Annotated in this window: 54 protein-coding genes, 1 other RNA gene and 1 pseudogene (2 of these 56 cut by a window edge); 21 read left to right on the top strand and 35 right to left on the bottom strand. The window is 45.7% G+C overall.

Annotated features, from left to right (window positions below; genetic code table 11):
* Nucleotides 1-177, bottom strand: the 5' portion of a protein-coding gene (locus L5M38_RS09125; protein ID WP_263178906.1) for a metalloregulator ArsR/SmtB family transcription factor. The gene continues 171 nt to the left of window position 1, outside the view; 177 of the gene's 348 nt are visible here — the first part of the coding sequence; its start codon is at nucleotides 175-177; its stop codon lies off the left edge, out of view.
* Between the two features lie 357 nt (nucleotides 178-534).
* On the opposite strand from L5M38_RS09125, the gene L5M38_RS09130 reads away from it, so the two are divergent.
* From L5M38_RS09130 to L5M38_RS09145, 4 genes and pseudogenes are all read left to right on the top strand, one after another.
* The gene (locus L5M38_RS09130; RefSeq protein ID WP_263178908.1) at nucleotides 535-1818 is read left to right on the top strand and encodes an arsenic transporter; all 1284 of its coding nucleotides are present in this window, start codon (nucleotides 535-537) and stop codon (nucleotides 1816-1818) included.
* Between the two features lie 87 nt (nucleotides 1819-1905).
* A complete protein-coding gene (arsC, locus tag L5M38_RS09135) occupies nucleotides 1906-2340 on the top strand; it encodes a glutaredoxin-dependent arsenate reductase (protein ID WP_263178934.1) in 435 nt (144 codons plus the stop codon).
* Nucleotides 2341-2357: 17 nt separating this feature from the next.
* Nucleotides 2358-3059, top strand: coding sequence for an arsenical resistance protein ArsH (gene arsH / locus L5M38_RS09140; protein WP_263178935.1), 702 nt, complete (start codon nucleotides 2358-2360; stop codon nucleotides 3057-3059).
* A gap of 199 nt (nucleotides 3060-3258) precedes the next feature.
* Nucleotides 3259-3447: pseudogene (locus tag L5M38_RS09145) on the top strand (hypothetical protein); the annotation flags it as partial.
* 127 nt (nucleotides 3448-3574) lie between these two features.
* On the opposite strand, the gene L5M38_RS09150 reads toward L5M38_RS09145, so the two are convergent.
* The 6 genes from L5M38_RS09150 to L5M38_RS09175 form a co-directional block, all read right to left on the bottom strand.
* Nucleotides 3575-4180 carry a hypothetical protein gene (locus L5M38_RS09150; RefSeq protein ID WP_198573238.1) on the bottom strand — a complete coding sequence of 202 codons (606 nt, stop codon included), beginning with the start codon at nucleotides 4178-4180 and terminating at the stop codon, nucleotides 3575-3577.
* 96 nt (nucleotides 4181-4276) lie between these two features.
* Complete coding sequence (locus tag L5M38_RS09155) at nucleotides 4277-5314, bottom strand: acyltransferase family protein (RefSeq protein ID WP_263178910.1); 1038 nt, start codon at nucleotides 5312-5314, stop codon at nucleotides 4277-4279.
* A gap of 2 nt (nucleotides 5315-5316) precedes the next feature.
* Nucleotides 5317-6714, bottom strand: coding sequence for a hypothetical protein (locus L5M38_RS09160; RefSeq protein WP_105250504.1), 1398 nt, complete (start codon nucleotides 6712-6714; stop codon nucleotides 5317-5319).
* A gap of 193 nt (nucleotides 6715-6907) precedes the next feature.
* Nucleotides 6908-7258 carry a YkvA family protein gene (locus tag L5M38_RS09165; RefSeq protein ID WP_263168460.1) on the bottom strand — a complete coding sequence of 117 codons (351 nt, stop codon included), beginning with the start codon at nucleotides 7256-7258 and terminating at the stop codon, nucleotides 6908-6910.
* Nucleotides 7259-7307: 49 nt separating this feature from the next.
* Nucleotides 7308-8066, bottom strand: coding sequence for a helix-turn-helix transcriptional regulator (locus L5M38_RS09170; protein WP_212600604.1), 759 nt, complete (start codon nucleotides 8064-8066; stop codon nucleotides 7308-7310).
* Between the two features lie 24 nt (nucleotides 8067-8090).
* Nucleotides 8091-8633, bottom strand: a complete 543-nt coding sequence (locus tag L5M38_RS09175; protein ID WP_131525388.1) for a YbhB/YbcL family Raf kinase inhibitor-like protein — start codon at nucleotides 8631-8633, stop codon at nucleotides 8091-8093.
* Between the two features lie 503 nt (nucleotides 8634-9136).
* Here L5M38_RS09175 and speFL point away from each other — a divergent pair.
* The 4 genes from speFL to L5M38_RS09190 all read left to right on the top strand — a co-directional run bounded on the left by speFL (nucleotide 9137) and on the right by L5M38_RS09190 (nucleotide 14388).
* Entirely contained in the window at nucleotides 9137-9220 is an 84-nt protein-coding gene (speFL, locus tag L5M38_RS24590; RefSeq protein WP_224022194.1) for a leader peptide SpeFL, read from the top strand.
* A gap of 320 nt (nucleotides 9221-9540) precedes the next feature.
* Nucleotides 9541-11703: an ornithine decarboxylase SpeF gene (gene speF / locus L5M38_RS09180; protein WP_263168384.1), complete on the top strand. Its 2163-nt coding sequence runs from the start codon at nucleotides 9541-9543 to the stop codon at nucleotides 11701-11703.
* An 86-nt stretch (nucleotides 11704-11789) separates the two neighbouring features.
* The gene (gene potE / locus L5M38_RS09185; protein WP_105250509.1) at nucleotides 11790-13109 is read left to right on the top strand and encodes a putrescine-ornithine antiporter; all 1320 of its coding nucleotides are present in this window, start codon (nucleotides 11790-11792) and stop codon (nucleotides 13107-13109) included.
* Between the two features lie 124 nt (nucleotides 13110-13233).
* On the top strand, nucleotides 13234-14388 hold the full coding sequence (locus L5M38_RS09190) for a porin (protein WP_263168383.1): 1155 nt from the start codon (nucleotides 13234-13236) through the stop codon (nucleotides 14386-14388).
* Between the two features lie 374 nt (nucleotides 14389-14762).
* Here L5M38_RS09190 and L5M38_RS09195 read toward each other — a convergent pair whose 3' ends face one another.
* Nucleotides 14763-15323, bottom strand: a complete 561-nt coding sequence (locus L5M38_RS09195; protein ID WP_263168381.1) for a gluconokinase — start codon at nucleotides 15321-15323, stop codon at nucleotides 14763-14765.
* Nucleotides 15324-15408: 85 nt separating this feature from the next.
* On the opposite strand from L5M38_RS09195, the gene gntU reads away from it, so the two are divergent.
* Nucleotides 15409-16752, top strand: coding sequence for a gluconate transporter (gntU, locus tag L5M38_RS09200; protein ID WP_263178911.1), 1344 nt, complete (start codon nucleotides 15409-15411; stop codon nucleotides 16750-16752).
* Nucleotides 16753-16805: 53 nt separating this feature from the next.
* Here gntU and gntR read toward each other — a convergent pair whose 3' ends face one another.
* The 3 genes from gntR to L5M38_RS09215 form a co-directional block, all read right to left on the bottom strand.
* Nucleotides 16806-17804: a gluconate operon transcriptional repressor GntR gene (gntR, locus tag L5M38_RS09205; protein ID WP_263178912.1), complete on the bottom strand. Its 999-nt coding sequence runs from the start codon at nucleotides 17802-17804 to the stop codon at nucleotides 16806-16808.
* A 222-nt stretch (nucleotides 17805-18026) separates the two neighbouring features.
* The gene (locus tag L5M38_RS09210; RefSeq protein WP_263178913.1) at nucleotides 18027-20468 is read right to left on the bottom strand and encodes a YgiQ family radical SAM protein; all 2442 of its coding nucleotides are present in this window, start codon (nucleotides 20466-20468) and stop codon (nucleotides 18027-18029) included.
* A gap of 215 nt (nucleotides 20469-20683) precedes the next feature.
* A complete protein-coding gene (locus L5M38_RS09215) occupies nucleotides 20684-21094 on the bottom strand; it encodes an MAPEG family protein (RefSeq protein ID WP_263140982.1) in 411 nt (136 codons plus the stop codon).
* A gap of 157 nt (nucleotides 21095-21251) precedes the next feature.
* On the opposite strand from L5M38_RS09215, the gene L5M38_RS09220 reads away from it, so the two are divergent.
* Entirely contained in the window at nucleotides 21252-22472 is a 1221-nt protein-coding gene (locus tag L5M38_RS09220; protein WP_105250515.1) for a threonine/serine exporter ThrE family protein, read from the top strand.
* A gap of 191 nt (nucleotides 22473-22663) precedes the next feature.
* Nucleotides 22664-24310 (top strand): hypothetical protein, encoded by a 1647-nt coding sequence (locus tag L5M38_RS09225; RefSeq protein ID WP_263178915.1) that lies wholly within the window; start codon nucleotides 22664-22666, stop codon nucleotides 24308-24310.
* A 65-nt stretch (nucleotides 24311-24375) separates the two neighbouring features.
* Here L5M38_RS09225 and L5M38_RS09230 read toward each other — a convergent pair whose 3' ends face one another.
* Nucleotides 24376-25080: a DJ-1/PfpI family protein gene (locus L5M38_RS09230; RefSeq protein ID WP_263178916.1), complete on the bottom strand. Its 705-nt coding sequence runs from the start codon at nucleotides 25078-25080 to the stop codon at nucleotides 24376-24378.
* A gap of 238 nt (nucleotides 25081-25318) precedes the next feature.
* Between L5M38_RS09230 and L5M38_RS09235 the strand changes: the two genes are divergently transcribed.
* Nucleotides 25319-25945: a TetR/AcrR family transcriptional regulator gene (locus L5M38_RS09235; RefSeq protein ID WP_263178917.1), complete on the top strand. Its 627-nt coding sequence runs from the start codon at nucleotides 25319-25321 to the stop codon at nucleotides 25943-25945.
* 28 nt (nucleotides 25946-25973) lie between these two features.
* Here L5M38_RS09235 and L5M38_RS09240 read toward each other — a convergent pair whose 3' ends face one another.
* The 5 genes from L5M38_RS09240 to rsmI form a co-directional block, all read right to left on the bottom strand.
* The gene (locus L5M38_RS09240; protein WP_113941445.1) at nucleotides 25974-26228 is read right to left on the bottom strand and encodes a hypothetical protein; all 255 of its coding nucleotides are present in this window, start codon (nucleotides 26226-26228) and stop codon (nucleotides 25974-25976) included.
* 11 nt (nucleotides 26229-26239) lie between these two features.
* Nucleotides 26240-26743 (bottom strand): hypothetical protein, encoded by a 504-nt coding sequence (locus L5M38_RS09245; RefSeq protein ID WP_263178918.1) that lies wholly within the window; start codon nucleotides 26741-26743, stop codon nucleotides 26240-26242.
* A gap of 9 nt (nucleotides 26744-26752) precedes the next feature.
* Nucleotides 26753-27076, bottom strand: coding sequence for a DUF883 C-terminal domain-containing protein (locus L5M38_RS09250; protein WP_113941447.1), 324 nt, complete (start codon nucleotides 27074-27076; stop codon nucleotides 26753-26755).
* A gap of 372 nt (nucleotides 27077-27448) precedes the next feature.
* An RNA gene (rnpB, locus tag L5M38_RS09255) (RNase P RNA component class A) lies at nucleotides 27449-27800 on the bottom strand.
* A 65-nt stretch (nucleotides 27801-27865) separates the two neighbouring features.
* The gene (gene rsmI / locus L5M38_RS09260; RefSeq protein WP_105250522.1) at nucleotides 27866-28708 is read right to left on the bottom strand and encodes a 16S rRNA (cytidine(1402)-2'-O)-methyltransferase; all 843 of its coding nucleotides are present in this window, start codon (nucleotides 28706-28708) and stop codon (nucleotides 27866-27868) included.
* A gap of 88 nt (nucleotides 28709-28796) precedes the next feature.
* On the opposite strand from rsmI, the gene L5M38_RS09265 reads away from it, so the two are divergent.
* The 4 genes from L5M38_RS09265 (at nucleotide 28797) to dolP (ending at nucleotide 32280) form a co-directional block, all read left to right on the top strand.
* Nucleotides 28797-30692, top strand: coding sequence for a penicillin-binding protein activator (locus L5M38_RS09265; RefSeq protein WP_219251812.1), 1896 nt, complete (start codon nucleotides 28797-28799; stop codon nucleotides 30690-30692).
* Nucleotides 30689-31015 carry a YraN family protein gene (locus L5M38_RS09270; protein ID WP_105250524.1) on the top strand — a complete coding sequence of 109 codons (327 nt, stop codon included), beginning with the start codon at nucleotides 30689-30691 and terminating at the stop codon, nucleotides 31013-31015. Before L5M38_RS09265 ends, L5M38_RS09270 begins: the two co-directional genes overlap by 4 nt.
* A gap of 108 nt (nucleotides 31016-31123) precedes the next feature.
* Nucleotides 31124-31717: a phosphoheptose isomerase gene (locus L5M38_RS09275; protein WP_105250525.1), complete on the top strand. Its 594-nt coding sequence runs from the start codon at nucleotides 31124-31126 to the stop codon at nucleotides 31715-31717.
* Nucleotides 31714-32280 carry a division/outer membrane stress-associated lipid-binding lipoprotein gene (dolP, locus tag L5M38_RS09280; RefSeq protein ID WP_105250526.1) on the top strand — a complete coding sequence of 189 codons (567 nt, stop codon included), beginning with the start codon at nucleotides 31714-31716 and terminating at the stop codon, nucleotides 32278-32280. The genes L5M38_RS09275 and dolP overlap by 4 nt, the downstream gene beginning before the upstream one ends.
* Nucleotides 32281-32353: 73 nt before the next feature.
* Here dolP and L5M38_RS09285 read toward each other — a convergent pair whose 3' ends face one another.
* A complete protein-coding gene (locus tag L5M38_RS09285) occupies nucleotides 32354-33238 on the bottom strand; it encodes a DMT family transporter (RefSeq protein ID WP_263178919.1) in 885 nt (294 codons plus the stop codon).
* 119 nt (nucleotides 33239-33357) lie between these two features.
* Between L5M38_RS09285 and L5M38_RS09290 the strand changes: the two genes are divergently transcribed.
* Nucleotides 33358-34230 (top strand): LysR substrate-binding domain-containing protein, encoded by an 873-nt coding sequence (locus tag L5M38_RS09290; RefSeq protein ID WP_173913161.1) that lies wholly within the window; start codon nucleotides 33358-33360, stop codon nucleotides 34228-34230.
* Nucleotides 34231-34291: 61 nt separating this feature from the next.
* On the opposite strand, the gene trpS is transcribed toward L5M38_RS09290, so the two are convergent.
* The 3 genes from trpS to rpe form a co-directional block, all read right to left on the bottom strand.
* Entirely contained in the window at nucleotides 34292-35290 is a 999-nt protein-coding gene (gene trpS, locus L5M38_RS09295; protein ID WP_113941452.1) for a tryptophan--tRNA ligase, read from the bottom strand.
* Between the two features lie 70 nt (nucleotides 35291-35360).
* The gene (locus L5M38_RS09300) at nucleotides 35361-36038 is read right to left on the bottom strand and encodes a phosphoglycolate phosphatase (protein ID WP_131525402.1); all 678 of its coding nucleotides are present in this window, start codon (nucleotides 36036-36038) and stop codon (nucleotides 35361-35363) included.
* A gap of 2 nt (nucleotides 36039-36040) precedes the next feature.
* On the bottom strand, nucleotides 36041-36715 hold the full coding sequence (gene rpe / locus L5M38_RS09305; RefSeq protein ID WP_263178920.1) for a ribulose-phosphate 3-epimerase: 675 nt from the start codon (nucleotides 36713-36715) through the stop codon (nucleotides 36041-36043).
* 276 nt (nucleotides 36716-36991) lie between these two features.
* Between rpe and L5M38_RS09310 the strand changes: the two genes are divergently transcribed.
* Nucleotides 36992-37357, top strand: a complete 366-nt coding sequence (locus L5M38_RS09310) for a hypothetical protein (protein WP_105250531.1) — start codon at nucleotides 36992-36994, stop codon at nucleotides 37355-37357.
* Nucleotides 37357-37542: a DUF2970 domain-containing protein gene (locus tag L5M38_RS09315; protein WP_263178921.1), complete on the top strand. Its 186-nt coding sequence runs from the start codon at nucleotides 37357-37359 to the stop codon at nucleotides 37540-37542. Before L5M38_RS09310 ends, L5M38_RS09315 begins: the two co-directional genes overlap by 1 nt.
* Nucleotides 37543-37560: 18 nt before the next feature.
* On the opposite strand, the gene L5M38_RS09320 is transcribed toward L5M38_RS09315, so the two are convergent.
* The 9 genes from L5M38_RS09320 to L5M38_RS09360 all read right to left on the bottom strand — a co-directional run bounded on the left by L5M38_RS09320 (nucleotide 37561) and on the right by L5M38_RS09360 (nucleotide 46581).
* Entirely contained in the window at nucleotides 37561-38400 is an 840-nt protein-coding gene (locus L5M38_RS09320; RefSeq protein ID WP_263178922.1) for a Dam family site-specific DNA-(adenine-N6)-methyltransferase, read from the bottom strand.
* 48 nt (nucleotides 38401-38448) lie between these two features.
* Nucleotides 38449-39885, bottom strand: coding sequence for an AAA family ATPase (locus L5M38_RS09325; RefSeq protein ID WP_263178923.1), 1437 nt, complete (start codon nucleotides 39883-39885; stop codon nucleotides 38449-38451).
* Nucleotides 39886-39903: 18 nt separating this feature from the next.
* Entirely contained in the window at nucleotides 39904-40980 is a 1077-nt protein-coding gene (gene aroB, locus L5M38_RS09330) for a 3-dehydroquinate synthase (protein ID WP_263178925.1), read from the bottom strand.
* A 9-nt stretch (nucleotides 40981-40989) separates the two neighbouring features.
* Complete coding sequence (gene aroK, locus L5M38_RS09335) at nucleotides 40990-41505, bottom strand: shikimate kinase AroK (protein ID WP_006083542.1); 516 nt, start codon at nucleotides 41503-41505, stop codon at nucleotides 40990-40992.
* A gap of 216 nt (nucleotides 41506-41721) precedes the next feature.
* On the bottom strand, nucleotides 41722-43773 hold the full coding sequence (locus L5M38_RS09340; RefSeq protein WP_113941458.1) for a type IV pilus secretin PilQ: 2052 nt from the start codon (nucleotides 43771-43773) through the stop codon (nucleotides 41722-41724).
* A 21-nt stretch (nucleotides 43774-43794) separates the two neighbouring features.
* Entirely contained in the window at nucleotides 43795-44310 is a 516-nt protein-coding gene (locus L5M38_RS09345) for a pilus assembly protein PilP (RefSeq protein WP_105250537.1), read from the bottom strand.
* Nucleotides 44310-44933: a type 4a pilus biogenesis protein PilO gene (locus L5M38_RS09350; RefSeq protein ID WP_173496129.1), complete on the bottom strand. Its 624-nt coding sequence runs from the start codon at nucleotides 44931-44933 to the stop codon at nucleotides 44310-44312. Before L5M38_RS09350 ends, L5M38_RS09345 begins: the two co-directional genes overlap by 1 nt.
* The gene (locus L5M38_RS09355; protein ID WP_105250539.1) at nucleotides 44930-45514 is read right to left on the bottom strand and encodes a PilN domain-containing protein; all 585 of its coding nucleotides are present in this window, start codon (nucleotides 45512-45514) and stop codon (nucleotides 44930-44932) included. The genes L5M38_RS09350 and L5M38_RS09355 overlap by 4 nt, the downstream gene beginning before the upstream one ends.
* Nucleotides 45502-46581: a pilus assembly protein PilM gene (locus L5M38_RS09360; RefSeq protein ID WP_105253014.1), complete on the bottom strand. Its 1080-nt coding sequence runs from the start codon at nucleotides 46579-46581 to the stop codon at nucleotides 45502-45504. Before L5M38_RS09360 ends, L5M38_RS09355 begins: the two co-directional genes overlap by 13 nt.
* Nucleotides 46582-46769: 188 nt before the next feature.
* Here L5M38_RS09360 and L5M38_RS09365 point away from each other — a divergent pair, with 188 nt between their 5' ends.
* A complete protein-coding gene (locus L5M38_RS09365) occupies nucleotides 46770-49304 on the top strand; it encodes a penicillin-binding protein 1A (RefSeq protein WP_263168369.1) in 2535 nt (844 codons plus the stop codon).
* Between the two features lie 100 nt (nucleotides 49305-49404).
* On the opposite strand, the gene argH is transcribed toward L5M38_RS09365, so the two are convergent.
* From argH to argC, 5 genes are all read right to left on the bottom strand, one after another.
* A complete protein-coding gene (gene argH, locus L5M38_RS09370) occupies nucleotides 49405-50772 on the bottom strand; it encodes an argininosuccinate lyase (protein WP_263178926.1) in 1368 nt (455 codons plus the stop codon).
* Between the two features lie 108 nt (nucleotides 50773-50880).
* Nucleotides 50881-52119, bottom strand: a complete 1239-nt coding sequence (locus L5M38_RS09375) for an argininosuccinate synthase (protein ID WP_173248114.1) — start codon at nucleotides 52117-52119, stop codon at nucleotides 50881-50883.
* 59 nt (nucleotides 52120-52178) lie between these two features.
* Nucleotides 52179-53084 carry an ornithine carbamoyltransferase gene (locus L5M38_RS09380; protein ID WP_219251823.1) on the bottom strand — a complete coding sequence of 302 codons (906 nt, stop codon included), beginning with the start codon at nucleotides 53082-53084 and terminating at the stop codon, nucleotides 52179-52181.
* A 12-nt stretch (nucleotides 53085-53096) separates the two neighbouring features.
* Nucleotides 53097-53879, bottom strand: coding sequence for an acetylglutamate kinase (gene argB / locus L5M38_RS09385; RefSeq protein ID WP_219254164.1), 783 nt, complete (start codon nucleotides 53877-53879; stop codon nucleotides 53097-53099).
* A 31-nt stretch (nucleotides 53880-53910) separates the two neighbouring features.
* A complete protein-coding gene (gene argC, locus L5M38_RS09390) occupies nucleotides 53911-54891 on the bottom strand; it encodes an N-acetyl-gamma-glutamyl-phosphate reductase (protein WP_263178927.1) in 981 nt (326 codons plus the stop codon).
* An 870-nt stretch (nucleotides 54892-55761) separates the two neighbouring features.
* Between argC and ppc the strand changes: the two genes are divergently transcribed.
* Nucleotides 55762-57671, top strand: partial view of a phosphoenolpyruvate carboxylase gene (gene ppc / locus L5M38_RS09395; RefSeq protein WP_263178928.1) — the 5' portion only. The gene runs 760 nt beyond the window's last position; 1910 of the gene's 2670 nt are visible here — the first part of the coding sequence; the start codon lies at nucleotides 55762-55764; its stop codon lies off the right edge, out of view.

Genomic DNA, 57671 nt, shown 5'->3' on the forward strand with positions numbered 1-57671 from the left:
AACTAATAAACCGCATTTACGTAATTGGGCCAAATGTCGCGAAATCTTAGGCTGGGTCTCTTGCAATGCCTCGGTCAATTCACAGACACAGAGCTCTCCCTCTTGCTGGATCAACATCATGCAACGCAAGCGGGTTTCATCGGCTAAACATTTAAAAAACTGGGTTGGATTAATCATTGATGCCCTTAGACTGAACTAATACAAACATTTTGATCCTTTTGTTAACTTTCCTAAAGGTTCATTCAAACAGCAAGCTGTGAGCGGTAAGAAACAACACTCGTTTTTCATGGCTATGGATCTTTTGGAAAGACCTTGTACAATATATACGAATTTTCATATATGTAAATATCCGTATATAAGATCACCTTAAGTATCATGCATTAGTCAAAATGGTGTTTGAGTATAGTGTTCAACACTAAGATACATACGAAAATTCACATATAAAAAATCATTCAAACCCACCGACAATATAGTTAGGTGAGGGCATTATTTTATGATTACGGGTAGACAGTCTCTGCCCTTTTAGGAGCTTGTATGTGGTTAGCAGGGGCAATTTTTGTTCTCACCATAGTGTTAGTAATTTGGCAACCTAAGGGGTTAGGCATAGGTTGGAGTGCTACCTTGGGCGCCGTATTGGCCCTACTACTGGGTGTGGTGCACTTAGGGGATATTCCTGTGGTATGGAATATTGTCTGGAATGCGACCGCCACCTTTATTGCCGTGATCGTCATCAGTTTATTATTAGATGAGTCGGGATTTTTCGAATGGGCTGCGCTGCATGTGGCCCGTTGGGGCAAAGGTCGTGGCCGTTTACTCTTTACTTACATAGTGTTACTCGGCGCTACTGTTGCCGCATTGTTCGCCAATGATGGCGCGGCGCTGATCCTCACCCCCATAGTGATTGCGATGTTACTGGCTCTGGGCTTTAGCGCCGGAGCAACCTTAGCCTTTGTAATGGCGGCGGGTTTTATTGCCGATACCGCAAGTTTGCCGTTAATTGTCTCTAACCTAGTCAATATTGTTTCAGCAGACTTCTTCAACATAGGTTTTAACGAATACGCCTCTGTGATGGTACCCGTCGATATTGCAGCTATTAGTGCCACCTTAGTCATGCTGCATCTGTTTTTCCGCAAAGATATTCCCGCGACCTACGACTTGCAAAAACTGCGCGAACCTAAGGCCGCCATTCGCGACCCTCAAACCTTTAAAACCGGTTGGGGCGTATTAGTCTTACTCTTGGTGGGCTTTTTTGGCTTAGAACCCCTCGGTGTGCCGGTGAGTTTAGTCGCTGCCGTGGGTGCCCTGATTCTGTTTATTGTCGCGAAAAAAGGCCATGCCATAGATACCACTAAGGTACTGCGCGGCGCGCCATGGCAGATAGTGATCTTTTCACTCGGCATGTATTTGGTTGTTTATGGTCTTCGCAACGCAGGCTTAACAGATTACCTATCGAGCGTATTAAATAGTTTGGCTGAACAAGGGCTTTGGGCTGCCACTATGGGCACAGGCTTCTTGGTCGCCTTTTTATCGTCCATCATGAACAACATGCCCACAGTGTTAATTGGCGCCCTGTCGATAGACGGTAGCAATGCAACTGGCGTGATTAAAGAAGCCATGATTTACGCTAACGTGATTGGTAGCGATTTAGGTCCTAAAATCACCCCCATCGGCAGTTTAGCAACCCTGCTATGGCTGCATGTACTGGCGCAGAAAAATATTAATATTACCTGGGGTTATTATTTCCGCGTCGGCATAGTGATGACGCTACCTGTGCTATTTGTCACCCTAGCGGCACTGGCACTGCGCCTCTCCTTCTAATCTTCGTCCATGGGCACTAGAGCATCTGTTTAGTGCCTATGGATAAATTTATAAGCGATTATTTATCAGAGACATGTTATGACTAATATGATTGATGACAGCATTAAGATATACCACAATCCAGCCTGTGGTACATCGCGCAACACTTTAGCATTGATCCGTAATAGTGGAGTCGAACCCCAAATCATCCACTACTTAGAAACGCCGCCCTCCCGCGATGAATTACTTAAGTTAATTAATGAGATGAAAATCTCTGTGCGTTCATTGCTACGTAACAATGTTGAACCATTTGAACGACTAGGACTTTCTGAAGACACATTTAATGATGAAGAACTGGTTAACTTCATGCTGACTTATCCCATTTTAATTAACCGTCCTATCGTCGTTACGCCGCGAGGCACAAAACTCTGTCGCCCGTCTGAGACTGTGCTTGATATTTTGACCAAAGCACAACAAGGCCCTTTCACCAAAGAAGATGGCGAAATCATCATTAATGAACAGGGACAAAGAGTTCGCACATGAAACCACTAAACCACGATATGCCAGCGCTCAAACAAGAATTAATGGTTAATAACATGGATATGGACTGTTTTAATCTAACTCCTCTAACCCATCCGCCTAGAATACTGATGCTTTATGGCTCAGTACGAGAACGCTCCTATAGCCGACTGACGACGGAAGAAGCCACTCGACTATTAACACACATGGGCGCAGAGGTGCGTATTTTTAACCCTTCTGGACTCCCACTTCCTGATGATGCGCCTGACAGTCATCCCAAAGTCATGGAACTAAGAGAAATGGTACGTTGGTGCGAAGGTATGGTGTGGTGTTCACCAGAACGCCACGGTGCGATGACCAGTATTATGAAAGCTCAAATCGATTGGATCCCTTTGGCTGAAGGTGCTGTCCGGCCTTCACAAGGTAAGACATTAGCAATAATGCAGGTGAGTGGTGGTTCACAGTCCTTCAACACACTAAACCAAATGCGAATATTGGGCCGATGGATGCGCATGTTCACCATACCCAACCAGTCTTCAATCGCAAAAGCTTGGTTAGAGTTTGACGAGGCAGGCCGAATGAAACCTTCGCCTTACTACGATCGTGTAGTTGATGTTATGGAGGAATTGATGAAATTCACTTTACTCCTGAGGGGCAATGTTAATTTCCTCACGAACCGATATAGCGAACGCAAAGAAAGCGCTTCAGAGCTATCAACCCGAGTAAATCAAAAAGAAATATAGATTAAACACTAAAAGTATTCTCGACTATGGAGCAAAAGATTAGCCCTGCGCCAACTTTTACTCCATATAAGAACCATCACGCCAAATAAATACATTCCAAATACACGAGTGAGCACCTAAATCCTTAAAGCCAGCTAAAAACTCTCTGTAACTTGCCATCAACCAAGCCTTAATCAACCGCAGTTCACCCACCTTCTGGATTGATGAAGACGCCATGTACAGGATAAAGTATCTGCGAGGTGGTACGCTGAGGATGCGAAATGATAACGCTCAGGTGGGAGAGACTTACACCATGATAAAGGCTCTGAACAAGCTTATAGTGCTATTTATGCCTGAAACCCATCATATCGTCCAATATTTAAACAGCCATAAAAGTTCTGCTCACTGAATCTGCTTAGGAAACAATGAGTTGACTGAGTTTAATGCAAGGCTGAGCCCGTGTAGTGTCGTTATCCACATAAACGGGCAACATAAGCAGGTGATGAACACAATTTTGAGCTAGCTTGATAACAACACTAGTCGTGTCCCCAAGGTTTGGGCGGTAATGCTACTGGCTGGGTAAGATCAAAATCGACTTTGAAATCGCGGTTTTCGCGCGTAAGTTGATAGCTAAACGTTGTTGGCGTAATTTCCATGTGCCACACATTCGTGATCGACTGGGTTAGCCCATTCTTAACGAAGTTATCGATAGATTCCCTATCAATTGGAAATGATTGTTTCTGTACTGTCCCATCATTCATAGTGTCGCCGCCATACATGGTCACAGCATCTTCACTTCCATCCTGATGGCGATGGTCGTGCTTCAACTTAAGTCCTTGCTGCGTTTTAGTCAGCACCCAAGTACGCGAGTGGTCATCACCCACATGGAACGGGATCTTAAGCTCAGTGTCGCTACATTCACGCACGTGCATAATTAACGACTTACCGCTAAAGGCTGAATCGGCACTGTCACCCGATACCACTTTTCCCGCAAAGGCTTGGCCACAATGGGCCGCGATTTGTGCGAAAAAAGTATTCTGCGTCTTGGTGGATAGCGACTCAACTTGAGCGGCGATGGATGGCAACGCGATAAAAGACAAACTGATGAGCCCGAGGCTCGGTAGGGTAATGTTGGGATTCATTATGTTCTCCACTTTTTTAGATGGAAAACACCCTAACACTAGGAAATAAATTCAAACTGAATTTCACCTAGTGTTAGTGATGATAAACCAAAGTGATTACCAGCCGATATAAGTACGCGATCGATTACCCAGACGCTTTTTGATAAAGCGAGCCGTCATAATACTGCCTACCATCATGAAAATGAAAATCCCAGCGGAAAAGAGCACGCTAGTCACAGCAGAATCTGGTGGGAAGCGGAAACGCATTACGGTTGCAGCCGTGTTAAATAGCATATCGAAGAGTGGATGAATAAAGAAAATTGCAAAACTCATCTCAGCGACTTCGACTAACCAAGGCAAACGACTTCGTCCCGACAACCATTCACAGAAATTCAGTACTAATACACATAAACAAAGTTTCTGAATAAACTGCCAATCGATACCGTTATACTCAAACGGTGCCTTATGATAATTACCAATATGCTGCACTATGTAAGTTTGTTCGACTAAGCTCACCACTAAAAAAATCATCGCTAGTGCGGTGAAAATAGAGCCAAAGCGCGTCACAATATGTTCATCTTGCGAATATAAAATACCAATCAAGTAGAAAGGTACAAAATACACAACTGAGTGGATGAAATTGACGTTACCTATAGGTCTATGCAATAGGATTGCTACCACACAGCTCAGTACAAATAGTGTCCAACGCATCTGCTGCGAGCAACGGATAAACCATAAAAAAATCGGCGAGAATAAAAACACCGCCATGATGAAGGGAATGTACCAGTGCGGATACAGAATATAACCGTTACGCACAGTATAAAAAATACTCAGCAAGACATTATCGAGCGGCTGATGCTCCATAAATCTCCAGCGCAAACACAAACAAAATAGACCAATCAATGACACAACTAAAAAAGGATAAAGTACGTTTTGTACTTTGTTCTTCATAAACTTGCTGTAGTCGAAATCCTTATAAAAAATGCGATGGAAAAAGTATCCCGAGATAAACACAAATAACGCTGTGCCACCACGCAATAGATTTTCCAGCAACAGCGGGAAACCTTCACCAGAGTTGTAAATACTGTGGCCAAGCACGATAAAAATAATCGCAATGCCACGCATGTAGGTAAATTCGAGCTGATTTTTTCTCATTATTAATTCATCGCACAGTAGAGGGTTCTTCCATCAACAACACTCGCAGAAACCCTAATAGTTCCATGGACTTCCGCTTCGTTGAATACCAGATACTGACCCTCACGCTGAAAGGGGAATGCTAAAGGTAACAGAGTTGCCGCCTCAATGCCCTCACAAAAATTTTGTACTGGAACATCGAGTAATGGACTGCCACTCACTGACAAGTTACTAAATTGCGCACTCATCCCTAAATAAGCTTGAGTCATTTCCTCTTGATAGGGCACCACATAAAAGCCAGAACGTACGTCACCCACATCGATAAAACTGCTGCTATCGCTCACGCTCGGCATAACCAATAACGGCACTTTTGGATCCTGCACATTCAACAACAACTGAGACAATTTTGCTTGAGTGGCAGGGTAATACGCTAGCATCTCCTGCAGCTGTTTCTTCTGTTTAGTGTCTTTCTTGTCTAGCGGGGATACTGGCTTTACACGGTTCAGTAGTAAATCCACAGGCAACATACCCGACATGACCGACTCTTTCCATACATAAGGGTCTTGAGTGCTATCCAACAATATGCCCGCCAGAGCGCCAATATTTGCCGCCTCAGCCGTCCAACCAACCCACATCTTCTGCTGTTGATAATAGTCATACACATATTTTGTCAGTATTTGCTGATAACCAAGTAAAGTTTGATTTTGACTCAACACACGCGCACCAGCGGCCAATTCCACGTACTTAGCGCTGCCTTCAACAAGATCATTGATGTAACCGACTCTATCTTCATTCGGCGCAATTTGGCGCCATTGCTGCAACCAATAGGCTGCATAGCTAAGGTGTAATGACTGTTGCTCGGGTTGTGCCAGCGCCGCCATTAAGGCATCAAATAACTGTAAACGATAATAGCGAGCATCGAAGTTGAGCGGAAAGACCTCACCCTCATAACGCTTACCGTCTTCTAATACTCGCCATTCGGATTGGGCATAAAAATGGAAGGCTTCATGCAAGCCATTGCTCGCCCAGATTAAAAAAGCTAAATCCGTTGGCTTAGTGTCGCGAGTAAATTGGATGTTCGGCACTTCGAGCTGGATCAATACGCCTGGCTGGCCATTATATTGTGGAAAGCCGAAGCTCACCGATAGACCAGAGTGCAGATTGACAGACTCTAACACACTGTTATCTTGGATTATTTCGCCACCAGGCTGTCGAAGCCAGACATTACCACCATAACTAAAGAGGTGTACTTTATCTTCAAGGCGAAAACCGGGCCACAAAGCTTCGCTCTGGCGACTATTCTGTGCCATAAAATCGAGGTAAAGACGGGCGAGTTGTTCCGGAGAGGCCTCATCGGCAAACGCGGGGGTAGCGGCAGAGACACCTAAAAGCCATAGGATCACTACCATAATATTTTTCATTTATCTGCCTAAACAAACACAAGGGGTTTACAAAACAGCGCTAGCATATAGCGCAATCAAGCAATAGTGAAACATTTGCAAAAAAATATTTTTACCCCAGAAAATCTCAGTCAAAACCAAATCAACGACTCCTAATGAAATCATATTTTTAGCACAATTTTGCATCACTTAGGCGATTGCGCTCGCAATAGGTTTAAGTCTTAGGTTCGCTCGGCTTATCTCCAAACCACAGTGTGAGTTTATCCGCTGCAAGGGATTTCACTTCATCATCGATATATAAGGTCACCATAGTCAGGGCCGCGGCAAGGGCACCTAAATCATCGGTAAAGCCAACTAAAGGAGTCAGATCGGGAATCGCATCTAAAGGCAAAACAAAATACGCTAAAGCGCCGTAGATGACTGACTTAGCCCACTTAGGCGTATTGGGTTGTTGCGCTGCATAATAAAGCCATAGTGCCCGCTCGATGACCTCTCTACCTGCTTGACGGCTAAAGAGTTTGATCTTGTTCCAAAATCCGCTGTCAGTAAATTGCTCATCCGCCATCATATTTCTCCAGTACCCTAAAGTTGTTTGGGTATACACCCATGCCACTTCACAGTGTACGACGATAAGCCGCAGGGGTCAGGCCAAATTGTTGCTTAAAACGTAAGGAAAACTTTTCCGCAGATTGATAACCACAGGCCAAAGCCACTTGCAATACTGGCTCGCTCGAATTCTGCAACATGGCTAAACCATGACAAAGCCGCACTTCTACCAGTAACTGCCTAAAACTGGTGTCTTCTAAGGCCAATTTACGCCTAAGGCTTGCCGTGCTCATGTGTAACTTATCGGCAATATCCTCCTGCTGCCATGACGCCGAAGGACTCACACTCATCAAGGCCAAGGCCGCTTGAGTCACGCTGCGTTGGGTGTGTCCATACAACCAGTTCACACTGCGTTTATCCGGCAAACTTAACAGTAACGCGGCCAAATAATGCAGTTGAACAGGATCGGCCAGAGACAAGGTCAAACTCTGTAATAGCGCATTCCAAGCTAAGTCCACAGCGCGTGATACGTTTTGGACTGGCATAGGGTCACGCCAATCGGTAGCACTTGATAAAATACCTTGGGGTAAATCGTGGGGGAGTAATAACTGCACCGCCCGATAACGCCCAAGAAAAGGTCGATTAACAAAGCTAATATGCGAACCAGCAGGAATTAACAGTAACTGCCCTTGGCCTACTAAAACAGATTCATCTTGCCAGAGCAGAGACTTTTCACCATAGATAACCCGAATAATCGACGGCTGATGTACAGGGACTTGAGATAAAGATTGTGCCTGCTTCGAATCATATTCAAACATACGGATCATGACACCAGCCTAATTATCAATGGATTATCGATTATATACCGCAGTCAACTTGGCGTTGCCGAGCGCTTGTGCCCTGAGCATAAAGCCCAATAAGGCAGGGCTAGCATCCTTTGGCAATTCTAAAGCACTGGGTAATGCCCACACAGTAAATTCATACCTGTGAACGCCATGACCTTGGGGCGGGCATGCGCCACCAAAATTTGTAGTACCAAAATCGTTCTTCAAGGCAATGGCGCCTTTGGGCAGTGCATCAACATGCGAGCCCGCACCTTGTGCGAGCGAAGTTTGCGCTAAGGGTAAGTTATATACGGCCCAGTGCCACCAACCGCTGCCCGTTGGCGCATCAGGATCATAAGCTGTCACTGCAAATGCTTTAGTTCCTGTGGGCACCTCAGTCCAAGTCAGTTGCGGCGAAATATTTTCCCCTTGGCAACCAAAGCCATTAAACACTAATTGCGATGTCAGTTTATTGCCCTCGCTCATATCTTTGCTCGTTAATGTCATAGCACTTGCTTGTCCAACGAATAACCCAAGCACTAAACTCGCCCCTAACCACCCTTTATTCATGTCTATCTCCTATTCATGTTCGACCTGACTCACTTTACGTCAATCAAAAAAATAACATCTGCCCTAAAACGACAACTTTCTGCCCCAAATGCTCAAATGTGAGAAAAAAGTTATCATTTTTGCATTTTTCAAGCAGGATGATGATTTTGTAACGAAAATATCTGCATAACAATGCAAATATGGAATGCGGTATAAATCGGAATGATGATTACAGCAGCCTTTAAATTAAGATTAGATATTTTAAATAAGATATTTTATGCAAATAATATTATTTAAATAATGCTGACAATATTTACTTTCATAATTTAGATAAAGATACTTAAGCATGATTGACTCCATTTAACATCGATAAATTAAGTTAAATTGACATGCTAATTATTTAAAAATAAGACATAGGTCATGATTTTATTTATAACTCGCATATAAACTTCATTACGTAATAAAAACCTAACCGTTTTCTCTAAGTCATAATGGAGTCGTATATGAAGAGGAAATCTAAAATTATGGCGCATATCAGGCGCACACGGCATATCATGATGCCTAGTCAACGTGACTATTTCGATCACTCCTTTATCTTCCTCCGCTAACCTTAGCGTAGGTAGTAGGCCAATTAACAAGTCTAAAGTGCTATTGCCCTAATAGGCGCAAACACTTATCGTACTGTTTTCATTTGGTTTATTATCTAACACCTTAATCAAAGCATTCTTTTATCAGTGCAGTTTTACTGCGGCTAAGCTATTCATACGCTCAATAAATATATTTCTACTCATATTTATTTCGTAACTTTGGCATAACCACATTTAATCTGCGCACGGAATAGCTATATCTAATTTCATACCATTAATGTTTTTAATTAGATATAGGCACACTTGTATCTATTTTTTATAAAGTAAAAGGGAAATTAACTATGAAATCATTAAAAGTAGCCGCTAGCTTATCTGTTAGATCTTGTTTCGATATCGACAGAGAAGTTGTCAATGTATTAACCACAGATTTTTGCGATGTGGGCGCGGCTGTCGTCTCTGTTGATGATGTTAGAAATGGTATTGTTGAAAAGATTAAAAACACCGGATTGAAACTGCCCATTTTCGTTTCAGTTTGCTGTGAAGAAACCTTCCCTGATGATGTTTGCTCATCGATTACAGGGGTATTTGAACTCTGCGGTGATAACACTGACTTCTACGGAAAACAGGTTGAGACTGCAATAAGTAAATATGAACAAGCGCTATTGCCACCTTTCTTCGGTACGTTAAAAAAATACGTCGAAATGGGTAACTCTACCTTTGCCTGTCCTGGTCACCAAGGCGGACAATTCTTCCGTAAACACCCTGTGGGCCGCCAATTCTTCGACTTTTTTGGCGAAACAATTTTCCGCGCGGATATGTGTAATGCCGACGTGAAACTGGGTGATTTACTGATCCATGAAGGCGCTCCACTGGAAGCACAGAAATACGCTGCCAAAGTTTTTAATGCCGATAAAACCTATTTCGTACTTAACGGCACTTCGTCATCAAATAAAGTCGCGACTAATGCGCTGTTAGCGAAAGGCGACCTAGTGTTATTCGACCGCAATAACCACAAATCAAACCACCATGGCGCATTAATTCAAGCAGGTGCTACACCTGTTTATTTAGAAACGGCACGTAATCCCTTCGGATTTATTGGTGGCATTGATGCCCACTGTTTTCAAGAGTCCTATTTAAGAGAGCAAATTCGTGAAGTCGCGCCAGAAAGAGCCGATGAAAAACGCCCATTCCGCTTGGCGATAATCCAACTCGGCACCTATGACGGCACCATCTACAATGCTCGACAAGTGATTGATAAAATTGGCCATCTTTGTGACTACGTCTTATTTGACTCGGCTTGGGTGGGTTATGAACAGTTCATCCCGATGATGAATGACTGCTCACCACTCTTGCTCGAACTGACTGCTGAAGATCCAGGCATTATCGTGACTCAGTCGGTGCATAAACAGCAGGCGGGTTTCTCACAAACCTCGCAAATCCATAAAAAAGATAAACATATCAAAGGCCAAGATAGATATTGCAACCATAAACGCTTCAACAACGCCTTTATGATGCATGCCTCTACCAGTCCCTTCTATCCTTTATTTGCGGCGCTAGATGTAAATGCGAAAATGCATGAAGGCGCAAGCGGTCGTTATCTGTGGCGCGAAGCGGTAAAAGCGGGTATCGAAGCACGTAAGCTATTGCTCAAAAAGTGTAAATATATCAAACCATTCGTGCCAACAATGATCGATGGCCGCCTATGGCAAGACTATGAAACCGAACAAATGGCCGATGACTTACGCTTCTTCGAATTCGAACCTGGTCAGAAATGGCACTCCTTCGAAGGTTATGAAAAAGGCCAATACTTTGTTGACCCTTGTAAGTTCTTATTAACAACACCGGGCATAGATGCTGAAACAGGCAAATATACCGAATTTGGTATTCCAGCGACTATTCTGGCTAACTTCTTACGGGAAAATAATATTATTCCAGAGAAGTGCGACTTGAATTCGATTTTATTCCTGATGACACCTGCGGAAGATATGGCCAAGATGCAACATCTGGTATCACAAATATCTCGTTTCGAGAAATTAGTCGATGAAGATGCGCCATTATCTGAAGTATTACCTAACGTTTATAACGCCAATAAAGCCCGTTATAAAGACTATTCTATCCGTCAACTCTGCCAAGAAATGCACAATCTTTATGTCAGCCATGACGTAAAACAACTGCAGAAAGAAATGTTCCGTAAAGCACATTTCCCTACAAAAGTGATGGACCCGCAGGAAGCAAACCTAGAGTTTATTCGTGGCAAAGTAGAATTAGTCCCACTCTCGCAAATTGAAGGAAGAATTGCAGCAGAAGGCGCGCTCCCTTACCCACCAGGCGTGTTATGTATGGTGCCAGGTGAAATATGGGGCGGTTCTGTTCAGCGTTATTTCCTTGCCCTTGAAGATGGCATCAACCTATTACCTGGATTCTCACCAGAACTGCAAGGTGTTTATCTCGAAAATACCGCAGACGGCAAAATTCAAGCAATGGGCTATGTACTAAATAAATAATGAAGACTGACTGCAGAGTTTATTAACCCCACTCTGCAGTCAAATTCATGCCTCCTATAATAAGTCACCTAAATTAGGTTATTAGTATGAGTAAATCAGAAAATAAAATTGGCGTCGTCCAATTAACTATTATCACCATAGTCAACATGATGGGTTCGGGCATTATTATGCTGCCAACCCAATTAGCTCAAGTCGGTACTATCTCCATTTTATCTTGGTTAGTAACAGCTGCAGGGTCAACGGCCCTCGCCTTCGCCTTTGCTAAGTGCGGTATGTTCAGTAAAAAATCCGGTGGTATGGGCGGTTATGCCGAGTATGCCTTCGGCCGTTCTGGCAACTTTATGGCCAACTACACCTATGCCGTCTCGCTGTTAATCGCCAACGTCGCGATTGCCATCTCTGCCGTGGGTTACGCTGCCGTGTTGCTGGAAGTTAACTTAAGCCCGATGGCAATTTGTCTTGCGACCATTGGTGTACTTTGGTTGGCAACCATTGCTAACTTCGGTGGTGCCCGCATCACGGGTCGCGTCAGTAGCGTGACTGTGTGGGGAATTATTCTGCCAGTGATTGGCGTATCTTTAATTGGTTGGTTCTGGTTTGACATCGACCTCTATAAAGGTGCATGGAACCCGCATGATATGCCATTCTTCAAAGCGTTAGGCGGTTCTATCGCTATGACTTTGTGGGCGTTCCTCGGTTTAGAATCGGCCTGTGCAAACTCCGAAGCCGTCGATAACCCAGAAAAAAACGTACCTATCGCCGTGATGGGCGGAACCTTAGGTGCAGCAGTGATTTATATCGTTTCCACTAACGTCATTGCCGGTATTGTGCCAAACGCCGAGCTTGCCATGTCGAATGCGCCATTCGGTTTAGCCTTCGCACAAATGTTTAATCCTGTGGTCGGTAAAATCGTGATGGCCTGCGCCATTATCTCCTGTACTGGATCACTCTTAGGTTGGCAGTTCACTATTGCCCAAGTGTTTAAAGCCTCTGCCGATGAAGGATTTTTTCCTAAAATTTTCTCTAAAGTCAGCAAAGCCGATGCGCCAATTTGGGGCATGACTATTATCGTCTCGATCCAAACAGCATTATCGCTGATGACCATTAGCCCATCACTGAGTAAGCAGTTCGAAGCACTCGTTAACCTCGCCGTCGTCACCAACATTGTGCCTTATATCTTATCTATGGCCGCGCTTGGCATAATGCAAAGACAGCAAAAAGTGCCTATCAATAAAGCCCGCGTTGCCAACGTGATCGCCGTAATCGGTGCGTTGTATAGCTTCTATGCTTTGTACAGCTCTGGCGAAACCGCAGTGATGCTTGGCGCCATAGCCACCTTCTTCGGTTGGACTATTTTCGGCGTGATCTCAAACCAAGCGCCTGTTGCCGACACACGTCCAGCCTAAATACGGCTAACGCATGATCGGAAACAATTAATACCAACATCCACATCACGACTAACGATAACTCTGGGATCATAGGCCAAGCCTATGATCCCCTGGAGAATACTTGCTCATTATCGGGGGATTTATGAATAAGACTTGTCTCGCTTTAGTGTTACCTATGCTATTAACGGCCACCAGCAGTCAGGCGGTTGAACTCTATAAAGATCAAAAAAATACCTTAGATTTAACGGGTTGGTTAGGGTTTGCAGCATTAAATGACAGCCACGATACTTCAGTTATCGACGACTCGTCACGCCTAAGATTCAGCTTCGAGCGCAGCGAGAAAAATGGTTGGACCGCTTTTGCTACCACAGAATGGGGGATCAACATGGTCTCCAGCGACGATGGGCTAGTGATGCAAGGGGGCAAACTCGCCGCCGAAAAAACCGATGATTTTCTCTATAACCGCTTAGGTTATGTTGGCATGTCCCATGATACATGGGGCAACCTGAGTTTCGGTAAACAATGGGGTGCCTATTACGATGTCGCAGGCACGACAGATTTACCGAACGTATTTGCAGGTTACAGCGTTGGCGCTTACACCTTCGGTGATGGCAGCCTCACAGGTACAGGCCGTGCCGATTCCGCCTTCATTTACCGTAATAATTTAGGTCCAGTACAAATCGCCCTGCAATATGCCGCCAAAACCAATGGTGATGTCAGCCTAAAGAACGATGACGGTAGCGAGATGACCAACTCAGAACTGAGTTTTGACAGCAGCTACGGCGCCAGTATCACTTATGCGGTAACCGATAAATTTAAGCTACTCGCAGGTTTTAACCGCGGCGATTTTGAAGGCCACTTAGGCAATACTCAAGTCGATGAAACCAATGAAATTGTCGGCATTGGTGCCATGTATGGTGACTACTATCACTATGCCGAAGGACGTGAGGCCAACGGTCTCTATGTGGGCTTTAACGCTCACAAAAGTAAAAATAATGAACTGGTCAACGGCGATCTCTACGACGCCACTGGTGTCGAGTTGATGACGGCCTATCAATTCGACAACGGTTTTGTGCCTATGGTTGTACTCAGTTATTTAGATTTAGACACAGATGTAGCTACGCCGATTCAAGGTCAATGGACTCGCCAATTTGCCATGCTGGGGCTGCATTATCGCTACAGTAACGACACTGTGATGTTTGCCGAGATGAAGCTAGATTTCAGTGATATGGATGATCCTGCACTCGAAGCACAGGAAGACAACAGCTTCGCAGTGGGGATTAACTACTTTTTTTAGGACTAAAGGAGATGTTAGCTAAGGTTTCTAAAGCGCTCATTCTACTTTGGCATTGCTTAGTCGCATGAAGCAGGACGATTTTGAGTAACAGTCTTTAGTGACAGTTCTAATCACATGTTGAGTTAAATCATGTTTAGCAGGATAGGCAGCTCGCGTCATCGCTCATATGCGTGAGCTTATTTGAGGCTGAGGTGCGGCGCACGTTCCGTCTACAAACGCTCGCCGTAACACTCATTGGATGGTACCGCAGGCTTACCATTATCTCTACGCCACTCCAAGTTAGTTTCTGGAGTGGCTTTTTTTCTAAAAAATTGAGCGGTTTAAGCCGATGTGCATTACGACTTTGCGCTTGACTTCAATGGCCAACGTTGACCTTACCCTTCGCCATTTATCGCATTAATACAGCGTTGTACGACTTCTTCGAAAGTGCCATCTATACTCACTTGGATAACGTCAGCTTCATCAGTCGCGGGCATTTCCAGCGTGTCGAACTGACTCTTGAGTAGCTCAATCGGCATGAAGTGGGCTTTTCTGGCAAACATGCGTGTTTTGACTAATTCAAAATCTCCGTATAGATGAATGAACACCAGCTTGCTGTTGTTCTGACGGATTAAGTCACGATACTGACGACGCAGTGCAGAGCAGACAATAACCCCCTCTTCACCCTTTTGCTCAATGCTATACACAGCGTCGTTGATGCGCTCAAGCCAAGGAGCACGATCGCTATCATTGAGCGGTGAGCCAGATTTCATCTTGATAATATTGGCTCTAGGATGCAGGTCATCACCATCGATAAATTTCGTCTCTAACGCCTCAGCGACCGCGGCACCAATCGAAGATTTGCCACAACTAGAGACGCCCATGAACACATAGCTATTGCCTTTTTTTCTCTCAGTCACTTTGTTAACCTCATGCCAATTCTCGAATTTAGTCACTTCCCACTCTACCATATTACGGGTAACATGTTACCGGTAACCTACAAAAATGTGGACAACTTAACTAACAAGGAAAAGTCCTCTTATGTCTGATATGTCATTGATTCTGACAGCACTGGGTTCAATCGCCCTGCTACTGTTCTTAGTGATGAAAGTGAGATTACATGCAGTAGTATCACTGATACTGGTGTCGATCATTGCCGGCCTTTTCTCTGGTATGAACCCAGCTGATATTACCAATACGATTCAACAAGGTATGGGGGGAACACTGGGCTTTGTTGCGGTGGTGGTCGCTTTGGGAGCCATGTTTGGCCGGGTAATGGAAGAGACTGGCGCGCTAGATCAGATAGCCCATACACTGCTGAATAAATTTGGTAACGACAAAGCTCACTGGGCCATGACCTTTACAGGCTTTATCTGTGCGCTCCCCCTCTTCTTCGACGTTGCTGTGGTACTGCTGATTGGCATCGCCTTTGCCGTGGTTCGTAAAGGGGGCGGCAGCGTCGTTAAAATTGGTATTTCACTGCTCGCGGGTATTGCCACTTGTCAGGCATTTCTCATCCCTGCACCAGGGCCTATTTTGGTCGCTTCCCAGCTCAAGGCCGACTTTGGCTACATGATAGTCTTCGGTTTATTGGCATCGATTCCGGCGATGATTCTAGGCGGCCCACTCTTTGCCAGCCTCATCTCCCAAAAAGTCCATGTTGAGCTGCCTGCCCACGAGCAGCAGGAAAAAGGTGAACGAGAAGGCGGACCGATCCCCTCATTCGCGCTATCAATCAGTATTGTGGTGTTCCCACTGCTGCTTATCGGTTTAAAGACAGTTGTGTCACGCTTTATTGATGAAAAATCCGATCTGCATAATTGGCTCGCCTTGATAGGTCATCCCTTCACCGCCATTTTAGTAGCCTGTTTAATCGCATTCTATGTGCTAGGCGTTAGACGCAATATTCCCAATGAGCGCATCATGGAAATCTGTAGCAGTGCGTTACAACCTGCTGGGATCATTATTCTCGTCACCGGTGCTGGTGGCGTGTTCAAGCAAGTGCTGATTGACTCGGGTGTCGGCGATGCATTAGGCAATATGTTGGCAGGTTCGGGATTACCGATTGTAATACTGGCATTTATTTTGTCGGCGTCGGTGCGCGTGATCCAAGGGTCGGCAACCGTGGCCATGTTAACGGCTTGCGGCCTTATCATCCCAATACTTGAACCACTAAACTTAGATGGTGCTCAATTGGCGGCAATTACGATTGCCATTGGCGGAGGTTCGATTGTGCTCTCGCACGTTAATGACTCAGGCTTCTGGCTCGCTAACCGTTTTCTTGGATTATCAGAAAAACAAACGCTGCAAACGTGGACTGTGATGGAGACCATTATAGGTACGACGGGCGGCATAGTCGCAGTCATCATCTCTGCGTTTCTCTAACGATAACCTGTGATGACAAACATAAGTCGTTAAGCGAAAGAACGAGGGGAAGTCTACAGTGTTTCCCCTAAATCAATACGATAGCCCAGATCGATAACCGATTCTGCTCTCTCTTTGCCATTTAACCTGTCTAATAGCTCAGTAGCAGCAATTCGACCAATCTCTTTTCTCGGCGTAATAATGCTCGCCAATTTTGGCGTCATAGATTGGCCAATATCATGGCCATGAAACCCTGCAACGCCAATTTGTTCAGGGATCTTGATGCCTTGTCTTTGACACTCAAATATCACCCCCGCCGCTAAATCATCGTTGGTGCAGAAAAAACTATCCACATAGGGATATTTCGCTAATGTTTGTTGCAATAACGACGCCCCCAAGGAAAACGACGAGGCCTCATTTGTGGTCATAGCCAAAGGTGTGAGCTGAGCCTCCTGCATCGCTAACTCGTAGCCTCGCATCTTAAGCTGAGTGCGAATATCCATGCGCGCACCTAGGTAAGCAATGTGGCGATAGCCTTGTGCAATCATAGCCTTAACCATTTCGCATGCGGCCGCTGTGTTATCGAAACCCACACACTGTTGAATCGAAGGCGACACGCTATCCATCATTTCGATGACCGGAATGCCTGCCGTTTCAATCATTCGCACGGTACGCGGCGTGTGGTAACTTTCGGACAAGAGTAAGCCATCAATATTGTAAGAGAGCAGTGATGCCACCCGCTCTTCTTCTAATTCGGCCTGATACCCGTAGTGAGCCAGCATGGTTTGATAACCGCGTTTGCCGGTCACATTCTCGATACCGCGCAGCACTTCAGCAAATACTTGGTTGGTTAACGAAGGCACTAACACGCCAATGGCGCGACTAGTTGCTTGCGCTAAAATTTCCGGAGCGCGATTAGGAATATAACCTAAGGTTTCTAGTGCGACAGCAATCTTCTCTTGAGTGCTTTGCGCCACCCTTGTTGGATTTTTTAAATAGCGACTCACCGTCATTTTGGTGACCCCAACTTGATCGGCAACGTCTTGAAGACTGGGTCTACGCTTTTTATTCATAATATCTAATGTTAGTTAACGAACAGCGGATATGGGTGAGATGTATAGCTAAAATATCGAATATAAACAAATAGTAGACATAAACATCAGACAGGGATCTTATAATAGTTCGCCCAGCGATACCAGTTGAGGACTATTTTAGCGGAATGACCATGCTAGCTAGGCCGCTCCAAACCATATCTGGAGCAGCCTTTAAACATTATTTGTGATGGCGAAAAGTGATTACTTGGCCTGTTGGCGACCTTGAGATGGCTTACCTGCTGGTTTACCACCACTCTTTGATGGACTTCCACCTTTAGCCTGAGAACCGCTTTTAGCTTGAGAGCCACTTGCCTTAAAACCAGACTGGCCGAAGGGCGCTTTTGCTCCCGGACGGCTCGAATGGGCTCCGCTGGGTTTAGAGCCAGTTGGTTTAGATCCCGTTGGCTTAGCGCCATTCGCTGCGGGTTTTCCGCCTTTAGCGGCTGGTTTTGACTCAGCACCAGCCTGAGCTTGCGCGCCGCCTTTAGCTGCACTTTTAGATTTACCGTCGCCCTTGCGGTCATCAAACTGATTGCCCGAGAAGCGAGTAAAGGCTTTTTGGCCTTGGTTGGCATCTTTCATCCACTTAGGTCCGCGCTCATTTCGACCTTCTGGCGGCACTAACTGATGCGGACTATTACCGATCAAGTCTTCACGCCCCATGGCGGTTAAGCCTTCACGGATCAATGGCCAACCCGCAGGATCGTGATAACGCAGCAATGCTTTGTGCAAGCGACGTTGGCGCCCTTTCTTCGGCACAGATACCACTTCGCTGGTGTGCTTGACGTTTTTCAGCGAGTTTAACTCGGTATGATAAATCGTGGTCGCATTCGCCATCGGTGACGGATAAAAGTTCTGTACTTGGTCGAGCTTGAACTTACGCTCCTTCAACCACAGCGCTAAGTTCACCATGTCTTCGTCGGTCGTGCCTGGATGCGCCGAAATAAAGTAAGGGATCAGGAACTGCTCTTTACCCGCTTCCTTAGAAAACTTGTCGAACAATTCTTTAAACTTATCGTAGGCGCCCATGCCGGGCTTCATCATCTTGCTGAGCGGACCTTCTTCGGTATGCTCAGGGGCGATTTTTAAGTAGCCGCCCACATGGTGCTGCACTAACTCTTTAACGTAAGCCGGATCTTCGATCGCCAAGTCGTAACGCACGCCAGAGGCAATCAATACTTTCTTGATGCCAGGGACGGCACGCGCCGCGCGGTACAGGTCGATAGTGTGTTTATGATCTGTGCCTAAGTGGCCGCAAATCGATGGGAACACACAGGATAAACGCCGACAGGTTTTTTCGGCCTTTTCGCTAGTACAACCTAAACGATACATGTTGGCGGTTGGGCCACCTAAATCGGAAATCACCCCAGTAAAGCCAGGCACTTTTTCCTGAATATCTTTGATTTCTTTAACAATCGACTCTTGTGAGCGACTCTGAATGATTCGACCTTCATGCTCGGTAATCGAGCAGAAAGAACAGCCACCAAAGCAACCACGCATGATGTTGATAGACGTCTTGATCATGTCATAGGCAGGAATTTTTTCCTTGCCGTAAATCGGATGAGGAATACGCTGGTAAGGTAAATCGAATACGGCATCCATCTCATCGGTATTGAGCGGCCATGCGGGCGGATTCACCCAAACGGCGCGGTCGCCATGGGGTTGAAATAACGCGCGGGCACAACCTGGGTTTTGCTCTTGGTGTAAAATCCGTGAAGCATGGGCATATAAGTATTTGTCTTCAGAGACTTTTTCAAACGCTGGCAGCAGCACATAGGTTTTATCCCATGGCTTAGGTTTAGGCGGCTGAACGCTAATTGGCTTAGGGGCTTCGTTATCGAATATCTTCACATCCGACGGGCCGGACAAGTTAGCACAACCCACATCATCGGCGCCGTAAGGATTCGGCAACGGCTCTATCTTGTGCAGTTGGTCAATCTTGCGCGAGTCCATACCACGCCATTCGGGCAGCGGCTCTTTACGGATAACGGCTGTGCCACGCACATCATGCAACGAGCTTATTGGTTCACCGGCAGCTAAGCGGCGTGCCACTTCGACTAAAGGACGCTCGGCATTGCCGTACATCAGAATGTCGGCCTTAGCATCGAAAATCACACTACGGCGTACTTTGTCCGACCAATAATCGTAATGGGCGATGCGGCGCAAACTGGCTTCGATACCACCAATAATCACAGGCACATCTTTAAAGGCTTCTTTACAACGCTGGGTGTACACAGTCACGGCGCGATCTGGGCGCTTGCCGCCAATATCACCCGCGGTATAAGCATCGTCAGAACGTAAACGACGATCTGCGGTGTAACGGTTAATCATCGAATCCATGTTGCCGGCGGTGACGCCAAAAAACAGATTTGGACGACCCAATTGCATAAAGGCGTCTTTGCTCGACCAATCTGGCTGGGAAATAATCCCAACTCGGTAACCTTGAGCCTCTAACATACGGCCGATCACTGCCATGCCAAAGCTTGGGTGATCCACATAAGCGTCGCCTGTGACTATGATGATGTCACAGCTATCCCAACCAAGCTTATCCATCTCCTTGCGAGACATAGGTAAGAAAGGCGCAGTGCTGTCGCCCGTGGCCCAATACTTGGGATGACTAAAGAGTGTGGATTCAACTTGCATGGATTGTGACCCGAAAACGTAATGTCAAATAAAGGCGCCACGAAAATAAGTTACGCCAATTTAGGGACGCGGAGTATAGCAGGGAATGGAGGATAGATGCGATTAAAAAAACACCAATCGAGGCATTTTCAGGGGTATTTGAGCCGGAAGCGTAATACCCCTAAATCCGCTATGGATATGGCTTAGGGCGGAACTGACCGCCCAAACCTGCGAGCCTAGAGACCCTTTCCTAAACCTTGAGCAAAATGCAGCAAATTCACCAACGCCAAACTGATAATCACTAGCCAAGTGAGCAATACGCCCCAAAAACGACCAAAATGATAACCACCTTGGCCTTGAGTTAAGCCAATAGCATGGAGTAAGCGCGCCACTATCCACACAGTCCCAAAACAGTGTAAATAAAATGCAGGCAAGCCACCCGCTTCGGCCACCAGCATTAAAATCAATACGATAGGCGCATTTTCAATCAGGTTAACATGCACTCGATTAGCCAAAGCTAAGGCGCTGTTACCACCATCCCCTAGGCCGATTTTCTGACCTCGCCTTAATTTCACTACTCGATAAGCCAAAGCGACAATTAATAGCCCTGTGAGGCTAGCGTAAAGACCCGTTACCATCAAAGACATGCCTATTTCCCCTTATCAAAAAGCTGACTATAGCCCGAGCTGCAAAAAATCAGCAATTTATTTGTATTAAGGTTAAAAGCCATTAACCTTTTATAGACAAGATAGGTTAATATGCGCGCGTCATTCCCTACAACTTTTTATACAGTGAATACCCCGATTGGATAACGACGAGTTTATCGAAAAACGCAGATTTATCATAAAGCTAGGCAAAGCCTTGCATAAGTTTGGCACACCCGCTTATCGTCTAGAAACCCACTTACAAACCGTTGCTCGCACCTTAGGTATCGAAGGCTATTTCCTTATTTCTCCGACGTCGATGACCTTCGTTTTGCAACATGATACCGATCAAGAATATAACCATGCCGCTCGCGTTAAGCCCGGTGAACTCGATTTAGGCTCACTCGCCCGCACCGATGAATTGGTCGATGAGTTAACCTCAGGTAAACGCACTTTGGCCGAGGCCTTAGATCGCTTAGAAGAAATCGCCAATAAACCCAATCCCTATGGCCCTGTATTAACTTGCTTTTCTTTTGGAACTTCTGCCGCCGCTTTCGCTATGCTGATGGGCACGGGTTGGAACGATGTATTTTGGTCAGGATTATTAGGCTTATTCGTCTATGGCTTGGTATACCGTGCCGAACGCTCGGCCCGCATGGCCGAAGTGCTCGAACCCTTCGCCACTATCCTTTGCGCCATCGCAGCCTGTGGCATAGCGCGTATCGATCCAAATATTAATATCCCAGTAGTAATCCTCTCCTCCATTATTATTTTTATTCCCGGCTTAGCCTTAACCTTAGGTTTAGCTGAACTCGCCGCACGGGATTTAATTTCTGGCACGGCGCGCATCATGGATGCGAGCATGCAATTATTTAAGCTGTACTTTGGCGCAGTGCTCGGCATGGCAATCGGTAAAGCTATGTTCGGCGAAGCGATTCACATAGAACCTGAGGGTTTACCTCGCTGGGCGATATGGTCGGCGGTTCCGATTCTATCTATGGCGCTGGTTTTTATCTTCAAAGCACGGATGCAAGATTCGCCTTGGGGCGTATTGGCTGGGATAGTGGCGTTTTTCTCAGCCATGCTCGGCGGACATTATTTTGGTGATTCGGTGGGGATCTTCTTTGGTGCCTTGGCAGTAGGAATTTATTCTAACCTCTTCGCCCGCTGGATGAAGGCGCCTGCCTCCATCGCCCTGTTGCAGGGAATAGTGATCTTAGTCCCCGGCAGTAAAACCTATATCGGACTCAATGCACTGATCTCAGGTGAGACCATGCTCAATCAGTCGCACATAGGCTCGCAAATCTTTTTGATTTTTATGTCGCTGATTGCGGGGCTCATCTTTGCTAACGTCGCTGTCCCACCTAGGCGTACACTGTAACAATCGCTAATCCGGCTGGAGCCCGCGCCCAGCCGCTACCTCAAGATAATCTTAAGCTAACCTTAAGTAAAATAAGAAACTTATTAAAATGTTTCCTTGACTAACACTCGTTTTCCATGTGTTATTAAATTGTGAATTGCAACGTGAAATTGTTTTCGCTGCAGTCGTCGATTTCATGGGAGTGGCCTTTTATGCAGAAATTTTTTCAGTATGCATGCATCCTATCTTGTTGTGTTGGCAACCTAATCAGGGTTGCCCAAGCAGAAGAGGCTAAGCTCGCCGATCCCGCAAACCAAGATCAAACAAAACAAAAAGTCAGCAAGATTGTGGTGGTCAACAACCCCATTTTCGATGAGTCAGATCCCGATGCTTTTTTCATTCACAGCTGGGCTAACGCCCTGCATATCAATACCAAAGAATATGTGGTTCTCGATAATCTAACCTTCAGCGAAAATGATACTGTTACACAAAAAGATCTCGACGAATCCCAACGACTTTTGCGGGCAATGCCTTACATTCGCGATGCGAAAATTTATATCGCAGAAAAAGATCCCCAAGCCGATGTCGATCCATCCGTTGAGTCCGTGGTGGTGGAGACCTGGGATAATTGGTCATTATTACCGACAGCGAGTTTGAGTAGTTCAGGTGGCGACACCCGCTACTCCTTCGGGCTCAAAGAAGACAACTTGCTTGGAACGGGGATCCGCACTCGACTTAAATATCAATCCAATGAATCCCGGAATGGCTATAAATTTGCTTTCGAAGCTCCGCTCAGCATTATTGAACACGGCACAGTTGCCGCGGAGTTCTACGACAATAGCGACGGCCAAGCTAAACACGTTTATGTGAGTAAGCCCTTCTATTCCCTCAATACGAGTACCATGTATTCGGCGGAGTTTTTAGACGATAACCGTACAGATACCCTCAGACAAAATGGGCAAGAGGTGAATGAGTTCACACACACAGTCGACTATCTCAATCTGCAATACGGCTGGTTAATTAATAAAAACAGTCAGCACCTTTCTCGCTTTATTACTGGTGTCACCCAAGACAAGCACGAGTTTATCCATTCTGAGCGCTATCCTACTTCCATGCTCCCTCAAGACAGGGACTTTATGTACCCTTGGGTCGCCTACGAGTTTATCGAAGATGATTTCCACGTACTGAATAATGTTCACCTGATCACCAACAATGAAGACTTTAACTTAGGTTGGCATCACTATTTGCAATTCGGTATAGAAACCAATGATATAGGTGATAATAATCCCTTAGGCTACCACGTTAACTGGCAAAGCACTGGCGGGTATAAGTTTAACGATCAACTGTGGCTGTTAGAAATGAGGGGAACAAGCACTATCGGCACCACCCAAAAAGATACTTATAAGGTCGATATTCAAGCCGAATACTTCTATCAAATCCATCCTAAGTGGACGGCTTATGGCAAAGCTTGGGCTAGCCTTTCACAGAACACTTATCTGGATCTAACAAAAGGATTAGGGGATGAAACTGGCGTGCGCGGTTATCCAAACGAATACCAACAAGGGGATAATCAGTGGTTACTGACCGCCGAGATACGCAACTACCCCAATATCAACTTATACCAACTGGCTGAATTAGGCTGGGCAGTCTTTGCCGATCTGGGTCAAGCCTCCGGCGGCCAACTCGCCGAGAATAACGAAGTCAGCGGTCCACTGGGTAGCATAGGCATAGGCGCGCGGATTTATTCCTCTCGATCCAGCTATGGCAACGTAGCCCATATTGATTTTTCACTCCCTTATACGGGCGGCGAGTCAGTAAACAGCTGGGAATGGCGATTCCTAGTGAAAAGCAGTTTTTAAACCTAAGGTACATAATAATCGTATGAACTATGTACTTTTTAAGACAATCCTTGACGCCTTGTGGCCTAAAATAATCCTGACGCTATCTGCCTAACCTCCTGCTCAACTCTCTGTACCAGAGAAGCGTCTGCCAATATGGGAGAACCGCTATTAAAGGGCGGTTTAGGATCATATTCAAACAATAACTGCAGTGTTTTAGCCTGTTGTTCACCCTCTATATTGGCAATGAGTGCCAAAGCAAAATCGAGCCCTGCAGTAATACCGCCGCCACTGATCCTATTACGGTCAATCACAATACGTTTATTTTCAAAGGTAATTTGAGGATATTGTGCCAATACTGAAGCATAAGCCCAGTGAGTGGTCGTGCGATAACCATTAAGTAAACCTGTTGCCGCAAGAATCAAGGCACCAGTGCATACAGATGTAATGTATTGTGCTTGCTCCCCCTTGCATTTTAAGAAAGAAATGACTTGCTCATCCTGTATTTGCACTAAAGGATTTGCGCTCCCAGGCACTAAAAGGATATCTATCGGCGGACAATTATCGAAATCGTAATTAGGTTGTAAGTTAACGCCCGCATCACAGGGTAATAGCGTGCTGGTTTTCGCAAAAGTGAAGGTTTCAAATGATGGCACAAAGGCTAAAAACTGTAGTGGCCCATAGGCATCGAGCATCGTCATGCCGGGATAAAGAAAAATACCTACTCTTAATTTGTGTTTGATTGGATGATTTGTTTTATCACTTTGAGCAGCTTCAATATTTTCACTCATCACAGATTCTCCATAGGTAGTGACAATTTCATATTTCAGGTAACACTGTCATTGCAGTTAACCCTATGACCGTCACTATAAAGCCCATTATTCTTAACCATCAGACACAAACTCGCCCGAATGTTTCAAATGGTACACCTGAGCCTATCTGTTCCACTTAAGCAAAAATCACAACACAAGAGCCATTGAGGCTAATGTATAATCAAACGCTTGAATTGAATTTGGAGCAAAATCCAGTATGCACACCAAGCCCCACATGCGCATAAAACAAAGCCCGCGAGCGATGCTCAAGGTTCTCCACGTTTTCAAGGAAATGCTTAAACAACAAGATTATCGTGATATTGCAGTGGCAGATATTGCGCACAAAGCCGATGTCGGGCGCACGACGTTTTATCGCTACTTCAAACGCAAGTTGGATATTCTTATTGCACTACATCAAAATATTTTTGAAAATATCTTTGAAGATCTACGGTCAACCGAAGACTGGCTTTCAACTAACACACCACCCTCATTGGAAAAACTGCTTATTACTTTTAGCCGAAACAGCATGTTTCGCCGCTCCATGTCATTTAGACTAGGTAGCGACCTCGATGCAGCAACTAAACAATTACAAACTAAACTTGTGCAACATATCGAAAATAAATTGATCAACACCTTCAACACTGACGAATTTATTATTCCAAGCTACACATTAGCCCATAGCATAGCAGCTCTTTATTTAAGCCAAATTCAACAACTTATCGCCAGTCCCACACCTTGTCCTATACAACAAGCAAAATACTTACACTTACTGACTCGAGGCATAATTGTAGCGGCATTGACGACAACTAATAGCAGCGAAACCTACACCAATGGAAATCATTAAGGTAAAAATCACGGCATTTACATCATTCTCAAGCAATGAGTTTGGTAATCCAACGCAAACCAAAGGTGCTACGCAGTAGTTTTACAGTGCTGTTGTGGCGCATTTGAAACAGGCAGCCAAGGCTAAAACTGACGATTAAACCTGGCGTCGATCCTATAAAATCACGACTGCTTTGCGCTAATTGTCGTTTCCTCATCAGTAACAAATCATGCTGCAACTGGCCTTGTTCCGTCAGCACAGTCAGCTTCAACTGCTGTTTTTTAAGCAACTGTTGAATTAGCATACTCGCACCTCCTATTTTTGATGTTCCGACTCTCGAGTCGAGAGCAAAAGCTGTAATTGCTGCCAAGTCTTCGAAAAGCCAGTTTGTGACAGCACATAGCCAAGACTACGCCAACACCAAAGCAATAAAACAAACTGTAGCACCACCAAAGCGCTCACTGTGGCCAATAACGAACCGCTCAATTGAAACAGCATATAGCCCAGCAGCAATAAAATACTGCCCCAGAATAACGTAATGCCAGTACCAAAACAGACGACTAAAGCCGCAGCAATAATGAGGCTACGCCCTGTTAACCGCCATTCTGCCGTTGCTATTTCCCCAGCCAACTTCAACTGCTCGAGATAAGCTTGCTTCACTGAACTGCTAAGAACAGCTATTTCAGCCAGTTGCTCCATTGCCTGATCAATAACTTTATGCTGGGCAGCAGCTGATGCTGTCTGCCCAGTTTTGGCGGTTTGCGCACTATGCTGGACGGGCCTTTGTTCTGGCGCCTCTGACCTTGCACGGTTTTGCATAAATCCACCTTAGCGACGGCGCAATAAAGCCGTTAATACCACGCCAGCGGCAAAGGCAATCCCAGCTGTGGCCAATGGATTTTGCGCTGCCAACTCACGGGTTTTGCTATAAGAACTTTGCAGTTGTAATTTGATTTCCTCCTGCTTGAGCGCCAGAGTTTCCTGTGAGCTAGCCGCCGTTTTACGCAAAGTGTCTTCTGCAACTGCGGCTTTCTCTGCTACAGCATCAACAGCATGGTGCGTCACTTCAGTTGCTTTCGCTGTTGTGGGTGAATTTAAAGCACCGCTATCTTTACTGTTAGTTTGTTCTGCTACGCTTTTTGAACTGGCCATAGAAAGCCTCCTTGGTGAACACTGTGCAATGCAACAAGATGCTGCACTTTGCGTACAAACCAATGCAATGGCTATACCAAACAATATAAACTCATAAAAACAAAAGGTTGGAACTACTTTATTTCTATTAACCCTCCAAGTTAACGGTAGATGTTACCTGCATTGAGTAATTTTTACCTACAACGAAGAAAGACTAGAAATGGCTGTAATGGCGGCTAAACTGAAAGCTAAATAAGCGATAGACTGAATGTACTGGAGAACAAGATAACTCTGATTTTTTAATGAGTTAATCAAATAAAATTTATCATTACCGTATAAATTAAAAAACAAAAAGCCCGTTTGTCATTACGACAAACGGGCTTTTTGTTGAATGAGGTGAGTTGGCCGATAAGCCGGGTCCTGTCTTGGACAGTCATTCATCTAGGCCTGCAATCGCTCACAGGCTCAAGCGACCTACCCGGTTCCAACGCGAGCCACGCCATACGGAACCCTATTTGGTCTTGCTCCGGGTGGAGTTTACCTTGCTACGAACTATTGCTAGCCGCACGGTGCGCTCTTACCGCACCCTTTCACCCTTACCGACCTGATAAATCAGGCAGGCGGTCTACTCTCTGTTGCACTTGTCGTCGGTTCGCACCGCCCAGGCGTTACCTGGCACCCCGCTCTTTGGAGCCCGGACTTTCCTCCCCGTTCTTGCGAACGCGGCGACTGTCTGGCCAACTCGGCGCGGATTATAGCCTAAGCCACCCTGATGCACCACAGATAATCCGCTCGTAACCGTTTTAGCGCTTATAAATCAGACTCTAGGCCGTATTTATACAGAGCATTCTTTTTAAGTCCATGAATTTGCGCGGCAATTGCTGCGGCTTTCTTCAATGGCAATTCTTCACATAAGAGTTTGAGCGTATTAATAGCGACGGTGGGAATCGCTTCGTCATCACTCAAATGGTAGCCATGCACCATAAGCACGATTTCACCCTTCTGCTGATTCGGGTCAGTACTTACGGTGGCAAGCACCTCTGAGACAGGGCCAGATAAAAAAGTTTCGAAGGTTTTGGTCACTTCACGCGCCATGACGACATGGCGTTCGCCACCAAGCACTTCAACCATAGTCGTTAGACTGTGCTCAATGCGGTGTGGTGATTCATAAAATATCAGCGTGCGCGGATCTTCTTTCAATGCCAATAACTTATCAGCGCGGGCTTTTTCTTTAGAGGGCAGAAAACCTTCGAAAGAAAAACGGTCCGATGGCAAACCCGAGGCGCTCAGGGCGGTAATTGCCGCGCAAGGGCCGGGCAAAGGGATCACATTAAACCCAGATTGGCGCACATGGGAGACCAAGTGATAACCCGGATCGGAAATCAGCGGGGTACCCGCATCTGAAATTAATGCAATTGACAACCCAGCTGCAAGCTGATCGACAATCCACTGGGCACGAGCACGCTCGTTATGATCATGCAGCGCCGTAGTTTTTGTAGTAATACCAAAGTGGCTCAATAACTTACCGCTGTGGCGAGTATCTTCACAGGCGATCAATGAAACCTGATTCAGCACCTCTATTGCCCGTGAGCTCATATCGCCCAAATTACCTATGGGAGTAGGAACTATGTAGAGTGCGACGCTTTGGTCCATATATACCTCTGTAATGACAGTGCCAAGACTTTCGTCAAGCGCGAGAGAAGGTTAAACTAGAGGCTGCATCTTACCAGAGTGAAGCCCAGTGTTAAAAAGCCTGAATACAACTAAGTTCGTTTCCGTGGCCATTTTATCGGTAATCTTGGCGGGTTGTGGCACTTCAACGCCCACCTCGACCGGAACTGCACCCACAGTGGCCACCTCTTTAGCATCCGCACCTTTGTCGGCCAATGTGTATTTGGCACAAGCCGCCAATAGCAAAGATCCGCAGCAGCGCGATACTAATCTGCTGCTCGCAGCCCATGCCTACATCAATGCCAACGACTACGCAGCAGCGCAGAAGCTACTTAAATCGATACAGCCAAGCTTGAATCAGAGCCCAACATTTTTGGCCGAACATAAATACTTGACCGCGCGCGTGCTTGAACACACGTCCACCTATAGTGATGCACTTAAAGTTCTCAATTATCCAAGCAATTGGAGTTTGCCAAGCTGGCAGATGACGGCTTATCACCAATTCAAGGCGCATTTATATCAATTGAATAAACAGCCTATTGAGCAAGTGCGTGAACTGAGTTTACTGACGACTTACTTGCCCCCCGCCCAAGCCAACGAGGTGAATAACGCGATTTGGCAAGTGCTGCAGCCAATGCACGAACAAACCTTAAAAGCCTTTACCCAAGATGCTAAGACTCCTGTGTTTACGGGTTGGTTGCAATTGGCTTATATCGCGAAGCATTATGCTGTCGATCCGACACAGTTAGTACGCTACTTAGGCGAATGGCAGAAACAAAATCCTTATCATCCTGCAGCGGCTAAGCTACCCGCCGATCTTGACAGAGCCTTAAACGCTAAGCCATTTACGCCAAAAAACATTGCTGTGCTGTTGCCGCTGACGGGCCCAAGAGCTAACGCTGCCAATGCAATTCGCCAAGGCATATTAGCCAGTTACATGGCAAAGCAAAATGACCAAGTCGCAGTCAACTTTTATGACACGGCAAACGATGCTGCCAGCGCTTACCAACAGGCGCTAACTGCGGGAGCCGAATTTATTATTGGCCCATTATTGCCTACTGAAATTGAACAACTGCAAGTGAGCAATGCGGCAAACACTGCCGCCACTAATGCGGTGACTAATACTGCTAACCCAGACAAAACGGCCAATACAGCACCTGCTACGCCTGTGCCACAACTATATTTAAATCAAGTAGATAAGTTCACCCCCGATCCGAATAAGTTCTACTTTGCATTATCTCCCGCACAAGAGGCGGCCGATGCGGCCGAGCATTTATATCAAGATGGCGTAACTATGCCGTTACTGCTCGCCAGTAACGATGCCCTTGGCAAACGCATGGCCGAAAGCTTTATTCAAGCATGGAAAAAGAAGAGCGATAACCCTGTCGAAGTTCACTACTTCGATGGAGGTGATAAAATGCGCACCACAGTACAAGATGCCCTTGGCGTGCGCGATAGCCAAGAGCGGATCGCCCGTATTAAAGAACTGTTAGGCAATTCAGTACAAGCCGACTTCCGCTCGCGCCAAGATATTGATGCCATTTATATGATTTCAACGCCACAGGATCTAACCCTGCTCAAGGCCTTTATCGACGTAAACTTTAGCGTTTTCACACAACCTGTGCCTTTATATACCTCAAGCCGCAGCCGAGTTGAAAATGAAAGCACACAAACGGCGCAGGATTTAAATAACCTGACCCTAAGCGACGCACCTTGGCTAATGCAAAACGGCGAAGAAAATCTGATGGTCAACACACTATTTTCGGGCTGGAATAACAGTCAGAAACGTTTGTTTGTTATGGGTTATGATGCAATGGATTTGATCGGCCGTTTAGCGCAAATGCGCTCATTCACGGGTTATCAATTCAATGGTCGCAGTGGTGCTTTATCTGTCAGTCCAGATGGCATAGTCAACCGCCAATTAAGCTGGGGGCGTTATGAAAGAGGTAGCTTCCGCCAGTTATGACACTCGGACAGCAGGCAGAATCGCACGCCCAACGTTACCTTGAACAACAAGGCTTAACTTTTGTCGAACGTAATGTCCGCTATCCGTTTGGGGAAATTGATTTAATCATGCGCCATAAAAACCATTGGGTATTTGTCGAAGTGAAGTATCGTTCGGCAAATCAATATGGCGGCGCATTACAGGCCCTAAGCAGCGCGCAGATTTCGCGAATTCGCAAAGCGGCTAGCCACTATTTACAACTCAATAGACTCGATGTGCCCTGTCGTTTCGATGTCATCGCCATGGAAGCCGATCAAATTCATTGGCTGGTCGATGCCTTTTAAGCGCCAATAGTGAAAGAGTGACTACACAAATTATTTTAACGTCTGTGCCTCAACACGCTTGTGGAAATATGGCATGATAGCAACACTTTATCCTGAAAGGATTTATCCATGTTAGAACGCATTAAAGACAGCTTTACTGAATCTATCCAGACAAAAATCGATGCAGCCGAAGCACTGCCAGAATCCATCGCCAAAGCGGCCGAGATGATGGTGCACTGTCTTTTGGGTGGCAATAAAATCCTTGCTTGCGGTAACGGCGGCAGTGCTGGTGATGCGCAACATTTCTCAGCAGAACTGCTAAACCGCTACGAGATTGAGCGTCCCCCCTTACCAGCCATCGCTCTGTCTACCGATACTTCAACCATCACAGCTATCGCCAACGACTATAGCTATGATGAGATTTTCTCAAAACAGATTTTTGCCTTAGGTCAACCGGGCGACATTCTGCTAGCAATCTCGACCAGTGGTAACTCAGGTAACGTGATTAAAGCCATTGAAGCCGCATTAAGCCGCGACATGACTATCGTAGCGCTAACAGGTAAAGATGGCGGCGCTATGGCTGGCCTACTGAGCGTAAACGATGTGGAAATCCGTGTACCTTCAAATGTCACTGCACGTATCCAAGAAGTGCACCTACTGGTGATCCATTGCCTGTGTGACAATATTGACCGCACCCTCTTCCCACAGGACGAGCAGCAATGAGACACGCTGCCCCGCTGTTAATGGTTTGCTTGCTGCTTCAAGGCTGCGCCGGTGCCGTTATGGTGGGCGCAGTCAGTGGCGCTATGATGGCCAACGACGAACGTACTGTTAAGACTCAGCTTGATGATACCAATACTGATTTTAAGATCACCAGCGCACTGCTAGAGCAAGAAGATCTTAAAAAACAAACGAATATCACAGGTGTATCCGTCAATGGCAATGTACTTATGATAGGCCAAGCCCCTAACTCTACGTTAAGGGATAAAGCCATCAAGGTCGTACAAGATCTTAAGCTCGGCGGCAAAATACATAATCAAATCCGCATTGGCAATCCAACCTCTTTCACCACCCGCAGCAATGACACTTGGGTTACAACCAAAGTGAAGGGCCGCATGCTGAACGAAAAAGATTTGGATGTGACTCGCATTAAAGTCATCACTGAAAATGGTGAAGTCTTCCTGCTGGGGGTTATTCATCGCTCACAAGCAGACTTAGCTGTTGATATCGCCCGTAATACTGCTGGCGTGCGTAAAGTGGTGAAAGTATTTGAGTATGCTAAGTAATTTTGCAGTTTACCTATTTAAAACTTGAGCCTAAGTGGTGAGCTAACTCGCCCACTTAGGCTTTACCTCGCTGTTATTTTCCCGTGAATGTATCTGCTATCTTAGGTGCCGATTTTGATAGGAGCGATCCTAGCCAAGGTAAAAACAACGAAGGCAATACGATTAAGGCGGCACCGAGCCAACTTAAGTTATCCAACCATTCATCGAACAACAACCAGCCTAAAAAGACAATAAACAACAAGCCTGTGTATTCCGCAATCGCGATATCACTCGCCTGGGCCTTGCGGTAAGCCAACACACAAAACCAGTGATAAACCAATAAAAATGCGTTGCTCAGCAAGGCCACGCCCACCAGCTCCCAACTCAAACCCTCAATCCCCTGAAACGCTGCAATCACTAACGTTGCCGGAATACCCAGCAAGTTATATAGCATTAGCGTTAGCACGGGATGCTCAGCATGGGGCACTTTTTTAAGTGCTAACTGATTCACTGCAAAGGTAAAAGCAGAAAACAGCACAGCAATGCCGTACCAGTTCATTTCACTCGGCCGCAGGATAATCAAGATGCCGACAAAACCTAAGCCAGTACAGATTGTCTGAGCAGCGGTGATCCTCTCGCTCAGGAAGAAATACCCCATCAAAATAATCATTAGCGGTGCAGAGTAAAACAATGAGCTAACTGTCGCGAGCGGCAATGCCATTAAGCCTATAATTAAAAAAAGCGCGCCAACTGAGCCTATGTTGGCACGCCAAAGGTGAACTGAGATATGTGTCGTCATCGGACGCTGCGAATACAGCCACACTGGCAACAACATAAATACTGAAGAGATTTGCCTGACAAGGAGGAAAGTCGAGGCACTCGCATCGTCCGGTAACCACTTGATCGACACATCATAGAAGGCACTGAATAGGTTACCTACTATCAATAAAATCAAACCAATAACTACTGGGCGTTGCATTTTTAACATCCATAAATCTCAATGGCGGCATGATAATCCTCGCAAAACTTAAGCTGAAATGATGCTTTCTCATGCTAGATGAATTAAATTCATACTAAAGCCTTTAGGTATTGAAAATCATGAGAAAGCTCCCGCCATTACGCGCTCTACAAGTGTTTGAAGCTGCCGCCAGACAGCAGCATTTTTCTAAGGCCGCCGATGAACTGTGCATCACCCAAAGTGCAGTGTCGCACCAAGTGCGAGTATTAGAAGAGTATTTTGGCGAGCAACTGTTCGACCGTCAGGGGCGTAAACTGCAGTTAACGCCTAAGGGGCACGGACTATTTTTAGAGTTAGAGAGGATATTCAACGAGTTAAGCGACCTCAACTTAAAAGTACGCGATACGCCAAATCAACAGCTCTGCCTAGCCGTTTACAGCTCATTCTCAGTAAAATGGTTGATCCCAAGACTCGCCGATTTTCGCCGCCAATATCCGAGCGTGAAAATTCGCCTCGAGATGATCACCCAAGATCCTGACCTAAGCACCAGCACCGCGGATATCTTCATCGCCGGTAAGCTAAATCAACGTGGCTATTGGCAACAGTTACTGCACAAAGAGCGTTTAATTCCTGTATGCAGCCCCAGTTTTTACCTTAAATGGCGCGACATAAGCCTGAGTAATTTCCAGCAACAAGCTCTACTGGTGGTTGATGAAGGCCCGCTCGGACTCGACTGGCATAAGTGGTCATCGGCGCACCAAATACCACTCGATAACGAACAACAGCATGTGTTTAGTCATATTGTGATGGCGATTGAAGCGGCGATTGCTGGCCAAGGCTTAGCCCTAGCGCCGGACTTTATGGTGGCTGGCGATATCACAACGGGGCGTTTAGTCGCCTTGAATCTGCCCGATGTGCATACCGGATTTGAATTTACCTTCTTTTGTAAGCAACGCCGTTTATCAGAACCTGCGATTGCCGCTTTCTCATCTTGGCTAAAATCACAGGCTTAGGATGAATTTACAGGCACAAAAAAGCCGACGCGAACGTCGGCTTAATTTATCGATCGATTGATTACACTAACAAACCAATCTTCTCATACACTTTCTTCAGGGTCACTTCGGCGCGCGCCTGCGCACTCTGTGCACCAGCTTTCATCACTTGGTCTAAGTAAGCGCGATCGCTACGAATCGCGCGGTAACGCTCTTGCAGTGGCTCTAACATGCTCACAACCGCTTCACCTGCTGCACCTTTCAAATGGCCATACATCTTGCCTTCAAACTCGGCTTCTAGGCTCGCAATGCTTTGCCCTGTCACACCCGACATGAGACTCAGCAGGTTAGAAACACCCGGTTTATTATCCACATCAAAACGCACGACTGGCGGCTCATCACTGTCTGTCATGGCTTTTTTCAGCTTCTTCAGCACTGATTTCGGATCTTCTAGCAGGCCGATAACGTTATTACGATTATCGTCTGACTTAGACATCTTCTTTAGCGGCTCCTGCAGTGACATAACTTTAGCGCCAAGCTCAGGAATAAACGGCTCAGGAATGGTGAAAGTATCACCATAGGCATTGTTAAAACGAGTAGCGATATCACGCGTTAACTCAAGGTGTTGCTTCTGATCTTGACCAACGGGGATTTCATTCGCTTGATAAATCAGAATATCCGCCGCCATCAACACTGGGTAGCCAAATAAACCCACGTTGATGTTGTTAGCGTGCTTTTGTGATTTATCTTTAAACTGAGTCATGCGGCTCAACTCGCCCATTTGGGTATAGCAGTTTAATGCCCAACCCAATTGCGTATGTTGTGGCACCTGTGACTGGATAAACACTGTACTCTTTTTAGGATCGACGCCACAGGCCAAATACAGGGCTAAGGTATCTAAACACGCTTCGCGCAATGCTTTAGGATCTTGGCGCACAGTAATGGCATGCAAATCAACTACACAATACAGGCAGTCGTGGCTATCTTGCATCGCAACCCATTGACGCAATGCACCCATGTAGTTACCTATGGTTAATTCGCCGGACGGCTGTGCACCGCTGAGTACTATGGGTTTGGTCATTACGTCATTGCTCCACTATCTATATATAAAAAGACTAAAAAAAATCGACTAAAGAACAGGTAACCCCCCATTACTTGGTAGGTTTTACCCAGTTCAGAATCTCACTAAATTGCTCACATACGGCATCTGGGCCACTGAGGCCAATATCTTCACCGTAGTTGTAGCCGTAGGTCAAGCCGATTGACGCTATCCCAGCCGCTTTCGCCGCTAAAATGTCGTTTTTAGAATCGCCGACCATCAATAACTCAGTTTTCTCCAATTGCCACTCATGCAATAAATGCTGCAGCGGCAAAGGGTCAGGCTTCATCTTAGCTAAGGTATCGCCACCTAACACTAAGCTGAAAAAGTCGTTAATCCCAAAAGCATTGAGTAATGGCATGGTAAAACGATAGGGTTTATTGGTGACAACCGCTAACTTAAAGCCTGCATCAAACAAAGTTTGCAGCACTTGATGCACGTCGCTATACAGCGCACTGTGCTTTTCAAGATTTTCTTGATAATGATGCATAAAAATCGGCATAGCCGCATCAAGGGTTGTTTGCTCAACATCCGTACCCAAAGCATGACTCATAGCACGGCGCATCAACATCTCTGCACCGTTACCGACCCAAGTACGAACTTGCGCCTCAGAGCAGCTCTTCAAACCTAACTCAGTCAAGGCTTCCTGCGTAGCAACGGTTAGGTCCGGCACACTGTCAATCAGCGTGCCATCTAGATCAAACGCAATCGCTTTAATCTTATCCCACATGGCTATGCCCCAACTTTAGCAAGTTCGGCACGCATCTCATCAACAACGACCTTATAATCAGGCTTGCCGAAAATAGCCGAGCCCGCAACAAACATGTCCGCACCAGCGGCCGCGATTTCGGCGATATTGTCGACCTTAACGCCGCCATCGACTTCTAAACGAATATCAAAACCACTGGCATCAATACGCGCACGCACTTGGCGCAGCTTATCTAAGGTTGATGGAATAAAGGATTGACCACCAAAACCAGGGTTCACTGACATCAATAGGATCACGTCGAGTTTATCCATCACATGGTCAAGATAATGCAGTGGTGTCGCAGGATTAAACACGAGACCCGCCTTGCAACCGCACTCTTTGATGAGCTGAAGAGTGCGATCGACATGCTCAGAGGCTTCAGGGTGGAAAGTAATAATAGACGCGCCCGCTTTAGCAAAATCAGGCACGATACGGTCAACCGGCTTGACCATCAAATGCACATCAATATCAGCGGTAATCCCATAGTTACGCAGTGCTTGGCACACCATAGGGCCAATCGTTAAGTTAGGAACATAGTGATTATCCATCACATCAAAATGTACTACGTCGGTTCCCGCATCTAACACAGCTTTTACATCGTCACCCAAACGGGCAAAATCGGCAGATAAAATTGATGGAGCAATCAAGAATGGACGCATAAAACACTCGCTGCTATTTGGATAAAAAGTGCCTTATTTTACCCTGAGCCAAGCTAAGCCTCTATAGCTAAAGCCACATTTCTGGCAATTGATCCGCTATGCCTATGTCAGCAAAGCAGCACACTCTGCAGCTATCGCAGTAAATTGGGGCTTAGATTCGGTAAAATAAGCTAATATTTCCGAGCATTTTGGCTGGAATTGATAATTTTTTGTTCATAAACTAAGCGAGTTTGTTATACTCGAGGCGCAGTGCTGGTTCATTCCAAAGGAAGCGTTATGATGGAGCGGTTTAGTCAGTTTTCACACTATGTTAGGTCGGTGACATTTAAGTCATCTATGATGTTGGCATTTACTGCAGTTGTAGTGGCCACGCTAGCTTTTGGCGTTGAAAAACTTACGGAAAATACCGAAACTGCATCTTGCGCTTGTAGCAATGACACTCGTTACAACAATGCTCTGCCCAGTAGCCACCCTAATAATCGCTGCGCCGATCAAGCACAAACCTTAAGCTGGAAAACGTGGCTTACAGGTAAAAACCGTTCAAGTCAGTTCCACTTTGTCGATCTACTTGAGCTATTACATGGTCATCAAGATAAACCTATGGATGATCTCAAGCCCACTACGTCGCATCTCGCCTATTAATGCTTAGCCGCATTTGGCAAGTATTCCACAGTACCATTGCCGCCTTTTTCGGGGTACAAACTAGCGAAAATCGTAAAAAAGATTTTCAAACCAGTTCCCCATTGCCCTACATAGTGATGGGCATAGTGTTAGCTGTCATCCTAGTGGTAAGTCTGATGTTTCTCGTAGGACAAGTGCTTAGCTAAACGTTATTTATGTTGAAACTAGTCGTCTTTTGGATCGTAGTTCTCATCATATAGCGCCATCAACTCATCCACTTTGTTACGACCACTGCCATTTTGGCTAATGTTGCGTTGCACTTGAATTTTCGCTAAATGCGCGCCGCGATATAACTCGCGAGTTAATGGAATATCGTGATTACTAATCAATACCGGAATACCACGCTCTAACGCGGTATGGCGCGAATGACGAGCAAGCAGTGCTTGATCGTCTAAACTAAAACCTGCACCAACATATGTCGTGAAACTGGATGTAGTAGATAACGGTGCGTAAGGTGGATCGCAATAGATAACATCGCCACTGCGTGTCTGCTCAAAGGCTTTTTCGTAACCAATGCATTTAAACTCAGCACGTTGCGCTTTTTCAGAAAAGGCCCAGATTTCCTTTTCGGGGAAATAAGGTTTTTTATAGGAACCAAAGGGCACATTGAAGCCACCCTTACGGTTATAACGGCATAAGCCATTAAAACCATGGCGATTTAAATAAAGAAAATACACAGAACGCTGGAAAGGGTCGCGACATTTATTAAAATCGGTCCGCACCTGATAGTAAGCTTCCTTTTGGTTCATCTTATCGACAAACAATGCTTTAGCTGCGGCAATGTATGCTTCTGGTTGATGCTTCACTATCTGATATAACTCGATCAAGTCCTGATTAATGTCACAGAGCAGGTAGCTAGGATAATCCGTATTCAAGAAAACGGATCCTGCACCCACAAACGGCTCGACCAAACGGTCTCCTGCGGGTAAATAACTGGCTAAATCATCCACCAATTTAAATTTACCGCCAGCCCACTTAAGGAAGGCTCTGTGTTTTTTTATCATTTAACTTGATGAATGCCGACAAAAATAAAGGTCATGATTGTACTCTGTTTATTCTGAAATTTCACGATTTGAGAGACTTTCTTCTACTTGATAATCTTTCAAATCGGCCCATTTTCTGACCCAAGGTTGCTCAAAACGATACTCCTTAACCAATTGAGCCGCCGCATTCGAAGCCAATTTGCTACTGCTGTAGTGACCAACGAGAACAACCCACCGCTGTTTATACTTTGCGACTCGAACGCCCTCGACATTCTCAAGACTCTTTAATGTCGAACTCAGGGTATCTAACTGAGCAACACTCGCTATTTGTACGGTATAACCTTTGAGTGGCTTTTGCGGTTCCAAAACTGTTTTATCAACCTTTGCCACCTCTGGCGCTGGAGACTGAACATCTACCGTTTTAGCTTGAGGCTCTGCATCCACAGTTGGCTCATCATCACCAAAAGACTTGCTACTCACTTCACCAACACTCACTAAGGCTCCATCATCAGGCTCTGGATGTGGTGCCTCACCATGAAATTCACTTAATGGATCGACAGCCGGTTCTGTTTTGGCTTTGGATGTATCTAGTTCGTTAACTTTCACGGTTACAGTGGCAAACTTTAATTGTTCAGTGCGCAGAGCAAAATAGGGGGCTAAGATTTTTTGCCCATAGGACAAGAAAGCGGGTGAATCTATCGCAGGAAAAGTCGCAGTCTCTAGGGCTTGCTCTTCAGAAAATGGTTGAGTAACACCAAGCCAAATACCTAGCGCTAACAACATGCTCACAGCTGTCACCATCACAGCTTTATATTTCATCCAAGAAGATGTTTTCTCTTGCGGGCTATGCAAGGCTTTATCTAACAGATTGACCACTTCTTGCGGCGTACCCGTTTGCTTCTCAAGCTGACTGCGTACGATTTCCCTTGGCGTAAAAGGGTTTTGATCGCTGTATCTCAGCAATGTTTGATACAAAGCTTCACGCTCTGGCATGGTTAACGGCTCAATACTGATAGGCAATATTTGCCGCCGCAATTGCTCGGGTAATTGTGGCAATAGGTCCGCTAAGAATGCCGGTGGAACCGTGAGCGTGACGGCAATATTCTTACCCGCACACTGGATCTGATTGAGAATAATACACTCAGCCCATAGCGCCTTAGGTAATAAATGCGCATCATCGATAATAATATGTAAAGGTTTAGTTTGCGTGCTCGCAAGCCGCAACAGGGTATCGGCAAGGGGAATGTCGTCGTCAAAAATAGGGGATGAAATTAACTGGACTAAAATTTTGCGGCGTATCTCAGCGTTATCGGCATGCATAGGACAAATCACAAATGCCGCATTTGACTCGTCAAAATCGGTCGCTAATCCGGTAACTAATGTCGTTTTTCCTGAACCGCTGACACCAGAAAGCACCAGCAGCTGATCGCTATAACTGGCAACATGATGCATTCTTTGTATGAGGGCTTCCTGAGAAGGAAGCAAGACAGAACCCTGAAACGTCACTCACCCACCACACAGTTTTTATGCGCAGCGAATAACCTGTTCAAGGGTAGATTCTGTGACTTGACTAAACACATCCGCGCGGCCTATTGCCGTTGGGAGCACCAGTCGAATCTGACCGCCTAAAACTTTTTTATCGCGTCGCATATGTTGAATGAAACTGTCGAAATCCATAGATTCCGGCGCACTCACTGGAAGATCAAAAGCTTGTAGTAACTGTATGATACGACAAACGATTGACTCATCGATAAGCCCCAGTGCCTTAGCTGTTTTAGCAGCAAGGACTGTGCCAGCTGACACGGCTTCACCATGCAGCCAATTACCGTAGCCCATTTCGGCTTCAATCGCGTGACCAAAGGTATGACCCAGATTCAACAAAGCACGCACGCCCTGCTCAGTTTCATCTTGGCTAACCACATCAGCTTTAATCTCACAGCAACGAGAGATAGCATAAACTAATGCTTCGGCATCTAAGGTTTTTAGCGCCGTTACATTATCTTCAAGCCATTGAAAAAAATCAGCATCCCACATGATGCCATACTTGATGACTTCCGCCATTCCCGCCGCAAACTCGCGCGCTGGAAGCGTATGTAAACATAAAGTATCGATAAGCACGATTTGTGGCTGATAAAAGGCCCCAATCATGTTTTTACCAAGAGGATGGTTAACAGCCGTTTTACCGCCGACGGAAGAATCCACCTGCGACAATAAAGTTGTCGGAATTTGAATAAAATCGATCCCACGTTGATAACATGCCGCGGCAAAGCCCGTCATATCACCAATCACGCCGCCACCCAAAGCCACCAGCACAGAATCTCGACCATAGTTTTGCTGCAGCAGTGCAGTAAAAATAGTATCTAGATGTGCTAAGTCTTTGAATTGTTCGCCATCGGGAAGGATAACACTCTCTACCTCACCAAACGAAGCCATCGTCTCTTGTATCTGTTTAAGATACATAGGCGCGACAGTTTCATTGGTGACGATAAGAATACGTTTTTTAAGCAGGTAGCGAGACAAGGTCTCGCCATCACTCATCAAATTCTGGCCAATGTAAATGGGATAACTACGTACACCTAAATCAACCTGAATTTGCTTCATAAATTCTGCCTAAAAACCTAATTGCTCAATGATCTGATTGGCGACGATCTTTGCGCTTTGATCATCGGTTTTGACAATCACATCGGCAATTTCTTCGTACAATGGATTACGGATCTCTGCAAGATTCTCCAACACTTCTCGAGGATCATCCACTTGCAATAATGGGCGTCGCTTGTCTCTTTGAGTACGAGCAACCTGTTTGTCGATAGTGGTTTCCAGGTAAACCACAATGCCACGAGCAGACAGATGATTACGGATATCTTTGCTTTGTACTGAACCACCACCGGTGGCAAGGACGATACCTTGTTTCTCAGACAAATCAGCAATAACCTGAGCTTCACGACGACGGAAGCCTTCTTCACCTTCGACGTCAAACACCCAAGCAATATCAGCGCCTGTGCGTTGTTCAATCTCTTGATCCGAATCGTGGAATTCTAAATGCAGCATTTGCGCCAGATGGCGACCAATTGTGCTTTTACCTGCGCCCATAGGGCCTACCAGAAAAATATTACGTTTTTCAGCCATTTCTTGTACGTCTGAATCTTATTGAAAAGTATGCCTATATCGACTCAACATCAAGCCGACCTATATGTTACCTTGCTCTTATGAGACTTGACCGAGGATTATCTCAGCTTAGGGTCTACTATGGCAAGCCATGTGCGCTATTTATGCAAAGAATTGTATTCCAGTAATAATAAAGCCAGCAATCACTGCTGGCTTTAGTCGATACATAGCAAGTGCTTAGATCTTCTCGCCGACTATTTTGGGGGTTACGAAAATAAGTAGCTCTTGACGCTCATTTTTGTCTGTTGTGTTCCTAAACAGGAAACCGACTAAGGGAATGTCACCCAGAATAGGGACTTTACTCACACGGCTGATCAAGTTTTGCTGATAAATACCACCAAGGACTATGGTTTCACCGTTATCAACTAGCACTTGAGTGCCAATACGTTGAGTATCGATGGCGACAGCGGGACCCGTTGGTGTGTCAACCGTCTTGCCCTGAGAGTCTTGGGTGATTTCCAAATCTAAAATAACGCGGTTATCTGGTGTAATTTGTGGTGTAACTCGCAAGGACAACACGGCTTTCTTAAAAGTGACCGAGGTTGCACCGCTTGAAGTCGACTGCACATAAGGTATCTCCACCCCCTGCTCAATATAAGCCGCCTTTTGGTTAGAGGTAGTAATACGAGGGCTGGCGATAATTTCACCTTTATTTTCTTGCTCTAACGCACTCAATTCCAAATCAAGAATAGTACCATCTGCCAACTTAGCAACGTGGAATGCGATACTTGTTGGATTGGTCACCGCCGCAGGTAAATTAACGTTCAAACGTTGGTCAGGAGTTGGAATGATGCCGTTGGCAATACTCTGAGCACCTTCTAATGTACCAGAGGTTCCCTTACTGCCCTGCTGATCCGTTACGCCCCAACGTATGCCTAAGTCTTCAGAGACATCATCTTTGACCGTTACCATACGTGACTCGATCAGTACTTGACGAATAGGGATATCGAGTACTTCGACTAAACGATGGATGTTCTCAATCGTTTCTGCCGTATCTTTCACAAGTACAGTGTTGGTACGTTCATCGACCGCGACTGAGCCGCGTGGCGATAGTAAGCTAGAATCTGCGCTTTTCAGCAGCTCAGCAATGTCGATCGCTTTGGCATAGTTAATTTGCAAGTACTCAGAATACAAAGGTGCTAACTCTTTAACTTCTTGCCTATTTTTGAGATTTTGGCTTTCACGAATAGCCAACTCTTCGCTCGGTGCCACCATTAAGATGTTGCCTTCGATACGTTTATCTAGGCCTTTAGTTTGTAGAATCAAATCTAATGCTTGGTCCCAAGGCACATCATCCAATCTCAAGGTGATGTTGCCTTCAACAGTATCACTCGTGACTAAGTTAAAATTGTTATAGTCAGCAATGATCTGCAAAACAGTACGTACAGGGATATTTTGAAAGTTAAGCGACAAAGTACGGCCATTGTATTTTTTAACATCTTTCTTGGCGGCAACTCTCTCAACTTTATTCATCGAGAGTCTAAAGAGATTATCCTCTTGCTTATAACTGAACTCATATTCCCCAGCAATATCAACTAAAATGCGCGTTGTTAGATCTTCTTTAAATGTCTCGAAGCTTTTTACTGGTGTTGAAAAATCTTTCACATCCATAACATAAAGCAGATCACTATTAATATCAGTGTTATATAACTTAACTTCGAGTTTAGCGCCCACTTGCTCAACGTTAACGGCAACCGAGCGGTTATTCAAATAGACTAATAACTCACCGCCACCATTTTCATTACGACGAAAATCGATATTTTTAATGCTGTTAACGAAGGGATTTTCTGCCTGAGTCTGAGCGCCTGCAACCTCATCATTAATAGTGAGTCGATATGAGTTACCCATGACTGAACCTTGGTAAGGTTTCACTTTGGACATACCTAAGGTGACTTTAAGACGAGTATCCTGCTGCTCAGTCATCATGTCAGTTACACCGACTTGATTAATGGGTAAGCGATCCTTAGATAAACCAGAAATACTATTATCAAAGGTTAATACGAGCTCTGCAGGCGAGGCATTAGAGTCAATAACTGGCGGTGTTACCGCTTCTTCAAATACCAACTCTAGCTCTAACTGATGGTCAACCAAGGCATGGTACTTAACATCCATTAATCGGTTTGCAGCATAACTCGATGGCAAAATTCCAAATACCAATGCGATCCCAATAACAGACTTGATTAAGCCTGAAGAAATTAACGGGACTTTTATCGCGGCAGAAGATTTCATTATTCCCTCATCCTTCGCTCGTTATTCTCCAGAAAGTTCTAAATTGCTCGTCCTTTCGGACCAACAACCTGAACCATCTGGAATTAATTCTACTACTTCGACATTTTGTGAAGTAACTTTAGAAATGCGTCCATTAAACAGACCTAAATACTCACCAACGCCCATCCGATAAACACTGCCGTCATTTGTTTCAACTAACGCCCAAGTTGTATCGGCTTCACTTAAGGTGCCACGCATTTTTAAATTATCTAAAGGATAAGTTTCTAATCGTCCTTTTCGACGCTTTAAGTCCGGTTGTAAACAATCTTTGCTGGTATCAACAACTTCTTCCGTTAACTCACGCGAAGGTGGTACAAAAGGGCTACGCATTAATTCGGCTTGATAGGCAAAGTGCTCAAATCTTGGCGGCTCTTTCAAGGGCGGGATATGAGCAACGTGTTGCGCTTTGGTTGTAGTAACAAATAGCTCTAAATCACTACGATCGCCAACACAACCCATTAAAAAAAGACTCAAGGCTAACAAAGGTAAGAATTTCATTATTTCTTCCCCTTATTAGCAGGTTTTTCAGGCGGTAATTCAGCCCCTTCTTTAAAGCGGTATGTCTTGGCTAAGATATCCATTGCTAAGTTGCCGGCTTCATCTCGCTTAATGGTGAAATCATGGAGGCTAACGATACGCGGCAGCTTAGCGACACCACTCACCATACTACCTAGCTGATGGTAATCTCCCGTCACAGACATTTTAATTGGAAACTCAATATAGAAATCCCGCTGAATTTCGGCCTCCCAATTCAAACTATTAATTTTGAGTCCTGCATCCGTAGCGACAAAAGTTAAATCGTCTAGCAAACCTGGCATTTCATTTTCAGAGGGCAGCATCTTCAGTAACTCTGCAAACTGCACTTCCATCGTCGCTAGCTGCTCTCGGTAGAGTTTTAAATTTGCCGCAAGTTGATACTTATTCTTGAAATCATCTCTGAGCTGCACTTCTTTATCTTGCTCTGCGGTATAAATATCTACCGAATCGGAGACGACCAAGAAATATCCCGCAGCAAAAACACAGAGTGCTAAAAGGATCGCAAAAAAGGTTTTAACTTGATTTGGCCAACCACCAATATTTTCAAAGTCGATATCATTAAATTGACTTAGATCGAGTTTCATTTACTCGCTCCTTTTGTCATTTTCTCAGGCTCATCTACACTCGCGCCTTTAATAGTGACTCTCAAACTAAAACGCTGTAATTGCCGTAACTCTTCATTTTGGGTCACGATCGATTGCATATTAGGATCGGTTAACCATTCGGAAGTTTTCACTTTTCGCATCATGTTGGCGACGTTATTGTTCGATTCACTACGCCCTTCAATCAGCAACAAACTGCCCTTTTTCTCTAGGCTAGACAGATATATTCCTGGAGGTACAATTCGAACAAGCTCATCTAATACGTGAGTAGGCAAATTACGGGATTGCTGTAGATTAAGAATAATTTCTGTACGCCGCTCAATATCTTTCTTACGTTCAGTAATTTTCTTGATCTCAGAAATTTGTGTTTCAAGCAGACTGATTTCCGATTGCAAATAAGCGTTACGTGCTTTTTGCTCATCTGTCATAACATCTAATAAAGATACTGCGACATAGACTAAAATCGCCGACGCTAAAAATACTGCCGCTAAAATACCAATATAGTCGCGCTTTTGTTTTTCTCTCGCCTCTTCTCGCCAAGGGAGTAGGTTTATGTTCGCCATTGACCGTAACTCCTCAATGCTAAGCCACAAGCAACCATATATTTGCTGATTGTAGGTTGCAGCGCACTTTTAACCGACTCATCGGCATGCAAACACCCTTGAAAAGGATCGGCGATAATAGTGTGAACACCCAATTCATTCGTCAGTAAATTAGCCATACCTTCTAATTTAGATGTTCCACCGCATAATACGAGGTAGTCGACTTTATCTTTACCGCTGGAAGTGCAATAAATCTGCAGCGTACGTTTTATTTGTTGTAATAGCTGAGTTTGAAAAGGTGACAAAACTTCAAACATATAATTTCGTGGTAAGTCGCCTTCAATCTTTGCTTTCTCAGCTTGATCATAAGACATGCCATAGAAGGATAATATCGACTGAGTAAATTGCTCACCACCGAAAGCTTGCTCACGAATAAAAGTCGTCTCACCCGATTCAACCACAGAGAAAGTCGTCATATTCGCGCCGATATCAACCATAGCGACGGCTTTATGTTTCGCTCCTTCTGGAAGCTGAGCCAGAATTAACTCGGCAGCTCGACCTAAAGCGTAACCTTCAACATCCACCACTTTAGCCTCAAGTTCCACGCTATCCAGCGCATCGACTCTGACATCAATATTATCAGTGCGGCATGCGCTCAACAGCACATCAACTTTAGTAGGATCGGTACTGTTTACGTTTAGCGTTTCAAAATCTATGCTAACTTCATCGAGTGAATACGGAATAAGGTTATCGGCTTCAATTTCTATCTGTGCCTCCATTTCTTCCTCACTAAGGGAGGCATCCATGTAGATCACTTTCGTCATCACAGCAGAACCCGAAACAGAAACAGCGGCATATTTAACGGATTTAGGCAGGCTACGTTTTATTTGCTTAAGGCATTCAACAACGGCATCAGCATCACGAATATCATGATCGTTAACGGCCCCCTTCTTAATGGGTACCGCGGCATGACTCAATATTTTGTATCCGTCAGCAGTCTTACTCAACAAAATGGCCTTAACTTCATGGGAACCGATATCGATTCCCACCATCTGCGGAGCCTGACGCTTCCATAAATTTGAAAGCATATCCATTGTCACTTTTTTATTTATATTTCAGTAAAAGAGATTAGCACAAAATCAACTTGTTATACTTACTTGTATCGAATGTTTCATCATTTTACAAATGCTATTTTGTGAGTCTCACGTTTTTACTTCACCAAGACGTGTGCGCCTTATATACTGTCGCACTTAACAGAACATTAGGATAAATTTTGGTGAAGTGGTTAAAACGTATTGTTATAGCACTATTCAGTCTAGCCCTTTTGGGCGTAGGCGCCATTGTGGCAGCATACTTTTATGTTTTGCCGGATTTACCGGATGTTTCAACACTAAAAAATGTGCAACTTCAAACACCTTTACGTATTTACAGTAGTGACGGCAAACTTATTTCTCAATTCGGTGAGAAACGTCGCATTCCACTAACGTTAGACGAAGTGCCAAAACCTCTGCTACAGGCGTTTATCGCAACCGAAGATGCCCGCTTTTATGAACATGGTGGTATAGACCCTGTTGGCGTGCTTCGCGCCGCATTAGTGATGTTGACCACTGGTGAGAAAAAGCAAGGTGCGAGTACGATTACCATGCAAGTCGCACGTAACTTCTTCTTAACCCGAGATAAGACTATTATTCGTAAAGTGAAGGAGATTTTTATCTCCTATCATATTGAAGAGTTACTCACCAAAGATGAAATTTTAGAGCTCTACGTAAACCGCATTTACTTAGGCCAACGGGCCTACGGTGTTGGGGCTGCTGCGCAAGTGTATTTCGGTAAAAACGTGCAGGAACTCAGCTTATCTGAACTGGCCGTTATTGCAGGCCTACCCAAGGCGCCCTCTACACTCAATCCAATCACGTCACCTTCGCGTGCATTAGCTCGCCGTAATGTCGTCCTCATGCGGATGAATGAAGTCGGCTACATCAGCCAAACCGAATACCAAGCGGCACTACAAGAGCAATTGGTAGCCAGATATCATGGCGCTGAAATTGATCTCTATGCCCCTTATATTTCTGAAATGGCTCGGGATTACATGGTACAGAAGTACGGTGAAGAAGAAGCCTATACCAATGGCTACAACGTCTATACGACTATCTCATCGGATCTACAACTTAAAGCTCAACAGGCACTGCGTAATAACGTCTATGCCTATGATGAACGCCATGGCTACCGTGGTCCTGCTGCCGTGTTGTGGACGGACGAAAAACCTGAATCTGCTCAAATCAAAACTGAACTAGCCAAGATTGCTTCAGTACAAGAATTGCAACCCGCCGCAGTCATCAGCATTGCAGATCAGCAAGCAAGTATAATGACCGCCAAAGGCGAAACTAAAGTCATTACTTGGGATGGATTGAAGTGGGCACGTAAGTTTATTACTGATAAGCGTCAAGGCAGTGTACCGAAATCAGCTTCTGACATACTCAAGGTCGGCGAGCGTATTTGGATCCGTGATAACGGCCAATATTTGCAACTATCGCAAGTACCAGAAGTCGCCAGCGCAACAGTATCACTCGACCCCAAAAATGGTGCTATTCGCACTTTAGTTGGTGGTTATAGCTTTAGCCAAAGCCAATACAACCGAGTGACTCAAGCGAAACGTCAATTAGGTTCGAATATTAAACCTTTCATCTATGCCGCAGCATTAGAGAAAGGCTTTACCTTAGCGACCCTCATAGACAATGCGCCAATTAATAAACCCGATATCAGCCAAGGCACTGCATGGCGCCCTAAAAACTCACCCGATATCTATGGAGGCCCCACTCGTTTACGTGTGGGTTTAGCGCAATCTATTAACGTTATGTCTGTGCGTGCAATGCGACATGTCGGACTCGACGAAACCATTGCTCAACTCGTTGAATTTGGTTTTGATCCTAACGACTTACCTCGCAACGAATCGATTGCATTAGGTTCGTCTTCAGTCACGCCATTGCAAGTGGTTACTGCATTTAACGTATTTGCTAACGGCGGTTTCTTACTCGAACCTTTCTATATTGATCGCGTAGAAGATGCTTACGGCAATGTTATCGAAAAAGCGAACCCTACATTGGCCTGTAAGCCTAGCCAAAGTCTTAACCAACCAGTTACACCGAGCGATCCTGTGGCGTTCAGCGTAAGTGGAGACTCTGGTGCTGAGCCTAGTGCACCTGTTGCGCAGTGTTTCGATCAAACCGGTCGCTACGCTCCGCAAATTATTTCAGAGCAAACGGCATTCCTCATTACCGAAGCACTGAAGAGCGTGATCTGGGGCGGCGGCGATTGGAGTAAAGGCACGGGTTGGCAAGGTACGGCTTGGCGCGCAGCAAAATTGATTAAGCGCCATGATATTGCAGGTAAAACGGGTACCACAAACGAATCGCGCGACACTTGGTTCAGTGGTTTTAGCCCAGTCATCACTAGCACTTTCTGGGTCGGTTTCGACGATCACGGTCGCCAACTGGGCAGAACCGCATGGAATGCAAACGGCGAAAAAGATCAGATAACTGGCGCCGAAGCGGGTGCGAAAACAGCAGGTCCAGGCTGGAACGAGTTTATGAACAGTGTCTTACAAGGCACTCCTGAGACAACCTCGATTCCGCCAGAAGGCATAGTTTCGGTACGCATTGATTTAGCGACGGGTAAACTTACTCGAAAAACCGACTATACCAGTGCGTTCGAGTACTTTATTTCAGGTACAGAGCCGAAGGAATACATCAGCGAAACTCAGGATGAAAACAATTTATTCATCGATGCACCAACCGATGATTTATTCCAATAAACAAATGCTAAAAATTCATTACCACTAATTGTGGCCCAATAAAAAACGCGACATTAGGTCGCGTTTTTTATTGGCTTGAATTGTGGATTTGAATAACTCGCTAACGTACTTTCTTGGCCGCAATCGCCTGCTGAATTTGTGGCAATGCAGTACCACCGAGCACGTCACGTTTCGCTAAACAAGCTTCAATAGTCAGGTTTGGATAGACATCATCTTCAATGATAGCGGCAAAAGTTTTTAATTCGGCCAAGGAGAAATCCTCAAGCGGAATTTGCTTCGCTATCGCAGCAACCACGACTTCACCCACAACATGGTGCGCCTCACGGAAAGGCATGCCTTTAGACACGAGATAATCCGCAAGCTCAGTAGAATTTGCATAACCTTGCTGTGCCGCTAACAGCGCATTAGGGCGATTGACCTTCAAACCTGACAACACTAACGCCGCCATATCGAGGCAAATTGCCCAACTATCGACCACGTCAAACAGGCCTTCTTTATCTTCCTGCATATCTTTGTTGTACGCCAAAGGTAGCGCTTTCATCGTAGTGAGAATGCCCACTAAGCTGCCATAAACCCGGCCAGTTTTGCCACGGATAAGCTCTAATGCGTCTGGATTTTTCTTCTGTGGCATCAGGGATGAACCCGAAGTTACTTCATCACTCAGGGAAATAAAATTTGCCTCACCCGAGTTAAAGAAGATCAGATCTTCGGCCATACGGCTCAAGTGCATCATGCTGATCGATGCCGTTGAGCAAAGTTCTACCACGTGGTCTCTGTCTGACACACTGTCTAAACTATTGAGCGTTGGCGAGGCAAAATTAAGCGCAGCAGCCAGTGCATGTCTATCTATTTTATAAGCAGTGCCTGCTAATGCTCCAGAACCTAATGGACAGGTATTCGCGCGAGTTAACGCATCGCTTAAACGGCTGATATCCCGCTCAGTCATTTCCACATACGCTAAACACCAGTGGCCAAATGTCACAGGTTGCGCGCGCTGCAAGTGAGTATAACCCGGCATTACCGCATCAAACTCACGTTCTGCCAACGCCAGTAATTCAGCATGTAAGCTGTGAAGGCGCGCGAGTAATGCTTTGCCTTCGGATTGACACCAAAGCTTTAAATCGGTGGCAACTTGATCGTTACGGCTACGACCAGTGTGCAATTTCTTACCGAGATCGCCCACTTTGGCAATCAAGGCCGACTCGACGAAACTGTGAATATCTTCGGCGCCCGAGGCAAGAATAATCGCCGGTTCGCCCTTTACTTCCACTAGTAAGTCATTAAGCGCTTTTTTCAAGTCGCGGCATTCAGTTGCCGAGATAATTCCCACGCTGGCGATCGCATCCGCCCAAGCAATGGAGCCGACCACATCCTGTTCGAACAAGCGATAATCCACAGGTAACGAATCGTTGAATAATTTGAATAGCGCGCTCGTTTCGCCCTGAAATCTTCCACCCCATAAAGCCATGCTAACTCCCCTTACTCACTGCTTATTTGAAATCGACTCATCTGAATCAAAAACTAAATCAAAACCTAAAAACAAAAAAGGGCGCTAGGCGCCCTTTTACACGACCTATTACTTAGACTTTACATCGTTAGCGTTGAGTGCGCGGATGCGGCTCGCCAATGAGTACAGGCGGATAAAGCCTTCGGCATGTTTTTGATCGTACACTTGATCTTCACCAAAGGTGGCAAACGCTTCAGAGTACAAGCTGTTAGGTGAACGTTTCTTCACTGCGCTCGCTTGGCCTTTGTAGAGTTTAACCACAACTTCACCGTTCACTGATTCAGCCAGTGACTCAGATGCTGCCAGCAATGACTTACACAGTGGCGTGAACCAACGGCCGTCATACACTAAATGCGCCATTTGTGCGGCAACTTGCTCACGCCAGTTACGGCTAGTCTTGTCGAGTACAAGCTCTTCAATCGCACGTAGTGCTGCGAACATCACAGTGCCGCCGGGTGTTTCGTAACAACCGCGAGACTTCATACCGACTAAACGGTTTTCGGTAATGTCGATACGACCCACACCGTGTGGCGCAGCAATGGCGTTTAATGTCATCAGTGCAGCATAAGGCGTTAGGGCTTCACCATTCACTTTAGTGATACGGCCATGTTCTACTTCTAGCGACACATATTCAGGCTTGTTCGGTGCATCTTCAGGATCGGCAGTCAGTGTCCATACGCCTTTGCTTGGCTCGTTCCATGGATCTTCTAACTCACCACCTTCATGGGAAATATGGAAAGCGTTGGCATCACGGCTATAGATTTTAGTCGCTGACGCTGACGTCTTGATGTCACGTTCAGCTAAATAGGCCAGTAGATCTTCACGGCTCTGCATAGTCCATTCACGCCATGGTGCAATCACTTTTAAATCAGGTGCTAATGCGGCGAAGCAACCTTCGAAACGCACTTGGTCGTTACCTTTGCCGGTACAACCGTGACACAGAGCATCGGCGCCCACTTTACGAGCCACTTCAACCTGCGCTTTAGCAATGATAGGACGCGCCATTGACGTACCGAGTAAATAAGTGCCTTCGTAAATCGCACCGCTCGCAATCGTTGGGTAGATATAGTCTTTAACGAATTCTTCTTTTAGATCGACGATATGACATTCAGAAGCACCTGAAGCTAAAGCTTTTTCAGTCAAGCCAACCAGCTCTTCTTCGCCTTGGCCGACGTCGGCGCAGAATGCGATGATTTCGCAGTTATCGTAGTTTTCTTTTAACCAAGGAATAATGGCAGAGGTATCTAGACCACCTGAATAGGCTAAAACCACTTTTTTCACGCCAGTATTTTTTATCTCGATAGACATCTTAAATTCCTATGACTCGTTTCTCTCAGGGAGAAAACAGGCTGCTAAACAGGGTTAATTTAACTAAATAAGGTTACCAGTACCGCATTTTGGGCATGCATCCGATTTTCGGCTTGTTGCAGAATTAAGGATCCTGCACCGTCCATCACTTCATCTGTTACTTCTACACCACGGTGGGCGGGCAAACAATGCATAAAGAAGTTAGCGCCCGCTTTCGCCATCAAAGCTTTGTTTACTTGGTATGGTGCAAACTTCGCTTTGATATCCGACAAAGGCGTTGGATCGCCCATTGAAATCCAAGTATCAGTATAAATAGCGTCGTGACCTTCAATCGCATCGATATCTGAGGTCAGCACTATCTTGCCGCCATATCGTTTGGCGAGCTCTTGCACTTCTGCCACTACGTAGCCATCAGGAAAGTGACCCGCAGGGCAGATCACTGTCATGGTGGCACCGAGAATAGCCGCACAGTACATCAGCGAGTTAGTGACATTATTACCATCACCAACATAAGCTAATTTAGCTTTACTGACATCCTCAAACTGCTCGGCGAGGGTTAAAAAGTCAGCTAAGGCTTGGCAAGGATGATAAAGATCCGACAGCGCATTGATCACGGGCACTGAGCCGAACTCGGCTAATTGTTCGATAGTGGTGTGTGAATAGGTTCTCGCCACAATTGCGTCGGCCCAACATGACAGGTTAGAAGCAAAGTCAGCAACCGATTCCCGTTTTCCCAGTTCACCATTTTGCTGGTCTAGGTATAAACAGTGGCCACCGAGCTTATTAATACCGATATCAAAGCTAACGCGTGTTCTAAGTGAGGGCTTTTCAAATAACATCACCACACTCTTGCCATCCAGCGCATGACGATACTCAGCCGGATTGGCTTTAATCGTTTTTGCCAAGGCAATTAGATCCTGTAACTGCTTCTGGGTTAAGTCTTTTATCGATAGTAAATGCTTCATAACCTACTCCACTTATGGTTGGATTTGTGTTCCTACGGCTTCACCTTTTGCTAATGCGATTAATTGGCTTGCATCACGCCACGAGGCAACTTGTACCGCCTGCCCCATCCACTGTGCGACTTCGAGCGCAGCTTCAACTTTGACCTTCATTCCTTTTTCGATCACACCTTGCTTAACAAGGTCTGCTATCTGCTTGCCATTTAAACTGTGGATGAGCTGGCCTTTACCATCAAGCACCCCAGAAACATCCGACAGTAGCACTAACTTGCCGCCCACTAATTTGGCTAATGCCGTTGCCGCTTGGTCTGCATTGACGTTAAGCATTTGGCCATCGTCCATCATGGCGATGGAGCTACAAATCGGCATCCAACCTTGCTCGAGGATAAACTTAAGATAAGTGCCATCGTTTGGTGTGACTTCGCCCACTAAGCCTAAACGCTCATCTTTAATCTTAGCCGAAACAGTATTGCCATCGGCGAGGCTCATGCCCACACTCACAATGCCAGCCTTAGTCGCTGCGCCTTGAAGGATTTTGTTCGAAGTGCCCGCAAGTGCGCCGGCAATAATCGGCATTTGCTCGGGCGGAGTCACACGTAAACCTTCTAACTTGACGGTTTCCATGCCGTTGGCTGCTAACTGCTCATCCACCAGACAGCCGCCGCCATGTACCATCAACACTTTCTGACCATTGGCTAACATAGCCGCAGCCGTATCCATCAATCGCGCCATCCCCATTTCACATTGCAGCAGCGCGCCGCCCACTTTAAGCACTAATACTGAGTTGTTTGTAGACATCTTGACGACTCTCTTAAATAAGGATGAACAATTAAAGGTTAAAATGAATCTTTATGCATTGCAGCGCTTGGCTTGCAGCACCTTTCATCAAGTTATCGATGGCACTGGCTACCACTAAGTAACCGCTATTCTCATCAAACTTCCAACCTAAGTGGCAGTTAGGTGTCAGCACCACATCGTCTACTTTCGGGAACTGATTGTGCTTCACGGTGACCAATGGCGCCTTGTCATACACGCTATAGGCCGCGGCCACATCGGCAGTCGTTGTGCCCGGTTTTAGCTGTACGGTAATGGTCGCTAAAATGCCACGCTTAAAGTTACCAAGGTGCGGGGTAAATATCACTTCTTGACCAAGCTGAGTGGCGATCTCGGGTTGATGTCTGTGGCCTAATACGCCGTAAGGTGTCAGGCTCACTTCACAAAAACTGGTGTGTAACTGCGCTTTACGGCCCGCCCCTGTTACGCCGCTCACGGCATTGATAACCGGATAAGCCGATGTCAGTAAACTCGCTAGCGGCTTTAAGGCAGTAAGTGATGCAGTTGGATAACAACCTGGCACGGCAATCATCTTAGTCGCAGCGATTTCTTTAGCGTTCCATTCGGCAAGGCCATACACGGCTTTGGCTAAAACTTCAGGATATTCATGCTCAAAGCCATACCACTTCGGATATTGCGCCACATCGCTAAAACGATAAGCACCGCTTAAATCGAATACCGCTAACCCTTGGCTATAAAACCAAGCCGCTAAATGCAGGCTCACCGAGTGCTCAGTCGCTAACACCACGGCATCGGCTTCGGCAACGATTTTTGCCTTAGCCTCATCGGTTAAGGGCGAGAGAGATAAAGAAATATGACTATAAACCGGATACAAATCCGCTAAAGGTTTACCTTTATCTAAACTGTTTTCAGAAACATACAAGCCCTGAATCGTCAATCCTGCTTCGGCATGGATTAAAGCTGTGAGCTGTGCGCCTGTGTAACCACTGGCACCAATAATGGCGATGTTTTTCATATGTATTTTATAAACCGAATCAAAGAAACTTAAAGAATAGATGAATAGCTTACACGCAACCGCGCATATCTATGATGACAAGACTATCGTCGCAGGAAATCGTAATAGGTTGTTATTTTATTCACTGTCAGGTTAATGCTTTGCATCATGATATTCGCTCTACAGGTCACAGAGGGTGACTCATCTCAACTGCTGGCTAGACTACCACAAAGATCTACTTATGCAATATATGTGAATATATATTTTTAATTTATTTTTGTTTTTCCTGTACACTCCTAAAGCTTAGCGCGCCGTTACTATTCAGCTAACTCGTTAATAATGCAGCTATCAGGGCTTAAATCCGTCCTTTTTATTAACAGCTAAGATACATAACCGCAAAGCTGAAAATGATGCACTTCATATTCACTTGCGCTAATTATCAAAAAATATTGCGTTAGTTCGCATATCTATTGAATATTCCTCAACAATTATTTGGATTGATTGCATATAAGATAAGTCAGTCGTATAAGTTATATGTTCCGCTGTTGACCATAGCCCCAAGTGATAGGTATTGTGCTAACGGGCTATATACCCAAGCTACCTGAAGATACGAGTTTCAGAGCGCCTAGGGTGCTTCAATTCAAGGCGCATCAATGAAAGAATGTCGGCCACCTTTTAAATTGATGCAACACGGAAGTGGAGTGCCCTAGGTGCTCCGTCCCGGCGGGTTTTAACGCACTTTATGCTGCGTTGGTTATTTTTAACTTAGCCCGCTAGGCCTGCAAATAACTGCCTTGCCTAAAGTGCGTTAAACTCCCGCTGAATCCTGCATCTTCAGGTTGTTTGGGTATATACACAGCGGATTTTTATGTTTTTCTATTCGGAGTAACTATGTCAGTAAACGCGGCAGACAATATGACAGATATGTATGCGTCATTAAGATCGAACGTGAGTATGTTAGGCCAAATCCTTGGCGATACTATGCGTACCCATCTTGGGGACTCTTTTCTTGAGAAGGTTGAACAGATCCGTAAGCTTGCCAAAGACTCACGCCGAGGCGATCAAGCCGCCAGAGAGCAAATGCTCGAGTTACTGACAGCTTTGCCAGACGAAGAATTAGTCCCTTTTGCAAAAGCTTTTAACCAATTTCTTAACTTAGCTAACTTATCCGAGCAATTTCATACTATTAGTCGTAATTGCGACGAACTTGTCTGCGTACCAGACCCAGTGGAACAACTCCTAGGCCGCATGCTCAATGGTCGTGTCGACCAAGCTAAAATGCTCGACTGTCTAAAAACACTGGATATCGATCTGGTGCTAACAGCGCACCCCACTGAAATTTCCCGTCGCACCCTGATCCAAAAATACGCCGCCATTGTCGACTGCTTAACAGAGCAAGAAAACGACCAACTGTCGGATAGAGAACGTCAACAGATCAATCTGCGCCTGCGCCAATTAATCGCGCAAATATGGCACACCAATGAGATCCGCCGCGAGCGCCCCACTCCAGTGGATGAAGCCCGCTGGGGATTATCCACCATTGAAGAGTCACTCTGGCATGCGGTGCCTGACTTCTTAAGACAACTTAACGACCGAGTGCAGCAACGCACAGGGCAGCAATTACCGATTGATATCGCGCCAGTGCGCTTTTCAAGCTGGATGGGCGGCGATCGCGATGGCAACCCGTTTGTTACCGCAAAAGTCACCCAAGAGGTGCTCGACCGTAACCGCCATGCTGCCGCCAGATTATTCTTAAAAGATATCGTGCTGCTGGTTGGCGAGCTGTCGATGGAAGAAGCCAATGATGAGTTAAAGGCTTATACCAATAACAGCTGCGAGCCATACCGCCATGTGCTGCGCTCACTTCGACAAAGACTGCGCGATACCATAGATTATTTAAATGCGCGCATCGAAGGCCACAATCCTGAAGTCGATAAGTCGAGCCTGATTTGGCAAGAAAGCGATCTCAAAGCGCCGTTAGAAATGCTCTATAAGAGTTTAACCGACTGCGGTATGCGCTTAATCGCTAACGGTTTATTGCTCGATATTCTCCGTCGTCTCGCCTGTTTTGGCATTCATATGCTCAGACTCGATATTCGCCAAGATGCCAGCCGTCACAGCGATGTGCTCGCCGAGTTAACCCGCTATCTCGGCATGGGTGATTTCAATCATTGGGATGAAACCGAGAAACAAGCCTTCTTATTACGAGAACTCAGCAACCGCCGTCCACTGATCCCAAGCAACTGGCAGCCGTCAGCCGATGTGGCCGAAGTGCTTAATACCTGTCGTTTAATTGCTAAACATCCAGCTAAAGCGCTTGGATCCTATGTGATTTCGATGGCGGGTAAACCATCGGATGTCTTAACGGTTTTACTGTTACTCAAAGAAACGGGCTGTTCGCATCCAATGCGCGTGGTGCCACTGTTTGAAACCTTAAGCGACTTAAACAACGCCGCGGCCTGTATCACCGATTTGCTCGATATTGACTGGTATCGTGGCTATACCAAAGGCATGCAAGAGGTCATGATTGGCTACTCTGACTCAGCTAAAGATGCCGGTGTTATGGCGGCGGCTTGGGCTCAGTATCACGCTCAAGAGCAGTTAGTGGCAGTCTGCAAACAAGCAGGCGTCAAGCTCACATTATTCCATGGCCGTGGTGGCAGCATTGGTCGCGGGGGCGGTCCTGCACACAAAGCGATTCTATCCCAACCACCAGGTTCGGTAGATGGCCGCATTCGCGTGACTGAGCAGGGCGAGATGATCCGCTTCAAGTTTGGCTTACCAAAACTCGCGGTTCAAAG

It is taken from the genome of Shewanella sp. SM101, from assembly GCF_025654465.1.
In the GTDB taxonomy this organism is placed as follows: Bacteria; Pseudomonadota; Gammaproteobacteria; order Enterobacterales; family Shewanellaceae; genus Shewanella; species Shewanella oncorhynchi.

What these genes read in the sequence shown, in the direction of transcription:
- L5M38_RS09130 (WP_263178908.1), top strand. Translation starts at nt 535, where the DNA reads ATGTGGTTAGCAGGGGCAATTTTTGTTCTCACCATAGTGTTAGTAATT.
- arsC (WP_263178934.1), top strand. Translation starts at nt 1,906, where the DNA reads ATGATTGATGACAGCATTAAGATATACCACAATCCAGCCTGTGGTACA.
- arsH (WP_263178935.1), top strand. Translation starts at nt 2,358, where the DNA reads ATGCCAGCGCTCAAACAAGAATTAATGGTTAATAACATGGATATGGAC.
- L5M38_RS09150 (WP_198573238.1), bottom strand. Translation starts at nt 4,180, where the DNA reads ATGAATCCCAACATTACCCTACCGAGCCTCGGGCTCATCAGTTTGTCT.
- L5M38_RS09155 (WP_263178910.1), bottom strand. Translation starts at nt 5,314, where the DNA reads ATGAGAAAAAATCAGCTCGAATTTACCTACATGCGTGGCATTGCGATT.
- L5M38_RS09160 (WP_105250504.1), bottom strand. Translation starts at nt 6,714, where the DNA reads ATGAAAAATATTATGGTAGTGATCCTATGGCTTTTAGGTGTCTCTGCC.
- L5M38_RS09165 (WP_263168460.1), bottom strand. Translation starts at nt 7,258, where the DNA reads ATGGCGGATGAGCAATTTACTGACAGCGGATTTTGGAACAAGATCAAA.
- L5M38_RS09170 (WP_212600604.1), bottom strand. Translation starts at nt 8,066, where the DNA reads ATGATCCGTATGTTTGAATATGATTCGAAGCAGGCACAATCTTTATCT.
- L5M38_RS09175 (WP_131525388.1), bottom strand. Translation starts at nt 8,633, where the DNA reads ATGAATAAAGGGTGGTTAGGGGCGAGTTTAGTGCTTGGGTTATTCGTT.
- speFL (WP_224022194.1), top strand. Translation starts at nt 9,137, where the DNA reads ATGGCGCATATCAGGCGCACACGGCATATCATGATGCCTAGTCAACGT.
- speF (WP_263168384.1), top strand. Translation starts at nt 9,541, where the DNA reads ATGAAATCATTAAAAGTAGCCGCTAGCTTATCTGTTAGATCTTGTTTC.
- potE (WP_105250509.1), top strand. Translation starts at nt 11,790, where the DNA reads ATGAGTAAATCAGAAAATAAAATTGGCGTCGTCCAATTAACTATTATC.
- L5M38_RS09190 (WP_263168383.1), top strand. Translation starts at nt 13,234, where the DNA reads ATGAATAAGACTTGTCTCGCTTTAGTGTTACCTATGCTATTAACGGCC.
- gntU (WP_263178911.1), top strand. Translation starts at nt 15,409, where the DNA reads ATGTCTGATATGTCATTGATTCTGACAGCACTGGGTTCAATCGCCCTG.
- gntR (WP_263178912.1), bottom strand. Translation starts at nt 17,804, where the DNA reads ATGAATAAAAAGCGTAGACCCAGTCTTCAAGACGTTGCCGATCAAGTT.
- L5M38_RS09210 (WP_263178913.1), bottom strand. Translation starts at nt 20,468, where the DNA reads ATGCAAGTTGAATCCACACTCTTTAGTCATCCCAAGTATTGGGCCACG.
- L5M38_RS09215 (WP_263140982.1), bottom strand. Translation starts at nt 21,094, where the DNA reads ATGTCTTTGATGGTAACGGGTCTTTACGCTAGCCTCACAGGGCTATTA.
- L5M38_RS09225 (WP_263178915.1), top strand. Translation starts at nt 22,664, where the DNA reads ATGCAGAAATTTTTTCAGTATGCATGCATCCTATCTTGTTGTGTTGGC.
- L5M38_RS09230 (WP_263178916.1), bottom strand. Translation starts at nt 25,080, where the DNA reads ATGAGTGAAAATATTGAAGCTGCTCAAAGTGATAAAACAAATCATCCA.
- L5M38_RS09235 (WP_263178917.1), top strand. Translation starts at nt 25,319, where the DNA reads ATGCACACCAAGCCCCACATGCGCATAAAACAAAGCCCGCGAGCGATG.
- L5M38_RS09240 (WP_113941445.1), bottom strand. Translation starts at nt 26,228, where the DNA reads ATGCTAATTCAACAGTTGCTTAAAAAACAGCAGTTGAAGCTGACTGTG.
- L5M38_RS09245 (WP_263178918.1), bottom strand. Translation starts at nt 26,743, where the DNA reads ATGCAAAACCGTGCAAGGTCAGAGGCGCCAGAACAAAGGCCCGTCCAG.
- L5M38_RS09250 (WP_113941447.1), bottom strand. Translation starts at nt 27,076, where the DNA reads ATGGCCAGTTCAAAAAGCGTAGCAGAACAAACTAACAGTAAAGATAGC.
- rsmI (WP_105250522.1), bottom strand. Translation starts at nt 28,708, where the DNA reads ATGGACCAAAGCGTCGCACTCTACATAGTTCCTACTCCCATAGGTAAT.
- L5M38_RS09270 (WP_105250524.1), top strand. Translation starts at nt 30,689, where the DNA reads ATGACACTCGGACAGCAGGCAGAATCGCACGCCCAACGTTACCTTGAA.
- L5M38_RS09275 (WP_105250525.1), top strand. Translation starts at nt 31,124, where the DNA reads ATGTTAGAACGCATTAAAGACAGCTTTACTGAATCTATCCAGACAAAA.
- dolP (WP_105250526.1), top strand. Translation starts at nt 31,714, where the DNA reads ATGAGACACGCTGCCCCGCTGTTAATGGTTTGCTTGCTGCTTCAAGGC.
- L5M38_RS09285 (WP_263178919.1), bottom strand. Translation starts at nt 33,238, where the DNA reads ATGCAACGCCCAGTAGTTATTGGTTTGATTTTATTGATAGTAGGTAAC.
- L5M38_RS09290 (WP_173913161.1), top strand. Translation starts at nt 33,358, where the DNA reads ATGAGAAAGCTCCCGCCATTACGCGCTCTACAAGTGTTTGAAGCTGCC.
- trpS (WP_113941452.1), bottom strand. Translation starts at nt 35,290, where the DNA reads ATGACCAAACCCATAGTACTCAGCGGTGCACAGCCGTCCGGCGAATTA.
- L5M38_RS09300 (WP_131525402.1), bottom strand. Translation starts at nt 36,038, where the DNA reads ATGTGGGATAAGATTAAAGCGATTGCGTTTGATCTAGATGGCACGCTG.
- rpe (WP_263178920.1), bottom strand. Translation starts at nt 36,715, where the DNA reads ATGCGTCCATTCTTGATTGCTCCATCAATTTTATCTGCCGATTTTGCC.
- L5M38_RS09310 (WP_105250531.1), top strand. Translation starts at nt 36,992, where the DNA reads ATGATGGAGCGGTTTAGTCAGTTTTCACACTATGTTAGGTCGGTGACA.
- L5M38_RS09315 (WP_263178921.1), top strand. Translation starts at nt 37,357, where the DNA reads ATGCTTAGCCGCATTTGGCAAGTATTCCACAGTACCATTGCCGCCTTT.
- L5M38_RS09320 (WP_263178922.1), bottom strand. Translation starts at nt 38,400, where the DNA reads ATGATAAAAAAACACAGAGCCTTCCTTAAGTGGGCTGGCGGTAAATTT.
- aroB (WP_263178925.1), bottom strand. Translation starts at nt 40,980, where the DNA reads ATGAAGCAAATTCAGGTTGATTTAGGTGTACGTAGTTATCCCATTTAC.
- aroK (WP_006083542.1), bottom strand. Translation starts at nt 41,505, where the DNA reads ATGGCTGAAAAACGTAATATTTTTCTGGTAGGCCCTATGGGCGCAGGT.
- L5M38_RS09340 (WP_113941458.1), bottom strand. Translation starts at nt 43,773, where the DNA reads ATGAAATCTTCTGCCGCGATAAAAGTCCCGTTAATTTCTTCAGGCTTA.
- L5M38_RS09345 (WP_105250537.1), bottom strand. Translation starts at nt 44,310, where the DNA reads ATGAAATTCTTACCTTTGTTAGCCTTGAGTCTTTTTTTAATGGGTTGT.
- L5M38_RS09350 (WP_173496129.1), bottom strand. Translation starts at nt 44,933, where the DNA reads ATGAAACTCGATCTAAGTCAATTTAATGATATCGACTTTGAAAATATT.
- L5M38_RS09355 (WP_105250539.1), bottom strand. Translation starts at nt 45,514, where the DNA reads ATGGCGAACATAAACCTACTCCCTTGGCGAGAAGAGGCGAGAGAAAAA.
- L5M38_RS09360 (WP_105253014.1), bottom strand. Translation starts at nt 46,581, where the DNA reads ATGCTTTCAAATTTATGGAAGCGTCAGGCTCCGCAGATGGTGGGAATC.
- argH (WP_263178926.1), bottom strand. Translation starts at nt 50,772, where the DNA reads ATGGCTTTATGGGGTGGAAGATTTCAGGGCGAAACGAGCGCGCTATTC.
- L5M38_RS09375 (WP_173248114.1), bottom strand. Translation starts at nt 52,119, where the DNA reads ATGTCTATCGAGATAAAAAATACTGGCGTGAAAAAAGTGGTTTTAGCC.
- L5M38_RS09380 (WP_219251823.1), bottom strand. Translation starts at nt 53,084, where the DNA reads ATGAAGCATTTACTATCGATAAAAGACTTAACCCAGAAGCAGTTACAG.
- argB (WP_219254164.1), bottom strand. Translation starts at nt 53,879, where the DNA reads ATGTCTACAAACAACTCAGTATTAGTGCTTAAAGTGGGCGGCGCGCTG.
- argC (WP_263178927.1), bottom strand. Translation starts at nt 54,891, where the DNA reads ATGAAAAACATCGCCATTATTGGTGCCAGTGGTTACACAGGCGCACAG.